40 protein-coding genes, 4 pseudogenes and 1 riboswitch (1 of these 45 only partly in view) are annotated in these 57,671 nt (G+C 71.0%); of the genes and pseudogenes, 25 read left to right on the forward strand and 19 right to left on the reverse strand.

The window, feature by feature from the left end; translation table 11 throughout:
* Window positions 1–79 precede the first annotated feature (79 nt).
* The 3 genes from OG858_RS28470 to OG858_RS28480 all read left to right on the forward strand — a co-directional run bounded on the left by OG858_RS28470 (window position 80) and on the right by OG858_RS28480 (window position 6,069).
* Window positions 80–1,846 carry a serine/threonine-protein kinase gene (locus OG858_RS28470; protein ID WP_328545300.1) on the forward strand — a complete coding sequence of 589 codons (1,767 nt, stop codon included), beginning with the start codon at window positions 80–82 and terminating at the stop codon, window positions 1,844–1,846.
* A gap of 540 nt (window positions 1,847–2,386) precedes the next feature.
* Window positions 2,387–4,213, forward strand: a complete 1,827-nt coding sequence (locus OG858_RS28475; protein ID WP_327748465.1) for a serine/threonine-protein kinase — start codon at window positions 2,387–2,389, stop codon at window positions 4,211–4,213.
* Window positions 4,214–4,305: 92 nt separating this feature from the next.
* Window positions 4,306–6,069: a serine/threonine-protein kinase gene (locus OG858_RS28480; RefSeq protein ID WP_319265999.1), complete on the forward strand. Its 1,764-nt coding sequence runs from the start codon at window positions 4,306–4,308 to the stop codon at window positions 6,067–6,069.
* A gap of 157 nt (window positions 6,070–6,226) precedes the next feature.
* On the opposite strand, the gene OG858_RS28485 is transcribed toward OG858_RS28480, so the two are convergent.
* On the reverse strand, window positions 6,227–7,135 hold the full coding sequence (locus tag OG858_RS28485) for an alpha/beta hydrolase (protein WP_256960154.1): 909 nt from the start codon (window positions 7,133–7,135) through the stop codon (window positions 6,227–6,229).
* 344 nt (window positions 7,136–7,479) lie between these two features.
* Here OG858_RS28485 and OG858_RS28490 point away from each other — a divergent pair, with 344 nt between their 5' ends.
* A complete protein-coding gene (locus OG858_RS28490) occupies window positions 7,480–8,871 on the forward strand; it encodes a diacylglycerol/lipid kinase family protein (RefSeq protein ID WP_319068079.1) in 1,392 nt (463 codons plus the stop codon).
* Here the strand turns inward: OG858_RS28490 and OG858_RS28495 are convergent.
* Window positions 8,868–9,038: a hypothetical protein gene (locus OG858_RS28495; protein ID WP_328544292.1), complete on the reverse strand. Its 171-nt coding sequence runs from the start codon at window positions 9,036–9,038 to the stop codon at window positions 8,868–8,870. The two genes, OG858_RS28490 and OG858_RS28495, sit on opposite strands and share 4 nt — an antisense overlap.
* 393 nt (window positions 9,039–9,431) lie before the next feature.
* On the opposite strand from OG858_RS28495, the gene OG858_RS28500 reads away from it, so the two are divergent.
* The 3 genes from OG858_RS28500 to OG858_RS28510 all read left to right on the forward strand — a co-directional run bounded on the left by OG858_RS28500 (window position 9,432) and on the right by OG858_RS28510 (window position 13,992).
* Window positions 9,432–11,063: a succinic semialdehyde dehydrogenase gene (locus OG858_RS28500; RefSeq protein ID WP_086746299.1), complete on the forward strand. Its 1,632-nt coding sequence runs from the start codon at window positions 9,432–9,434 to the stop codon at window positions 11,061–11,063.
* 98 nt (window positions 11,064–11,161) lie between these two features.
* The gene (locus tag OG858_RS28505; RefSeq protein ID WP_086746298.1) at window positions 11,162–12,952 is read left to right on the forward strand and encodes a GMC family oxidoreductase N-terminal domain-containing protein; all 1,791 of its coding nucleotides are present in this window, start codon (window positions 11,162–11,164) and stop codon (window positions 12,950–12,952) included.
* A 299-nt stretch (window positions 12,953–13,251) separates the two neighbouring features.
* Window positions 13,252–13,992 carry a hypothetical protein gene (locus OG858_RS28510; protein ID WP_256960153.1) on the forward strand — a complete coding sequence of 247 codons (741 nt, stop codon included), beginning with the start codon at window positions 13,252–13,254 and terminating at the stop codon, window positions 13,990–13,992.
* Between the two features lie 524 nt (window positions 13,993–14,516).
* Here the strand turns inward: OG858_RS28510 and OG858_RS28515 are convergent.
* Window positions 14,517–14,813, reverse strand: coding sequence for a chorismate mutase (locus OG858_RS28515; RefSeq protein ID WP_086746297.1), 297 nt, complete (start codon window positions 14,811–14,813; stop codon window positions 14,517–14,519).
* Between the two features lie 363 nt (window positions 14,814–15,176).
* On the opposite strand from OG858_RS28515, the gene guaA reads away from it, so the two are divergent.
* On the forward strand, window positions 15,177–16,757 hold the full coding sequence (gene guaA / locus OG858_RS28520) for a glutamine-hydrolyzing GMP synthase (RefSeq protein ID WP_328544291.1): 1,581 nt from the start codon (window positions 15,177–15,179) through the stop codon (window positions 16,755–16,757).
* A gap of 14 nt (window positions 16,758–16,771) precedes the next feature.
* On the opposite strand, the gene OG858_RS28525 is transcribed toward guaA, so the two are convergent.
* Window positions 16,772–17,332, reverse strand: a complete 561-nt coding sequence (locus OG858_RS28525; protein WP_086746296.1) for a pyridoxamine 5'-phosphate oxidase family protein — start codon at window positions 17,330–17,332, stop codon at window positions 16,772–16,774.
* A gap of 211 nt (window positions 17,333–17,543) precedes the next feature.
* Here OG858_RS28525 and OG858_RS28530 point away from each other — a divergent pair, with 211 nt between their 5' ends.
* Complete coding sequence (locus tag OG858_RS28530; protein ID WP_086746295.1) at window positions 17,544–18,338, forward strand: class II aldolase/adducin family protein; 795 nt, start codon at window positions 17,544–17,546, stop codon at window positions 18,336–18,338.
* A 33-nt stretch (window positions 18,339–18,371) separates the two neighbouring features.
* On the opposite strand, the pseudogene OG858_RS28535 reads toward OG858_RS28530, so the two are convergent.
* Window positions 18,372–18,477, reverse strand: a pseudogene (locus OG858_RS28535) (DUF4429 domain-containing protein); the annotation flags it as partial.
* Between the two features lie 390 nt (window positions 18,478–18,867).
* On the opposite strand from OG858_RS28535, the gene OG858_RS28540 reads away from it, so the two are divergent.
* Entirely contained in the window at window positions 18,868–20,121 is a 1,254-nt protein-coding gene (locus tag OG858_RS28540) for a hypothetical protein (protein ID WP_319068154.1), read from the forward strand.
* A 285-nt stretch (window positions 20,122–20,406) separates the two neighbouring features.
* Window positions 20,407–20,949, forward strand: a complete 543-nt coding sequence (locus OG858_RS28545; protein WP_086754491.1) for a DoxX family protein — start codon at window positions 20,407–20,409, stop codon at window positions 20,947–20,949.
* An 885-nt stretch (window positions 20,950–21,834) separates the two neighbouring features.
* Here the strand turns inward: OG858_RS28545 and OG858_RS28555 are convergent.
* Window positions 21,835–23,427 (reverse strand): PspC domain-containing protein, encoded by a 1,593-nt coding sequence (locus OG858_RS28555; protein WP_328544290.1) that lies wholly within the window; start codon window positions 23,425–23,427, stop codon window positions 21,835–21,837.
* 166 nt (window positions 23,428–23,593) lie between these two features.
* On the opposite strand from OG858_RS28555, the gene OG858_RS28560 reads away from it, so the two are divergent.
* Together OG858_RS28560 and OG858_RS28565 are read left to right on the forward strand one after the other, a co-directional pair.
* The gene (locus OG858_RS28560; RefSeq protein WP_256961171.1) at window positions 23,594–24,883 is read left to right on the forward strand and encodes an ATP-binding protein; all 1,290 of its coding nucleotides are present in this window, start codon (window positions 23,594–23,596) and stop codon (window positions 24,881–24,883) included.
* Window positions 24,884–24,972: 89 nt separating this feature from the next.
* A complete protein-coding gene (locus tag OG858_RS28565) occupies window positions 24,973–25,815 on the forward strand; it encodes a LuxR C-terminal-related transcriptional regulator (RefSeq protein ID WP_408059494.1) in 843 nt (280 codons plus the stop codon).
* Between the two features lie 16 nt (window positions 25,816–25,831).
* On the opposite strand, the gene OG858_RS28570 is transcribed toward OG858_RS28565, so the two are convergent.
* Together OG858_RS28570 and OG858_RS28575 are read right to left on the reverse strand one after the other, a co-directional pair.
* Window positions 25,832–25,957 (reverse strand): hypothetical protein, encoded by a 126-nt coding sequence (locus OG858_RS28570; protein ID WP_328544288.1) that lies wholly within the window; start codon window positions 25,955–25,957, stop codon window positions 25,832–25,834.
* 266 nt (window positions 25,958–26,223) lie between these two features.
* Window positions 26,224–27,297 carry a C40 family peptidase gene (locus tag OG858_RS28575; protein ID WP_319265983.1) on the reverse strand — a complete coding sequence of 358 codons (1,074 nt, stop codon included), beginning with the start codon at window positions 27,295–27,297 and terminating at the stop codon, window positions 26,224–26,226.
* A 587-nt stretch (window positions 27,298–27,884) separates the two neighbouring features.
* Here OG858_RS28575 and OG858_RS28580 point away from each other — a divergent pair.
* Window positions 27,885–28,238: a hypothetical protein gene (locus tag OG858_RS28580; protein ID WP_086748583.1), complete on the forward strand. Its 354-nt coding sequence runs from the start codon at window positions 27,885–27,887 to the stop codon at window positions 28,236–28,238.
* 56 nt (window positions 28,239–28,294) lie between these two features.
* Here OG858_RS28580 and OG858_RS28585 read toward each other — a convergent pair.
* Window positions 28,295–28,634: pseudogene (locus OG858_RS28585) on the reverse strand (transposase); the annotation flags it as partial.
* Between the two features lie 35 nt (window positions 28,635–28,669).
* Window positions 28,670–29,230: pseudogene (locus OG858_RS28590) on the reverse strand (transposase); the annotation flags it as partial.
* A gap of 142 nt (window positions 29,231–29,372) precedes the next feature.
* On the opposite strand from OG858_RS28590, the gene OG858_RS28595 reads away from it, so the two are divergent.
* Complete coding sequence (locus OG858_RS28595) at window positions 29,373–30,371, forward strand: phosphotransferase (RefSeq protein ID WP_328544287.1); 999 nt, start codon at window positions 29,373–29,375, stop codon at window positions 30,369–30,371.
* Here OG858_RS28595 and OG858_RS28600 read toward each other — a convergent pair.
* The 3 genes and pseudogenes from OG858_RS28600 to OG858_RS28610 all read right to left on the reverse strand — a co-directional run bounded on the left by OG858_RS28600 (window position 30,359) and on the right by OG858_RS28610 (window position 32,553).
* Window positions 30,359–30,904: a Tn3 family transposase gene (locus OG858_RS28600; protein WP_330346573.1), complete on the reverse strand. Its 546-nt coding sequence runs from the start codon at window positions 30,902–30,904 to the stop codon at window positions 30,359–30,361. The genes OG858_RS28595 and OG858_RS28600 overlap by 13 nt on opposite strands.
* Window positions 30,846–31,052: pseudogene (locus OG858_RS28605) on the reverse strand (SAM-dependent methyltransferase); the annotation flags it as partial. The gene OG858_RS28600 and the pseudogene OG858_RS28605, both read right to left, overlap by 59 nt.
* A gap of 148 nt (window positions 31,053–31,200) precedes the next feature.
* Window positions 31,201–32,553, reverse strand: coding sequence for an MFS transporter (locus tag OG858_RS28610; RefSeq protein WP_327726064.1), 1,353 nt, complete (start codon window positions 32,551–32,553; stop codon window positions 31,201–31,203).
* Between the two features lie 393 nt (window positions 32,554–32,946).
* On the opposite strand from OG858_RS28610, the gene OG858_RS28615 reads away from it, so the two are divergent.
* Complete coding sequence (locus OG858_RS28615) at window positions 32,947–34,236, forward strand: MFS transporter (protein ID WP_328544286.1); 1,290 nt, start codon at window positions 32,947–32,949, stop codon at window positions 34,234–34,236.
* A 233-nt stretch (window positions 34,237–34,469) separates the two neighbouring features.
* Here the strand turns inward: OG858_RS28615 and OG858_RS28620 are convergent, their stop codons facing one another.
* A complete protein-coding gene (locus OG858_RS28620; protein WP_319318818.1) occupies window positions 34,470–35,681 on the reverse strand; it encodes a C40 family peptidase in 1,212 nt (403 codons plus the stop codon).
* A gap of 9 nt (window positions 35,682–35,690) precedes the next feature.
* Window positions 35,691–35,863, reverse strand: a riboswitch (cyclic di-AMP (ydaO/yuaA leader).
* Window positions 35,864–36,104: 241 nt separating this feature from the next.
* Between OG858_RS28620 and pcrA the strand changes: the two genes are divergently transcribed.
* On the forward strand, window positions 36,105–38,615 hold the full coding sequence (gene pcrA, locus OG858_RS28625) for a DNA helicase PcrA (RefSeq protein ID WP_086748588.1): 2,511 nt from the start codon (window positions 36,105–36,107) through the stop codon (window positions 38,613–38,615).
* A 110-nt stretch (window positions 38,616–38,725) separates the two neighbouring features.
* Here pcrA and OG858_RS28630 read toward each other — a convergent pair whose 3' ends face one another.
* Window positions 38,726–40,333, reverse strand: coding sequence for a M23 family metallopeptidase (locus OG858_RS28630; RefSeq protein WP_086748589.1), 1,608 nt, complete (start codon window positions 40,331–40,333; stop codon window positions 38,726–38,728).
* Window positions 40,334–40,733: 400 nt separating this feature from the next.
* Window positions 40,734–41,594 (reverse strand): lipase family alpha/beta hydrolase, encoded by an 861-nt coding sequence (locus tag OG858_RS28635; RefSeq protein ID WP_319068089.1) that lies wholly within the window; start codon window positions 41,592–41,594, stop codon window positions 40,734–40,736.
* A gap of 633 nt (window positions 41,595–42,227) precedes the next feature.
* Here OG858_RS28635 and OG858_RS28640 point away from each other — a divergent pair.
* Window positions 42,228–42,644: a cobalamin B12-binding domain-containing protein gene (locus OG858_RS28640; RefSeq protein ID WP_086754193.1), complete on the forward strand. Its 417-nt coding sequence runs from the start codon at window positions 42,228–42,230 to the stop codon at window positions 42,642–42,644.
* Window positions 42,645–42,900: 256 nt separating this feature from the next.
* On the opposite strand, the gene OG858_RS28645 is transcribed toward OG858_RS28640, so the two are convergent.
* Both OG858_RS28645 and OG858_RS28650 read right to left on the reverse strand, forming a co-directional pair.
* Window positions 42,901–44,556 (reverse strand): DUF5691 domain-containing protein, encoded by a 1,656-nt coding sequence (locus tag OG858_RS28645; protein WP_327724766.1) that lies wholly within the window; start codon window positions 44,554–44,556, stop codon window positions 42,901–42,903.
* 122 nt (window positions 44,557–44,678) lie between these two features.
* A complete protein-coding gene (locus OG858_RS28650; protein ID WP_319068091.1) occupies window positions 44,679–46,055 on the reverse strand; it encodes an SWIM zinc finger family protein in 1,377 nt (458 codons plus the stop codon).
* Between the two features lie 133 nt (window positions 46,056–46,188).
* Here OG858_RS28650 and OG858_RS28655 point away from each other — a divergent pair, with 133 nt between their 5' ends.
* The 6 genes from OG858_RS28655 to sucD all read left to right on the forward strand — a co-directional run bounded on the left by OG858_RS28655 (window position 46,189) and on the right by sucD (window position 55,711).
* On the forward strand, window positions 46,189–47,343 hold the full coding sequence (locus OG858_RS28655; RefSeq protein WP_319265968.1) for an ATP-binding protein: 1,155 nt from the start codon (window positions 46,189–46,191) through the stop codon (window positions 47,341–47,343).
* A 314-nt stretch (window positions 47,344–47,657) separates the two neighbouring features.
* Window positions 47,658–50,072 (forward strand): DUF5682 family protein, encoded by a 2,415-nt coding sequence (locus OG858_RS28660; protein WP_328545299.1) that lies wholly within the window; start codon window positions 47,658–47,660, stop codon window positions 50,070–50,072.
* Window positions 50,073–50,223: 151 nt separating this feature from the next.
* The gene (locus tag OG858_RS28665; RefSeq protein ID WP_328544285.1) at window positions 50,224–51,402 is read left to right on the forward strand and encodes a VWA domain-containing protein; all 1,179 of its coding nucleotides are present in this window, start codon (window positions 50,224–50,226) and stop codon (window positions 51,400–51,402) included.
* A 269-nt stretch (window positions 51,403–51,671) separates the two neighbouring features.
* Window positions 51,672–52,799, forward strand: coding sequence for a hypothetical protein (locus OG858_RS28670; protein ID WP_328544284.1), 1,128 nt, complete (start codon window positions 51,672–51,674; stop codon window positions 52,797–52,799).
* An 829-nt stretch (window positions 52,800–53,628) separates the two neighbouring features.
* Window positions 53,629–54,807, forward strand: coding sequence for an ADP-forming succinate--CoA ligase subunit beta (gene sucC / locus OG858_RS28675; RefSeq protein ID WP_086747897.1), 1,179 nt, complete (start codon window positions 53,629–53,631; stop codon window positions 54,805–54,807).
* Between the two features lie 19 nt (window positions 54,808–54,826).
* Window positions 54,827–55,711, forward strand: a complete 885-nt coding sequence (sucD, locus tag OG858_RS28680; protein WP_037694325.1) for a succinate--CoA ligase subunit alpha — start codon at window positions 54,827–54,829, stop codon at window positions 55,709–55,711.
* A 220-nt stretch (window positions 55,712–55,931) separates the two neighbouring features.
* Here the strand turns inward: sucD and OG858_RS28685 are convergent, their stop codons facing one another.
* Window positions 55,932–56,819 (reverse strand): SigE family RNA polymerase sigma factor, encoded by an 888-nt coding sequence (locus OG858_RS28685; protein ID WP_406201880.1) that lies wholly within the window; start codon window positions 56,817–56,819, stop codon window positions 55,932–55,934.
* Between the two features lie 273 nt (window positions 56,820–57,092).
* Here OG858_RS28685 and OG858_RS28690 point away from each other — a divergent pair, with 273 nt between their 5' ends.
* Window positions 57,093–57,671, forward strand: the beginning of a protein-coding gene (locus OG858_RS28690; protein ID WP_328544283.1) for a cell division protein PerM. It continues 1,539 nt past the right edge of the window; the window shows 579 of its 2,118 coding nt (coding positions 1–579); its start codon is at window positions 57,093–57,095; its stop codon lies off the right edge, out of view.

The following is a 57,671-nucleotide window of genomic DNA, read 5'->3' on the forward strand; positions in this document are numbered from 1 at the left end:
CGGCCCGGCCGGTTCCCCGGGCCGCGGGCCGCTCCCTAGTCTGAACCTGTCAAGAACATTGCGGGGCAACGTGAATCAGATGCAGGGGCTGCTCCTCGCGGGGCGCTACCGGCTCGTCGACACGATCGGCAGCGGTGGCATGGGACGGGTCTGGCGTGCGCACGACGAGGTGCTGCACCGGGCCGTCGCGATCAAGGAGCTGACGGCCGCGCTCTATGTCTCGGAGAACGAGCAGGCCATCCTGTTGCGGCGGACCCGGGCGGAGGCGCGCGCGGCGGCACGGATCAACCACTCGGCCGTCGTCACCGTGCACGACGTGCTGGAACACGACAACCGGCCGTGGATCGTCATGGAGTTGGTCGAGGGCGTCTCACTGGCCGACGCGGTCAGGGAGCGGGGGCGCGTCGAGGCACGCGAGGCGGCTCGGATCGGGATGTGGGTGCTCCGCGCGCTGGGCGCAGCCCATCGCGCCGGTGTACTGCACCGCGATGTGAAGCCGGGCAACGTGCTGCTCGCCGAGGACGGCCGGGTCCTGCTGACCGACTTCGGCATCGCGCAGGTCGAGGGCGACACGACCATCACACGGACCGGCGAGATCGTCGGTTCCGTCGACTACATCGCCCCCGAGCGGGTGCGCGGGCACGACCCCGGGCCCGCCTCCGACCTGTGGTCGCTGGGCGCCACGCTGTACACGGCGGTCGAGGGCAAGTCGCCGTTCCGGCGCACCACACCGCTCACCACCATGCAGGCCGTCGTGGGCGAGGAGGCCGCCGAACCCGTGGCCGCCGGGCCGTTGGGGCCCGTCATCACCGCGCTGCTGTGCAAGGACCCGGCCGTAAGACCCGCTGCCGACGAGGCCGAGCAGATGCTCGCCGAGGCGGCGGAGGGGCGTCGGCCACGGGTGGCGCAGGCGTATGTGCCGACCCGGCAGCAGCCGGGGGGCGCGGGGGACGGCGCGGGTGTTGCGGCCGGCCCCGGTGGAGCGGATGGTGGGGGCGCGCGCGGTACGGAGGACGTGCACGGTGCGCATGGTGAGTATCAGGGCGGCGCGCAGGCGTCGGGGCACTCCACCGGGGGTGCGGCCTTGGCCGGGGGCCATGACGTGTCCACCGGCGGTGGCTTCGGCACCCCGGCCACCCCGATGGCCACCGTCCATCAGCCCGCCGGCGGTGCCCCCGTCCTCCCTGCCGCGCCCACTGCCAAGCGGCGCCGGGGTCGTACGGTCGCGCTCGTCCTCCTGCTGGCCGTGCTGGTCGGCGGTGGTGGTGCCGTCGCGGCGCACTACGCGGACGGGTGGCGTGCGGGGAGCGGCTCCGCGACGGCCGGGACGGACGGGACGGACGGGACGGACGAGGCTGAGGACGGGGATCAGCCGGCCGACGGGGTGCCCGAGGGGTGGGAGCGGGTCGAGGACCCGGAGGGTTTCAGCCTTGCTCTGCCCAAGGGGTGGAAGCGCCAGGTGACGGGGACGCAGATCGACTACACCCCCGACAAGGGTGAACACTTCCTCCGGGTCGCCGTGGACGACTCGCCGGACTTCGACAGTCCATACCACCACCAGCTCGACCTGGAGGAGCAGGTGCGGACGCGGTCCGACTACCAGCAGGTGACCTTGGAGGAGAACATCTACCGCGACCGGCCGGGCGCGCTGTGGGACTTCACCTGGACCGCGCCGGCGACAAGCACGGAGTTCCGACCCGGGCCGCGCCGGGCGATCGAGCAGATGTATCTCTCCCGGGACGGCGTCGAGTACACGATCTACATGTCCTCGCCCGCGGCGGACTGGGACACGGCGGAGGAGCAGTTCTACGCGGTACTGCGCAGCTGGCGGCCTGCGCAGCGGTGAGGCGGCGGTACGACACGGGAGTCGGCGCGCGACACGGGAGTCGGCGGAGAGGCATGCGGAGTCGGCGGAGAGGCAGCGGCGCGCCAGTGGTGAGCCGGCGCTGAGGCAGCCGCGGGGCGGCGGGGAAGCGGAGTGAGGCGGGGCTCGGAGCGGGCGTCTGCGGCGTGAACCGCGAAGCACCTTCGCGGCTCCGCGTTCGAGTCCCGCGTTCGGGCTCGGCGTTCGGGCTCCGCGTTCGGGTCCCGTGCTCGGGCTCGGCTTCGGGGCCCGCGTTCGGGCTCGGCGTTCGGGTCCCGCGCGCACGCGGGGGACACGGGCCACACGCCGCCTCGCACGCAGGCACCCGACGAAGGCCCACATGCGAGCTCCGCACGGTGGCTCACCCGCGCTCCCCTCACCCGCAGACCCACACGCCGGCCCCACGCGTGAGCCTTCCGCACGGCGCTCGTGAGGCGCTCGCGAGTCGTGCGTACGTCGCTTGTCGGCCAGGCCGTCACACGGCACCGGAGGGTTCCGGTCCGGTGCGGCATGATGGGGCGTATGGGGACCGAGGGGGAGAACGTCCGTGTCATAGCGGGTCGTTACCGGCTGGAGGCCAGGATCGGCCGCGGCGGTATGGGGATCGTGTGGCGCGCCACCGACCAGCTCCTCGGTCGGCAGGTGGCGGTCAAGGAGCTGGCCCTCGACGACTCGCTCCCGGAGGACCGGTCCCGCACACGGCGCGAGCGCACCCTGCGGGAGGCGCGGGCTGTCGCCCGGCTCAGCCATCCGCACATCATCGTCGTGCACGACGTCGTCGAGCAGGACGAACGCCCTTACATCGTCATGGAATTGATCGACGGCGGCTCGCTCGCGGAGCGGCTCGCGGACCAGGGGCCCGTCGACGCGCGGGAGGCCGCGCGGATCGGGATCGATCTGCTGGGCGCGCTGCGGCGGGCACACGACGCCGGGGTGCTGCACCGTGATCTCAAGCCGGCGAACGTCCTGCTGGAGACCGGCACCGACCGGGTCGTCCTCACCGACTTCGGCATCGCCCAGGTCGCCGGCGCGACCACGCTCACCGAGAGCGGGTCCTTCGTCGGCTCGCCCGAATACACCGCGCCGGAGCGGATGTCGGGGGTCCGCACCGGGCCGGAGTCCGACCTGTGGTCGCTGGGCGCGCTGCTGTGTGCCGTGCTCAGCGGGGAATCGCCGTTCCGGCGTGACTCGTTGGGCGGCATCCTGCACGCGGTCGTCGTCGACGAGATCCGGCCGCCCCCGCAGGCCGCGCCGCTGCTCCCCGTCGTACGGGGGCTGCTGGAGCGCGATCCCGACCGGCGGCTCGACGCGGCGGAGGCGGAGCGGCTGCTGCGGGCCTTCCGGGAGACCGGCAGGACACCGAAGACGACGAAGAGCCCGAGGACGTCGACCGGTTACACCCCGACCCGGCGGGACCTGCCGCGCCCGGGCCGGGACGCGCAGCGCACGGACCCTGCCGGGGCCCCCGCCCGGAACGCGTCGGCGGCCGGGCAGTCGCAGTCGGGGCCGCCCGCTGGAGGCCCGGTGGCGTCCCTGCGGGAGCAGCCCGCGCAGCAGCGGCAGCCGTACTCCGCCCGGAGTGTGCTGGTCGCGGCCGCGCTGGTGGCGGCGATGGCCGGGGCGGGCGTCTCGGCGGCGGCGCTGCTGATGCGGGACGGGAGTGGAGAGGGCGGGGGCGGCACGCCGAGCAGTTCGGCACCGCGGACGCCGGGCGAGTCGCGTACGACGGGCGCGCCGACCACCTCGGGCGCGTCCGGCACGTCCGGTGGCACGTCCGGCACGTCCGGTGGCGCGTCCGGCACGTCCGGTGGCGCGTCCGGCACGTCCGGTGGCGCGTCCGGCACGTCCGGTACGTCGGCCGACGCCACGCCCACCGTCACACGCTCACGGGCGGCCACCGCGCCGACCGTGCCCTCGGGGTACCGGCTCGCGAAGGACGAGCAAGGCTTCAGCCTCGCCGTGCCGGACGACTTCACGCGGGAGCCGCAGGGAGAGCGGGTCTTCTACATGTCGCCGGGGCAGATGATCCGTATCGGCATCAAGCTCGACGACCCGGAGGAGGGCGGGCCGGCCGGGGTGATGCGGCGCGCCCATGAGAAAGGGCCCTCCACGAACCCCGGCTACCGCGACGGCAGGGTCGCCGAGACCACGCACGACGGGCGGCCCGCCGCGCTCTGGGAGTTCACCTGGGACGGCTTCAGTGCGGCGGAGGGACCCCGGCACACGTACGACCTGTGCTGGGAGCAGGACGGGCGGCTGTACGACGTGTGGGTGTCGGCGCCGGTCGGGAAGGTGAGCGAGGCGAAGGAGTACTTCGACGTGGCGGTGGACACGTTCGTACGTAACTAAAGCGGAGATAAGTGGTGTTCCGCGTCACGGGTCTGTGACCGGAAAGCGACGGGGGTGGATGCCGAAGCGCTTGCCGCGATACAGATGAACGTATGAGCAGCAACGGGGGCGCCCCTTACGGATCCGGCCAGGGGGCCGGCTACGGGCCGGATGAGCCGACGAGTTTCGGACTGCAACCGCCGCAGCCGAGTGCGCCGTACCCGGGGAACCCGTACGCGCAGCCGACCCGGGTGGCGGCGCGGCCGGAGCCGTCGTCACCGGTACAGCCGTCGTCACCGGTGCAGCCGTCGGCGCAGCAGCCTCAGCCCTCGCAGGAGCCCGGCACCGGGCGGCTGATCGCGGGCCGTTACCGGCTGCTCGCCAAGCTCGGCCATGGCGGTATGGGCACGGTGTGGCGTGCGAAGGACGAGACGGTGGATCGTGAGGTCGCCGTCAAGGAGCCCCGCGTACCGGACCATCTTCCCGATCGCGAACGGGCCAACGCCTTCGAGCGGATGCGCCGTGAGGCTCGTGCGGCGGCCAGGCTCGATCATCCGTCGGTCGTGAACGTGCATGACGTGGCGGTCGTGGACGGCCAGCCGTGGATCGTGATGGAGCTGGTGCGGGGGCGTTCGCTGGGCGACGCGCTCCAGGAGGGCACCCTCGGGGTGCGTGACGCCGCGAGAATCGGCCTCGACGTGCTCGGCGCGCTGGAGGCAGCGCACGCGGCGGGCATCCTGCACCGTGACGTCAAACCCGACAACGTCCTCCTCGGCCGCCATGACCGGGTCGTCCTCGCCGACTTCGGGATCGCCCAGATCGAGGGCGAGACGAACCTGACGGACACCGGCGGCTTCGTCGGTTCGCCCGAGTACATCGCCCCCGAGCGGGTGCTGGGCCAGCGGCCCGGCCCCGCCTCGGACCTCTGGTCGCTCGGCGTCGTCCTCTACGCCGCCACGGAAGGCGTGTCGCCCTTCCGGCGCAGCAACACGCCGGCGACCCTGCAGTCCGTCCTCAACGCCACGCCGGCGGCGCCGGCCTCGGCCACGGGTCCGCTCGCCGAGGCCATCAACGGCCTGCTGCAGAAGGACCCGGCGCGCCGCCCGACCGCCGCCCGCGTCCGCGAGCTGCTGGAGACGGCCGCCAACCCGCCGGCGCCCGTGGTCACCCGGGTGGTCCAACAGGTCACCGGGCCCCCGGCGGGGGACACCAAGGGCATCAGGATCGGCGCCAAGACCCTCGCCGGGGTCGGCGCGGTGGTCGTCTCGGCGGCGGTCGTCGGGCTCGGCGTGGTGGTCGTGGCGGCGGCGGTGACGGCGTACGTGGTGATCGCCGACCCCTTCGCGGGGCCCCTGCCGGACGGCTGGAAGCAGCGGGACCTCGGCTCGAAGGTCGCCGCGAGCGTGGGCGTGCCCGGGGGCTTCGTGAAGGACAAGTTCGAGCCGGACGACACCGACGGCACGTTCGCGCAGTACAGCGATCCGAGCGGGCTGATCCGGATCAACGTCGACCGGGACGTCGAGAAGGACGACAAGGACAACGAGATCCCGGCCGTCGCGCTGGACAGGGCGTACGCCGACTGGGAGCTGGTCAAGGACGGCGAGTACACGCTGGACGTCGCCGTCGACCCCGCGCCGAAGGGGCGGCCGCAGGAGTCGAAGTTCAAGGACCACGAGGCCGCAGAGAACACCATCGTGTACACGAGCACGGACAGCCAGGCCCCACGGCTGCGTGAGGCACGGGTCCTGTACTACAAGGCGGGCAACGGTGACATGTACCGGATCTGGATCGACTATCCGGGCAAGGGGCACTTCACCGAGCAGGGCCGCGAGATGGCCCGTACGGTCATCGCGAACCTGAAGATCGACCACATGTAGGTCGCCTCGGGCGAGTACGAGTACGAGTGCGAGTGCGAGTGCAAGCGTGACGGCGGGGGCGACGGCCGGGGCGTCGGTGCCGGTGAAAGCGGAGGGCGAGCGGACGGTGCCGCCGGTGCCGTAAGTGTCGGGGAGCGGGAAGCGATCTGTACGGCGCTCAGTACGTCCTCTCGGCGATCCAGGCCAGGACCCGGTCGGCCACACCCGGCTCGTCCAGCAGCGCTCCGCCGTGCGACGAACCGGCCACCGTCTTCACCGTGACCCCGTTGGCGGGCATGTTGTGGTCGCTCTCCTCGGCCGCTTCGAGGTCGAGCGAGTGCTGAACGGTTACGGGGTCGCCCTTGGAGTGGAGCAGGTACATGGGGGCGTCGTCGGCGCCGGAGGCACGGCTGTTGGCCGCCATGTCGTTCCAGGTCTCCCGGCAACCGGGGTGCGTGGACGAGGTGTCGGTGCCCGGCACGTCCGGGGAGCAGCGCGCCAGAACGACGGCGTTGTCGCGGAGCCTGCGCTGCCCGTCCGTCGCGGTGGCGGCGTTGCCGTCCTGCCAGGCGCGGTACGGGGAGACCACGGGGGACAGCGCCACCACGCCGTCGAGGCCGTGGTTGCCGGAGCGGTAGGTCGCGACCGTGGTCGCCAGCTGGCCGCCGGAGGAGGAGCCCAGGAGCACCAGCCGGTTGGTGTCGAGGTCGAAGTCGGCGGCGTGGTCGCGGATCCAGTCGAGCGCCGACAGGGCGTCGGTCCGCTGGGCGGGCCAGGGGGCGTCGAAGTTCAGCCGGTAGTCGACGGCGAAGACGGCGTACCCGGCGTCCGCGAAGGTGCGCGACCAGGTGGCCCAGCCGGTGTCCTCGGACCAGTGACCGCCGTGCAGGATCACGATGCCCGCCTGTTTCCCGTCCCGTTCCTCACCGGCGCCGTTCCAGTAGGCGTCGAGGGTCTGGCGGGTGTGCGAACCGTAGGAGTACGTGGCCTCGTTGCGGTCGGCCGCCGCGCTGTCGCGCGTGTCCGAGATGAGGAGGGCCGCGACTGCCGCGGCGCAGAGAATCAGACAACCCCAGAGCCGACGCACGGCCACCTGTCCTTCGAACGACCCGACGGCAGGCGACCGTTGTCCCCGGGCGCGCGAACCGACCGTGACGTCCGCAGCAGGGGGAGCGCCCACACGGCCTGCGCGCGCGAGCAAGCCGGACTATAGGCGGCCCACTCGAACAAGTACCAAGTGGGTACGGTGGTTGGAGCGAAATGCCTGGTTCGAAAGCATTGGTGAGTGTTCTTGTCCGTGTGCCGCCCTTCGCCGTGTGGTGAAGACGGCCCAGGGGTGACGCGGCCGGTGCCCGGAGCCATCGCCTTGTCCGGCCTCATGCCCCTAACATGCCGTGTCAAGGGCATGATCGGCGCGAGGGGCGAGCGAGCGTGGGCATCGAACACCTGGACGTGTGGGCTCATGCGAGACAGCGCTGGGCGGCCAGGGCCGCACTCGGCTGCGCCGCACTCGCCGTACTGCTGCCGCTCGGCTACGCGCGCGAGGCGAGCCTGCTGCTCGTCGTCGGCGTCGTGCTGGGCGTCGGCCTCACCGTGGCCTCGCTGTGGTGGGTGCTGATCCACCGCGGCGCCGTCCGGATCGCGGCGGGCGCGCTGGCCGTGGCCGCGCCGGTCGGCGTCATCTGGTGGTTCGCCGCCGTCAACCTGCTGTGGGTCGTGATCGTCTCCGCCGTCCTGTGGGCCGTCGCCGTCTGGTCCGGCAAGTTCGCCCTCAGCAGCACCAAGTCCCACCAGGTGCATGTGCCCGAGCACCGCACACCCGCCCCCACCCGCCCCTTCCTCATCATGAACCCCAGGTCCGGGGGCGGGAAGGTGGAGCGTTTCCGGCTGAAGGAGCGGGCCGAGCGGCTCGGCGCCACGGTCCATCTGCTCGACCCCGCGCACCACGAGGACGTCGCCATACTGGCCCGGGACGCCGTCAGGAACGGCGCCGACCTCCTCGGTGTCGCCGGCGGCGACGGCACGCAGGCCCAGGTCGCCGCCATCGCGGCGGCGTACGACGTCCCCCTCCTCGTCATCTCCGCCGGCACCCGCAACCACTTCGCCATGGACCTCGGCCTCGACCGCGACAACCCCGCCGCCTGCCTCGACGCCCTCACCGACAAGGGCGTCGAACTCCACGTCGACCTCGGCTACGCCAGCGGCCACCCCTTCGTCAACAACGCCTCCTTCGGCGCGTACGCCGCCGTGGTGCAGAGCCCCGCCTACCGCGACGACAAGGTCCGCACCACCCTGGAACTGCTGCCCGAACTGCTCACGCACCAGCGGGGACCGCGGCTCACCGCCCGCATCGGGGACGCCGTCATCGACGCGCCCCAGGCCGTCCTCGTCAGCAACAACGTCTACCGCAGCGACGACCTCGTCGGCCTCGGCCGCCGCGAACGGCTGGACGCCGGAGTGCTGGGCGTCGTCGGTGTCCGCGTCGACAGCGCCGCCGAGGCCGCCGGAATGGTCCTCGGCCCGAACGCCCCCGGCCTCAGCCTCCTCGTCGCCGACGAGATCGTCGTCGAGGCCGACCGGCCCGAGATCGAGGTCGGCGTCGACGGTGAGGCCCTCCTCCTGCCCACCCCCGTCCACTGCCGGGTCTCGCCGAAGGCCCTGCGCGTCCGTGTGCCCCGGGACCGCCCCGGCGTTCCCGAGCCCAAGCCGCCCCTGGACTGGCGCCGACTGCGCAAGCTCGCCGCCGCGGTCGGCCGCACGGCCCTGCCCAAGCACCGCGAACGGTACGGGTGGGCACAGCGGTTGTGGGACCGGTGGCGTTAGGGCATGCGTTGGCCGTCCGGCACGGCGCCCACGGCGCCCACGGGTTGGGAGTCCGGCACGGTGCCCAGGGCGGTGGCCGTCCGGCAGGCTCCCATGGCGCCCACGGGTTGGGAGTCCGGCACGGTGCCCAGGGCGGTGGCCGTCCGGCAGGCACCCACGGCGCCCACGGCGTTGGCAGTCCGGCACGGCGCCCAAGGCGCCCGGCACACCTGCCCACTCCCGGCTCGGTCGAGCTCCCGGCTCGGGCGAGCGGAAGGGCCCCCACCGCCCCACCGGCCGGCGGCCCAAGTCGCTCCACGCCCGCCGCCCAGGACCCGGCGGACGACAGAAGCGCACGGCGGTGTTCAAGGGCGCACCGGACCGGCTGAAGATCCGTGAGGCGGGGAGCCGTCGACGAATCGGCCGGGGTGATCGACGCCGCATTCGCGCCCGCACGGCACCGCCCGCCGCGCTGATCAGCGACTTCGTTGCCAGCGATCACTGGCATGGTGTGTACGCCCGGTGAATCCCTGTTACCGCCGGGTACCCAAAGTCGTCCGGTCCGGAATACCCTGCGCGTCATGACGGACTCGCAGGCCCCCGAAAAGACCGGCACGGCACGGACGACCGGCACCAACCCCCTCGCGGCAGCGCCGCAGGGCGCCCGTACCGCCGCCGACGTGGTCACCCCCGAACTGGTCGCCCAGCTCACCAAGGGCGTGGTCGGCTCCGGCCGGACCGCCAACCACACACCGTTCACCGGTGAGAAGCTGGCCGACCTGCCGGAGTCCACGCCCGAGGACGTGGAGAAGGCCTACGAGCGGGCCCGCGCCGCCCAGGCCGTCTGGGCCCAGCGGCCCGTGCGCGAGCGCGCCGCCGTCCTCCTTCGCTTCCACGACCTGGTGCTGGAACGCCAGGCCGAGGTGCTCGACCTCATCCAGCTGGAGACCGGCAAGGCCCGCCTCCACGCCCACGAGGAGGTGCAGGCCGTCGCGGTCGCCGCCCGCCACTACGGCCGCAAGGCCCCGTTCTACCTGAAGCCGAAGCGGCACACCGGCGCCGTACCGACCCTCACCAAGGTCACCGAGCTGCGCCACCCGCGCGGGGTGATCGGCCAGATCGCCCCCTGGAACTACCCGCTCGAACTCTCGGTCGGCGACGCGATCCCCGCCTTCGTGGCGGGCAACGCGGTCGTGATGAAGCCCGACACGGAGACCTGCCTGACCGCCCTGTGGGCCCGTGACCTGCTCATCGAGGCCGGGCTGCCCGCCGACGTCTTCCAGGTCGTCCTCGGCGAGGGCCCCGTCATCGGCCCCGAGGTCGTCAGGCACGCCGACTACGTCTCCTTCACCGGATCCACCCGCACCGGCCGCGAGGTCGCCCAGGGCGCCGCCGCCCGTCTGGTCGGCGTCTCCCTCGAACTCGGCGGCAAGAACGCGATGCTGGTCCTTCAGGACGCGGACATAGAGAAGGCGGCCGCGGGCGCCGTCCGTGCCTGCTTCTCCTCCGCCGGCCAACTCTGCATCTCCATAGAGCGGTTGTACGTCCACGAGTCCATCGCCGACGCCTTCGTGCAGCGCTTCGCCGCACGCACCAAGGCCATGCGCCTCGGCAAGTCCCTCGCGTACGGCGCCGAGATGGGCTCCCTCGTCGGCGAACGCCAGCTGGAGACCGTCACCCGCCACGTCGACGAGGCAGTGGAGAAGGGCGCGAAGATCGTCGCGGGCGGCGTGGCCCGCCCCGACATCGGTCCCTACTTCTACGAGCCCACGATCCTCGACGGCGTCACGGAACCCATGTCCGTGTGCACGGAGGAGACCTTCGGCCCGGTCGTCTCCATCTACCGCTTCACGGACGAGGACGAGGCCATCGCGGAGGCCAACTCCACGGCGTACGGCCTCAACGCCTCCGTCTGGACCAAGGACGGCCGCCGCGGCCGCGAGGTCGCCTCCCGTGTGCGCGCCGGCACCGTCAACGTCAACGAGGGCTACGCCTCCGCCTACGGCAGCGTCCAGTCCCCGATGGGCGGCATGAAGGACTCCGGCCTCGGCCGCCGCCACGGCTCCGAGGGCATCCTCAAGTACACGGAGGCCCAGACGGTCGCCCAGCAGCGCCTGCTCCCGATGGCCCCGTCCTTCGGCATGGACGACGAGAAGTACGCCCAGTTCATGAGCCGCAGCCTGAGGGCGATGAAGGCGCTGAGGCTGCGCTGAAGCCGCGCTGAGGCCGCGCCCCTTCTCGGGGGCGCGGCGCCGGGGAACGGCGCGAGCGACCACGGACGGCCCGCACGGACACTCAACGAGGAGCAAACGTGCCTCAAGACGCTTACGACTACGACGTCATCGTGGTCGGATCAGGCTTCGGCGGCTCGGTGACCGCCCTCCGCCTCACGGAGAAGGGCTACCGGGTCGGTGTCCTGGAGGCGGGCCGCCGCTTCACCCGCGCCACCCTCCCCAAGAACTCCTGGGACCTCAAGAACTATCTGTGGGCCCCGGCCCTCGGCATGTACGGCCTCCAGCGCATCCACCTGCTGGGCAACGTCATGGTGCTGGCCGGAGCCGGTGTGGGCGGCGGCTCCCTCAACTACGCCAACACCCTCTACGTACCGCCGAAACCGTTCTTCGAGGACCCCCAGTGGAAGGACATCACCGACTGGCAGGAGGAGCTGAAGCCGTACTACGACCAGGCCCGCCGCATGCTCGGCGTACGGCTCAACCCGACGATGACCCCGTCGGACGTGCACCTGAAGGCCGCCGCCGAGCGGATGGGCGTCGGTGACAGCTTCCACCTCGCCCCGGTCGGTGTCTTCTTCGGCGACGGGGAGGACGCCGACGGCAAGGCGAAGGCCGCCCCCGGCGAGCAGGTGGCGGACCCCTACTTCGGCGGCGCGGGCCCTGCCCGCAACGCCTGCACCGAGTGCGGCGAGTGCATGACCGGCTGCCGCCACGGCGCGAAGAACACCCTCAACGAGAACTACCTCCACCTCGCCGAGAAGGCGGGCGCGGTCGTCCACCCGATGACCACGGTCGTCGCCCTCACCGAGGACTCGCAGGGCGGCTACGCCGTCACGACCCTCCCGACCGACGAGCGCCGCAAGGGCGCGTCCCGGGTGCTGAAGGCCCGCCGGGTCGTCCTCGCGGCCGGCACCTACGGCACCCAGACCCTGCTGCACCGTATGAAGGCGAACGGTCAACTGCCGCACATCTCGGACCGGTTGGGCATGCTGACCCGCACCAACTCCGAGGCCCTCGTCGGCGCCCAGACCGACAGGCGCCGCTACCGCAAGGCCCACGGCGCGCCCGAGGTCGACTTCACCAGGGGTGTGGCGATCACCTCCTCCATCCACCCCGACGAGAACACCCACATCGAGCCGGTCCGCTACGGCAAGGGCTCCAACGCGATGGGTGGCCTGTCGATCCTCCAGGTCCCGTACGCGGGCGGCACCGCGTCGGACGCCTCCCGCGTGCTCGGCTGGCTGGCGTACGCGGCCAAGCACCCCCTGCTGGTGGCCCGTTCCCTCTCCAACCGCCGCTGGTCGGAGCGGACCATCATCGGCCTGGTGATGCAGTCCCTGGACAACTCCCTGTCGACGCACCTGAAGGCGAAGGGCCTGGGCAAAGGACTGTTGACGGCACGTCAGGGGCACGGCGCGCCCAACCCCAAGCAGATCGAGGCCGCTTCGACGGCCGCCTCCACCATCGCCGCCGAGATCAACGGCTTCGCCGGCAGCAACGTGGGCGAACTGATGGGGACCCCGCTCACCGCGCACTTCCTCGGCGGCTGCCCCATCGGCGCCACCGCGGCCGACGGCGTGATCGACCCGTACCACCGTCTCTACGGCCACCCCGGCATCTCCGTCGTCGACGGCGCCGCCGTCTCCGCGAACCTGGGCGTGAACCCGTCCCTGACCATCACCGCGCAGGCCGAGCGCGCGATGTCGTACTGGCCCAACAAAGGCGAGCCCGACCACCGCCCGGCCTCCGGCTCCGGCTACGAACGCCTCAGCCCGGTCGAGCCCGCGCACCCGGCGGTCCCGGCGGACGCCTTCGGCGCGCTGCGGCTGCCGCTGATGCCGGTGCCGAAGGTACCGCCGAAGAAGTAGAAGCAGTCGGCCCGGACTCAGGAAGCGGCACAAGGAACATGACAGCGGAGAAGGACCCGCACCCCCCTCCGAGCGCGGGTCCTTCTCTCGTGTGCCAGGTGTGACCCGTGGGTGGTGTGAAGGGTTGCCCCTGTGATGACAGTTTTTTCGTGTGACGTGAGTCACATATGCCTGGGGCTGAAGTGAGACCCGAAACCGGTTGTGGCGCCATGTCGCACACATGATCTGATGTGGCCTGAGAGGCCTCTGTGAGGCATGTGATGAAAGCCGTAAGGGTGGGGGACATGAAGGTGGGGGACATGAAGTCGACGATGTCGCGGGCGGCGGTGGCTGTCTCGGTCGCGGCCGCGCTGGGGTTCACTGCGGCGTGCGGTGGGAGCGACGGGGGCAAGGACGCGGACGCCAAGCCGTCGGCCGTCGGCAGCGCCACGGCCGCCGGGGACGCGAAGAACGAGCAGGACGGGGCAGGGAAGGCCGCGCTGACCGAGGCCCAGCTGAAGGAGGCCGCCCTCGCGAAGGGTGACGTCAAGGGCTACAAGATCGCCGACATGCCCGCGGAGGACATGCCGGCCGTGCCCGTTCCCGCGGAGCCGGCCACCTGCCAGCCGCTCGCGAACATGTTCAACTTCACCTCGGACCCGCAGCCGAAGGCCCGCGCCGGACGCACCCTCACCGCGGAGGACGAGCTCTCCGCCAACGTCATCTCCCTCGCCCTTGCCGCGCATGAGGAGAGCGGCGCCGAGAAGGTCATCGCCGACCTGCGCAAGGCGACGGAGAGCTGCGACGGGTACGAGCACGTCGGCAACAAGTACACCGACATCGAGGCCCTCGCTGCCCCGAAGCAGGGGGACGAGGCCGTCGCGTACAAGCTGAAGGCCGACATCGAGGGGGCGAAGATCCCGATGTCCTTCACGGTGGTGCGCAGCGGCTCGACGCTCATCGGGTTCTACTCGATGAACATGCTCGACGCGGACAAGGCCGAGGTGCCGGACGAGATCCTCGACGCGCAGGTCGCGAAGGTGGAGAAGGTCGCCGGCTGAGCGGACCACGGCATGACGAAGGGCCCCGCGAGACGGAAGTCGCGGGGCCCTTCTGCGTCAGCACCGACGTCAGGGCAGCGCCGGTGCCTCGAAGCGGCGCCGGGGGATTGCGCCGCTGGCTCGGAAGGTGGAACCGGGGTCGGCGCTCCGGCGCACCGGGGCGTGCGCCCGGTGTCGACCCAGGGCGTTCGGTGGCGGACCGTTCCGCATCGTGAGGGACGGACAACGGCCTCCGCAACCGCTTCGACCGCCCCGGAACGGATTCCGCCGGACGGCCCCGGGCGTCCCCGGAGCCGACCGTTCTCTTGCGTGACCGGGCTGCTGTCCCCTGCCGTCCGGTCACAACCATGGAGCGAGGTCCCACGGCGCACGGCACGATCCGTACGCCTCATCGCTCCAGCGGAGCCACGCGTGGTTCTTTCGGGCCCGAACCTGGCTGGCACGGACACCGACACCAACGAAGCGTGTCGTACGACGGTCACGCGCCGTACGGGTGAGAGGGCAGGCGTACGTACGTCCGCCGGTCAGATGCGCCCCCGGCACAGCTCCAGGAGGGTCATGGCGAGCGCGGTGCCGGGCTTGCCGATGGCGTCCCTGTAGTGGGCGAGGATCTCCATCTCGCGGGAGAGGTTCACCCGGCGGCCGCCGGACTCGATCCGGGCCTCCTGGATCACGGCGGAGACCGCCACCCGTTCCTGGATCAGGCCGATGATCCGGTCGTCCAGCGCGTCGATGCGCTCACGGGCGCCGGCGATCACACCGGCCGCCTCGGAGGTACGGGCGCCGGTCACGTCGATGGCGGTCACGTCGGTGGCGGTCATAGGAGGCTCCTCGTCGGAAGGTCGGAAGAGGCTCCCCGAAGCGGTAGGACCCGGAGAACGCCAGACGCCCCGGACCTTGTCGGCCCGGGGCGCCTGGGGAAGTCGCTTGTCAGTGACTCAAGCAACACGACCATGGCAGCCGGTGGGCCGGTTGCCATAGGTAAAGAGGAAGGTCGTGTGCCTGAGCATGGGGGTCAGTATGCCATGCGGTACGGCGGAGCCTTCCGGGCCCGAGCGGGTGGTGGGGTGGGCAGAGGTCCTCGGGCGCTCGGGGGCGGAGCCTCCCAGTGGGCCCACTGGGGGAGTCGGCACCCCGGTAGACTCGACCGCACAGACCCCCGCCCGACCGCCGGAAGGCACCCCGTGTCATCAGCGAACCCCGCTGCCGCCGTCCCCGACACCGTCCTGGTCGTCGACTTCGGCGCCCAGTACGCCCAGCTCATCGCCCGACGGGTCCGCGAGGCCCGGGTCTACAGCGAGATCGTGCCGAGCACCATGCCGGTCGCGGAGATGCTCGCCAGGAACCCGGCGGCGATCATCCTCTCCGGCGGCCCCTCCTCGGTCTACGCCGAGGGCGCCCCCCGCCTCGACCGCGCGCTCTTCGAGGCCGGCGTCCCCGTCTTCGGCATGTGTTACGGCTTCCAGCTGATGGCCACGACCCTCGGCGGCACGGTCGACAACACGGGGGCGCGCGAGTACGGCCGTACACCCCTCCATGTCTCCAAGGCCGGCAGCACCCTCTTCGAGGGCACCCCCGGCGAGCAGTCCGTGTGGATGTCCCACGGCGACGCCTGCTCCGCCGCCCCCGAGGGCTTCACGGTGACGGCCTCCACCGACGTCGTACCGGTCGCCGCCTTCGAGGACGACGAGAAGAAGCTGTACGGCGTCCAGTACCACCCGGAGGTCATGCACTCCACGCACGGCCAGCAGGTCCTGGAGCACTTCCTCTACCGGGGCGCGGGCATCACCCCGAGCTGGACCACCGGCAACGTCATCGAGGAGCAGGTCGAGGCCATCCGCGAGCTGGTCGGCGACAAGCGCGCGATCTGCGGCCTCTCCGGCGGCGTGGACTCCGCCGTCGCCGCGGCCCTCGTGCAGAAGGCCATCGGCTCCCAGCTGACCTGCGTGTACGTCGACCACGGTCTGATGCGCAAGAACGAGACCGAGCAGGTCGAGAAGGACTTCGTCGCCGCGACCGGCGTCCAGCTGAAGGTCGTGGACGCGGAGGAGCGGTTCCTCAAGGCGCTCGCCGGGGTCTCCGACCCCGAGCAGAAGCGGAAGATCATCGGCCGCGAGTTCATCCGCGTCTTCGAGCAGGCCCAGGCGGAGATCATCGCCGACGAGGGCCCCGAGGTGGCGTTCCTCGTCCAGGGCACCCTCTACCCGGACGTCGTCGAGTCCGGCGGCGGCACCGGCACGGCCAACATCAAGTCCCACCACAACGTGGGCGGCCTGCCTGAGGACCTCGAGTTCCAGCTGATCGAGCCGCTCCGCCAGCTCTTCAAGGACGAGGTCCGGATGGTCGGCCAGGAGCTGGGGCTCCCGGAGGAGATCGTCCAGCGACAGCCGTTCCCCGGCCCCGGCCTCGGTATCCGGATCGTCGGCGAGGTCACCAAGGACCGGCTCGACCTGCTCCGCGAGGCCGACGCCATCGCCCGCGAGGAGCTGACGGCGGCCGGCCTCGACCGTGACATCTGGCAGTGCCCGGTGGTGCTGCTGGCGGACGTCCGGTCCGTCGGCGTCCAGGGCGACGGCCGCACCTACGGCCACCCCATCGTCCTTCGCCCGGTCTCCTCCGAGGACGCCATGACCGCCGACTGGTCCCGGCTGCCGTACGAGGTCCTCGCGAAGATCTCCACCCGCATCACCAACGAGGTCGCGGACGTCAACCGCGTGGTCCTCGACGTGACGAGCAAGCCCCCGGGGACGATCGAGTGGGAGTAGACCCCGCTTGAGGGTCAGGTCCGCTTGAGGGTCCGCATCGGCTCTCCGGGCTTCCAGACCTGGACGACCAGGTACTTGTCGTCCTCGACGTAGGTCCGTACGACCTCCGTCAGCTCGGTGCGGAAGAGGTGGAACGGCTCCGGCGGTTCCACCTCTTCGCCGTCTCCGCTCTTCTCCGCGGCGGTGTCCTTGGCGCCTTCCCCGCCGCTCGCCTCGCCGCTCGCCTCGCCTTCCGCGCCGTACGCCGCCTTGACCGCGGGGTCGTCGACCTCGACCGCCCGCCCGCTCACCCTGACGTCACCGCCGCCCATCTCCGTGCCGGGGCCCGGGTTGGCCTGCAGCGAGAAACGGGGATCGCGGCGCAGATCGAGCGCCTTGAGGGAGCCCGACATCATCCCCAGCCACAGCTCCCCGTTCACGAACCGGACCTCCAGCCCGGTGGTACGGGGGGAGCCGTCCCTGCGGAGGGTGGCGAGGGTGTGATGGGTGAAGGCGCCGAAGCGCGCCTCGACAGTCTGTGCGAGCTCGGGCTCGGCGGCGACGAACGCGCCCCAGTTCGAAAGATTCTCCGGCATACGTCGAGTCTCGCGCGGATACCCGACAACCACTGTCCGGTTACCCCGAGCGACGTACGACGAACGGTTCGACCCGAGCGAAGGGCAGGTGGCTTGGCGCGCTTCCGTGACTTGCGTAACGGTTGCGCACTCTCTTCACGGGACGGGCCTGTTCTGTCAGGGGCACCGACGGTAACTTCCGCTTCGTAAAGGAAGTCACTCTGGAGGACACATGCACGGGCCCACACCGCCCCTGCCCCTACCCACCGACCAGCTCCGGTTCGCCATGCCGCCGATGCACGAATCGGCACAGGACGAGCGGCGGCACCGCAAGGAACGGCTGGCCGGGGCCCTGCGGATCTTCGGGCGACTGGGGTTCGAGGAGGGCGTCTCGGGGCACATCACCGCGCGCGACCCGGAATTCAGCGACTGTTTCTGGGTCAATCCGTTCGGGATGCCGTTCAAGCACGTCACGGTGAGTGACCTGGTGCTCGCCAACCAGGACGGGCAGGTGATCGAGGGCCGCTACCACGTGAACCAGGCCGCCTTCACCGTCCACGCGCAGGTGCACGCCGCCCGACCCGACGTCGTCGCGGTCGCGCACTGTCACTCCGTGCACGGCCGTGCGCTGGCCGCCCTCGGTGACCTGCTCGACCCGATCACCCAGGAGTCCTGCGCGTTCTACGAGGACCAGGCGCTCTACGACCACTACACGGGCGTCGCGGTGGACGCGGACGAGGGCCGCCGCATCGCCGGCGTGCTCGGCAGCCGCAAGGCACTCGTGCTGCGCAACCATGGTCTGCTGACGGTCGGCGACTCGGTCGACGCGGCGGCGTGGTGGTTCCTGTCGATGGAACGCTCGGCACAGGTGCAGCTCACCGCCAAGGCGGCAGGACGGCCGCTGATGATCGAGCACCGACTGGCCGCGGCGACGCGGGAACAGGCGGGCGGAGATCTGGTGGCGTGGATCAACTATCAGCCGCTGTGGCAGGACATCAGCAGGAGCGAGCCGGATCTGTTGAGCTGAACAGGGGCGCCCGAAAGGGGCGCGGGGAACTGCGCGACGTCTGCCGCAACAGAGCCACGGAACGGTGCAGGCCCGGCGTGACCAGGACCGCGCTGCCGTCGAAGGCCCAGGTCCCGTCCCGCTGGATGATCTCGGCCATGGGGAGATTCTCGCAGCCGGGTCAACACGGGCACCGCGACTTCACCCCGGGGTTCTCTTGCGCGGAGTGGACCTGCCGGACGCGGGCCGTGTTCCGTACGGCACAATGCGCTGTCATCGCAGGGCAGTTGTACGGCCGCACGGCTGTGGTAGCGAGCGGGCGTACGCACGACCCCCGGCGACGACTACGAGGTCGTCCACGAAGGCGCCCATGACAGCGCTGACAAGGCGCTGATGAAGGCGTCGACGACGACGATGACGACGGCGATGACGACAACGGCAATGACGACGGCGGCGAATGCCGAGGGACGCGGACGCGGAGGCGGACGCGGAGGCGGACGCGCGCGGGAAGGCGGGCTCGGGCGTGGCGGTGCAGGAGGCGAGAGGGGGCATGGGCGCGGGCGCCCATGAAGGCAGGTGCACGTGCGGGGACTGCCCGCACGGGGCGCGTGCGGGACATCGGCGTGCGGTCGCCGAGTTCCTGCTGAAGCGGGAGGAGTTCGCGTCCGGGCAGGGACTGCCCGCGGCCGTCGCGCACTCCGCGTCCGCCTCCCGGCAGTGGGTCTCCGACGAACTCACCCAGTCCGCGGCCCTGGTCGCCGAACGCGGCCGCGTCGAGGGCGAGGCCTGGCTCGCCCGTCTGTGGCTGCGCACGGCGATCGTCGTCTGGGTCGCCGTCGTGACCCTCCTCCTCGTCCAGTCCCTCACCGCGATCGGTGCGGGCTGGACGGTCGCCCGCACCGCCGGGCTGCTCGCCGCCCTGCTGGTGGCCACGGCCCTGACGGGCGCCGGATATCTGCACCGGGCACGCGGCGGAGCCCTCGCCCCCGTCATCGGCGAGGACAACCGCCTCTCCACCTCCCGCGCGATCGCGGCCGGGTGGGTGCTCTTCGTCGTCTTCGCGGTCCTCGTCCTGGTCGGCCGCCTGGCCGCCGCCTCCGACCACCGCGAACGCGACGCTCTCATCGCCGGCCTCGACCTCGCCCGCGGCGCGGGCATCGTGACCGTCCTGGCCGTCGTCTGCGGCATCGCGGTCCTGGTCCGCCGTGTCGTAGGCCTCCGAGTCCTGTCCCAACGTCTTCAGAAGGTCCGCGCCCACCGCCCCCGCGCCGCCGACCTCCTCACCGACGACTCGGGCCGAGGCAGCTTCACGGACATCCAGTACGTGATCATCTGCGCCGTCGCCCTCATCTTCGCGGCGGTCCGCCTGGCCCGCCGCCCCGACCAGCTCCCCGACCTCCCCTGGGGTTTGGCCCTCCTCGTCCTGGTCTCCGCAGCCACCTACGTCGCCGGTAAATACGCCGAGGGCGGCCGTCCCGTCATCCTCTCCGTCGTCCGCGCCCGCGAGGCCGGCGACCTCGACGCCCCCATCCGTAACGGCGACGACATCGAGATCCGCGGCGCCGGCTTCGTACCGCCGGGTGCCCAGACCGCCGACAGCCTCTCCCGCATGGTCGTCCGCATCGGCCCCGTCCACGTCCACGTCCCCCTCGTCCCCGTCGCCGGCGGCTTCGACAACCCCACCGACGCCGTCCTCACTGCCCCCGTCCCCGCCGACGTCGAACCCGGCAAGGTCGATGTCCAGGTCGTCACAGCCGCCGGCGTGGAAACCAACCGCTACACGATCGAGGTCTCAGCGGACTGAGCAACCGCCACACGGCGGGGGCCTCGGCGACATCAGCTCGGGCGGCATGAACTCGATCGGGTCCTGGGCCGGGGGTGGGGTCGAGGGCTGAGCCCGGTTGGATTGAGCCCGGTAGCCATGAGCCCGGATGGGCCCTTGGGGAGTCCGCCGCCGAGGCCACAGCCCGCCCCCGACAGAGCACCCCGACCCGGAAAAGTGCGCCCGAACCATTGAGCACCCCCACCCCTCCGAACGTATCGTCTCCTGAGGGGTCAACGGCACGGCGGACAAGAGGCGGCGCAGACCATGACTCACGGCATTCGCACGGACTCCCACACCCCCTACCTCGACGGCGGCCCCGACTGGCGGGACACAGCCACCCGCTACGCCCTGCTGCCCCTGCGCGTCTTCCTCGCCGTCACCTTCATCTACGCCGGCCTGGACAAACTCACCGACAGCGCGTTCCTGGCGGATTCCGGCTCCGGCTCCATCGGCGACATGATGAGCGCCGCAAGAGACTCCTCCGCCATCCCAGCCATGATCGACATGGCCCTCAACAACCCTGTCGGCTTCGGCTACGCCATCGCCCTCGGCGAACTCGCCGTCGGCATCGGCACCCTCCTCGGCCTCCTCACCCGCCTCGCCGCCTTCGGTGGCGCCCTGATCTCCCTCAGCCTCTGGCTGACAGTCAGCTGGTCGGCATCCCCGTACTACTACGGCAACGACCTCCCCTACCTCATGGCCTGGCTTCCCCTGATCCTCGCCGGCGCCCCGGTCCTCTCCGTGGACGCAGCCATCCGCTCCCGCCGCCACGGCGGCAGCAGGCACCGCGCGGGCGCCTACCGCTGAGCCCCCGCGGGCGCCTACCGCTGAACCTCTCAGCGCCCCGACCACGGCTCACCACCGCACCCGCACAGCTCGCCACGACGGCTCAACCTCAGCGCCCCAGCAGTCCCGGTTGAGCCCCGATGTGTCATGCGTCCGAGCTTCACCTCAGGGCACTGCCCGCCCGGCCGACACCGATGGAGCCAAGCCCCGTAGCGCTGCCTCCGGCAGGTACCGCGATCAGGGCTCGCCTCAGCCCGCACAGCAGACCGGCCGGTCGGCGGCAGACTCCGGCCGGCGCCGCACTGGCGGCGTCCTGGGAGGCCACGTCACGCATCCGGGCCGGACACTCGGCTCCTTCTTAGGGCGCCGCCCCTGCCCCCTTCCTGCCTCACCTCCCCCACTCTCCCGGCCGATCTTGCCGGTGCCGAGCCGACCCCTGCCGATCCCGCCCGTGCCCATCCCGCCCGGTCGCCCCCACGCGTCCCTGCCCCCGGGCAACTCGTGCCCCTCATGCTTGCTCTGCCACTCCCGCTCATCCCGCCACGCCCCGGCAGCTTCGACCCATCCGCGTGCTCCCGGCCGCTGCGGCCTGTCCCGCGGCCCCTCACGGACCTGCCACCCCCTTCGCACCCGTCGCGCCTTCAGCCCCCCGCCGCTCCTGTCGGTCCGGTCGTATCCCCTGGCCCCGTCGGCCCTATCGGTCCCATCGGACCCGTCCGTCCAGACGCCCGGCGTCCCCGTATCGCATGGTTCAGAAGACCCGCTGCCCCCGCCAGACACAGCCCTCCGACGACGAGCGGTATCACGACGAACCAAGGGGTTTCCCAGGCCTCTCCCGCGTCGCCGAGATACGCGACACCGGCGGTCGTGAGGAAGAGGCCGGCTATGAGCTTCCCCGGGCGGAACTCATGACGTAGCACGGGCCACCTCCGCCTGCCCAAGACCGACTTCGAGGTCGATGGTGAGCGTGCCGCCTCGGTCCGAACCCTTCTCGGGGGACAGCGTCAGCCGATCGCTCTTGTCGGGTGCCACGTCCACGTCCTCCTTGTCGTCGCCCGGCAACTGGATGTCACCGAGGCCCACCTCGACGTCGAGCCGCACGGTGACGTCGGGCGGGACCACCACCTTCACCTTGCCCGCGCCGACCTCCACGCTCGTCGTCAGCGTCTCTCCTTTCGGTATGTCCACATTGGACAGGTCCAGCGTGCCCACGCCGGTCCCCAGCTCGTACCGGGCCGCCACGCTCTCCGCGTTCCGCGGTGTCCAGGCTGTACGGACCCAGTCGGTGGTGATGTTCGTCGGGAGCGCCGCCGTGCATGCCAGGAGTCCAGCCGTGACCACGGCCAGGAAGATCGACCCCGCTCCCGTACGGCCGAGGAAGGCGCTCAGGGCTATGCCCAGGCCGAACACGGTCAGCGCGCAGGCCAGGCCGGTCTGCAGGCTGGTGGCGAGAGTGCGGTCCTCCCAGGTCGCGCCGGTGCCGAGGCCGCCGGCGAGCAGCGCGAGCAGGAAGATCCAGCCGCCTGTCCAGCGCGCACCACGCGGCTTGGGCGGCCGCACGGTGCGTATGTCCTGGCGGGAGGGCGGCATGCCCCGGGCGATGTTGACGGCCGCCGCCATGTCCCGGTCGCGAATCCCCCACGGCCCCCACAGATAGCCCGTGCCGCCCACATGCGTTCCGTCCTTGATGATCGGGTCGCGCCACCAGGAGGGGTAGGCGGAGGCCACAGGCGGTGCCTTCGCCTCCGGTGGAGCGTCGGCCGCGGCCTGTGCGGCGAGCGGATCGGGATAGGGGGCACCGCGCTGCTGCGACCAGTACCCCGCGCCGGCCAGGAGCAGGGAGACGACCACGGAGAAGGTCAGGACGGTCGTGTTGCTCAGCAGACTGAGGAAGACACCGCAGCCGACCAGGGCAAAGAGCACGGCCGTCAGGGCCTGGCCGTCGACCCGGCCGGTCAGCAGCTTGCGTACCTCGTTCTCCTCCTCGTCGTCGTACGGCACCAACAGCCAGGCGAAGCCGTAGAAGATGAGGCCGAAGCCGCCGGTCGCGGAGAGGACCGCGAGCACCACTCGGAAGATCACCGGATCCATGTCGCACTGCCGCCCGAGCCCGGCACAGACACCGCCCAACATCTGATATCGCCGGTCACGGCGGAACCTGTGCGGAGCGGCAGGCCAGCCGGCCGGATCGTCGGGGGCGGGGTGCCCCATGCCACCGGGGGTGGACGGGTTCGCGCCGGGGGAGGGACGGCCGGCGGCTCCGGCAGGGTCGGTGGTGGCCGCTTGATCCGCGGGTCTGCCCGCACTCGTGTGCGGGTGTGTGTCCGGCCGCGTCCCCGCCTCCGTGTGCGGGTGTGTGCCCGCGTCCCCGTGTGCGCGCGGTTTCTCTGCCCCCATGCCCGGTGGGGGCACGGCGTCCTGCGGCTCGGTGGCTGGCCGCATGGCGTCCGGACCCGAGCCGGGGCCCGGCTCCGCTGCCGCGTGCTGGTGATCCGTCATGCGTCCATCGTGACCGCCGAGCCGGTTCGATGGCAGTCGGGATGACCCTGGTCGAACCCTGATATCCGCCCGGGGATGCGTTCGATCATGGCTGGGCCGAAGATCAGGGGCGTCTCGGGGGTCGACCCTGATGCCTCGATCCGCCGTGCGTGTGAACATCGATGGCATGCCGGAAGCCGCAGCACTGCCAGTCGACACTCCGCGGCCCCCGCGCAAGCTCTACCGCAGCAGCGACGGACGCTGGCTCGGAGGCGTGGCGCGAGGGCTCGCCGGACATCTCGGCCTGCCCGTGACCTGGGTGCGGCTCGTGTTCGCCGGCCTCTTCCTGGCGGACGGCCTCGGTGCCCTGGTCTACGCGGCCTTCTGGTTCTTCGTCCCGCTCGGTGTGGGAGGCGTCGACAACCAACGGCCCCCGGCCATCGCCACCGAGACCTCTCCCGACGGCCGCCGCAGGCTCGTGGCCCGCAAGCCCGACCGCGGCCAGATGGTCGCCCTCCTCCTCATGGTCGTCGTGGCCATGGTCTTCGTCGGCAATGTGGACCTCGGCGAGGCCGCCAGGGCCTATCTCTGGCCGACCGTGCTCGTCGCGGCCGGCGTGGCCCTGGTCTGGCGTCAGGCGGACAACGCGCGGCGGGCCCGCTGGGCCGAGGTCGGCCGTCGGCGGCGCACGATCACGCTGCTCCGCTCCGTGGCCGGTGTCCTGCTGGTCACCGCGGGAGTGTCCGGGATATTCGTGTTGCAGGGCTCGGCCGCCCACCTCGGCTCGGTGCTGCAGGCCGCGCTCGCGGTCCTCGTGGGCATAACGCTGCTGGCCGGCCCCTACCTGGTCCGTATGACCCAGGACCTCTCCGAGGAGCGCCTGATGCGCATCCGCGCCCAGGAGCGTGCGGAGGTCGCGGCCCACGTCCACGACTCGGTGCTGCACACACTGACGCTGATACAGCGCAACGCGGACAGCCCGAACGAGGTCCGCCGCCTCGCCCGCGCCCAGGAGCGCGACCTGCGGAACTGGCTGTACAAACCCGAGGGCACAGGAAAGGACGAGGCCGACGAGCCCGACACCCTCGCCGAGGCCGTGCGGCGGAATGCTGCGGAGGTCGAGGACAAGCACGGCGTCCCCATAGAGGTCGTCGTCGTCGGCGACTGTCCCCTCGACGAAGGACTGACCGCGCAGATGCAGGCCGCGCGCGAGGCGATGGTGAACGCCGCCAAGTACGGTGGCGAGGGCGGCGCCGTGCAGGTCTTCGCGGAGGTCGAGGGAAGGACGGTCTTCGTGTCGGTCCGCGACCGCGGTCCCGGCTTCGACCTGGACGCGATACCCGCCGACCGCATGGGCGTCAGAGAATCGATCATCGGCCGCATGGAGCGCAACGGAGGCACGGCACGGCTCCGCGCCGTACCGGACGGCGGCACGGAGGTCGAGTTGGAGATGGAGAGGGCGGAGACGACGTCATGAGTGACGCGAACAGGGCGAACGATCTTGCCGCACAGGGCGGTTCGGGCACTGGCCCGGACGGGGAGCAGGGGGAGCAGGGAGGTCCGACCATGCGGGGCACGGATCCGGCCGAGGGCCTGTCCAACGAGTCCGGCAGGCTCGATGCGTCCGACGAGACCACCACGTCAGGCGATTCCGGCGTGACCGCCGTACCCGGGAAGTCCGCCACGGCCGGGTTGCCCGCTGAGGCCGGGACCGGGACCGGGGCGGGGGCCGGTGTCTCCGGGCCCGGGCGGCACGTCAGGGTAGTGCTGGTGGACGATCACCGGATGTTCCGTACGGGAGTGCAGGCCGAGATCGGGCAGACGGAGCGTACGGGGGTGGAGGTCGTGGGGGAGGCGCCCGACGTCGACCAAGCGGTTTCGGTGATCACCACTATGCGACCCGAGGTGGTGCTCCTCGATGTGCATCTGCCCGGTGGTGGTGGTGTCGAAGTCCTGCGCCGCTGTTCGGCGTTGATGGCGGATGCCGAGCAGCCCGTCCGGTTCCTCGCCCTGTCCGTGTCGGATGCGGCGGAGGACGTGATCGGCGTGATCCGGGGCGGTGCGCGCGGCTATGTCACCAAGACGATCACCGGCTCCGACCTCGTCGGATCCATCTTCCGGGTCCAGGAAGGTGACGCGGTCTTCTCCCCGCGCCTGGCCGGCTTCGTCCTCGACGCCTTCGCCTCCACCGACGCCCCGCCCGTCGACGAGGACCTCGACCGGCTCACCCAGCGTGAGCGCGAGGTGCTGCGTCTCATCGCCCGCGGCTATGCGTACAAGGAGATCGCCAAGCAGCTCTACATCTCGGTGAAGACGGTTGAGTCCCATGTCTCCGCCGTGCTCCGGAAGTTGCAGCTCTCCAACAGGCATGAGCTGACGAGGTGGGCGACGGCGCGACGCTTGGTGTGAGGGTGGGCAGGTCCTGTCACCGGTACCGGTGGGCGGCCGTCAGGTAGTCGCTGGTCGGGTCGAGGGGCGACCTGAGGGTGACGGGTGGATGGGTGGGTGGGTTGGCGTCGCCGGCCCGCCGCCGGGGTCGGTTGGTCGCCATCGCGGTCGCGCGTTCCGGCCTCAAGGCCGTCGAGGACGGCCTTGAGGATGAGCTCGGAGGTTCGGGCAGAGGCGGCGCAGCGCTCGGTGGTCCATCTCGACCGCGGCCCGAGCCGAGTCACTCCGTTCGCCGGTCGCCGTTTGATGTCGGTCGGCCCGAGCCGCCCCAGCGCATGGGTCGGCCCGAGCCGCCCGGCTTCAGGGAGCAGGCCGCCGCTGACCAGCTCAAGGCAGCCGGCTCACGCCGCCCGGCTCACGCCGCCCGGCTCACGCCACCCGTGTGGCCCCCACGTACGGCATCTCATCGAGGGGTGCCACGCGTACCGGGGCCGAGGGGTTTGGGGCGTGGATCATCTGGCCGTTGCCGATGTAGATGCCCACGTGGCTGATGCCGGAGTAGTAGAAGACGAGGTCGCCGGGGAGGAGTTCGGAGCGGGCGACGCGGCGACCGGCGTTGATCTGGGAGTAGGTGGTGCGAGGGAGGGAGACGCCGGCGGCGCGGTAGGCCGCCAGGGTGAGGCCGGAGCAGTCGAAGGCGTTGGGGCCGGTGGCGCCCCAGACATACGGGCTGCCGAGCTTGGAGTAGGCGTAGGAGACGGCCGCTGCGGCGCGGGAGTCGGGGGCGTCGGCGGTGGCGGGGGAGACCGGGCCGGTGAGGGTGCGCCGGGACGAGGCGGAGGAGCGCGAGACGTGCCCCGCGCCGCCGCCCGCCGTGTCGAGCCGCGCGCGGTCCTCGGTGGTGAGCCGGCCGAGCAGCTGCCGCGCTTCGGTCAGCTTGGAGGTGACGGTCTTCTTGTGCCGCTTCAGCTCCGTCTGCCGGGTCTTGAGCGTGCCCAGTTCGATGCGGGCGGCCCCGCGCAGCCGTTCGATCTCCAGCAACTGCCTCCGTACGCTCGCCACGTCCGCCGACTGCCGGCTGCCGACGCGCTCGGCGAGGGCGGCGCCGTCCAGGTACTGGTCCGGGTCGGCGGAGAGCGCAAGTTGCCAGGAGGGGTCCATGCCCCCGCCCCGGTACTGCGCCGCCGCCAGCGAACCGAGTTCGTCCCGAGCCGAGTTGAGCCGTTCGGTGCGGCGGGCGGCCTGGTCGCGCAGCTCTTCGAGGTTCTCCTGGGCCTTGTCGGCCTTCTCCTTCGCGCCGTTGTACTTCTCTGTGGCGACCTCAGCCTCTTGGTACAGCTTGTCCACTTTCGCCTTCACCTGGTCAGGCGTGAGCTGTGGATCGGCGTGCCCGGTGCCGTCGAAACCGGTCGCGGTCGCCGCGCCCGCGAGGGCGAACGTAGCGGCCGTGCGGACCGTATGGCCGCCGAGTGAGCGCTGTCTGGGCTTGCGGTGCGCTGCCACGTGGAGTGCATGTCCTCTCCGTACGACCGCCGTCCGCAGTACGAACATCGTCTGTCCGTACGGACCGCCTGGGGGGAGCGGTTACACGTCCGGCGGCGGCCCGCACAGGGGGAGCGGGACGCCGCCGGACCTTCTCGGCGGTGGTGTCCGACTGCCGCCCCTGGCCAGGGCGGCGGTGGGGAGCCGGTCACCTGAGGGAGGACGTTAAACCTGACTGTGAGCGCACCGTAACGCGTTGTGCGGAAGTGGCGTGCACCGACCGCGAGGTGACCGTATGTGACCGTGATCCCACCCCGGCGCCATCGGCTTCACGCTGCGCGATGACCGATGTGGCCATTTCGGACCATAAGGGGGTGTGGTGGTGCTATGTGGCGCATATATGCAAGATCATCACGGCTCATCAACGGGCACCGCGGCCATCACAGATAATATGGACGCCGCGGACGCCGCGGACGCCGCGGACGCCGCGGACGCCGCGGACGCCGCGGACGCCAGAGGCGCCCGAAGTGCCATCTGGGGCCCCGGGTGCGTTGCTGTGTCCCGCCCCGGCGCCCGGCGGGACACAGTCCTCTTATTAGGCTCCGCGCATGGACGTACTCATCCACATCCTCGTCGCCCTCCACATCATCGGCATCGCCTCCCTCCTGGGTGGATTCCTCACCCAGATGAAGGCCATGGGCCAGGGCGCCGCCCGCTTCGTCCCCTCCATGCTCCACGGCGCCCTGACCATGCTCGTCACCGGCGTGCTCCTCGTCGGCCTCAACCAGGCCGATGACCAGCCCGTCAACAACATCAAGATCGGTGTCAAACTCGCACTGCTGATCGTGATCCTGGGGCTCGTCTACGTGAAACGGGACGAAGAGACGGTGGAGAAGCCGCTGTTCGGTCTGGTGGGCGCGCTGACCACCGCGAACATCTTCATCGCGGTGCTCTGGACCTGAGGACCCACGCCCCTTCGGGGACTGCCAAACGAGTGCTGCAACCGGGTTGGTTGAGGCTACTGACGTGCCGTCGACAGGCGGCCGTCGAAGGTGATGTCGAAGGCGTTCAGTGCGGTCTTCCAGCGCACGGTCCAGCGTGCCTGACCTTTGCCGGTGGGATCGAGCGACGTGATCGCCATGTAGACGCATGTCAACGCGGCCTGCCTCGTTGGGGAAGTGTCCGCGGGCCTTGACCGCCCGGCGGATCCGCGCGTTCACCGACTCGATCGCATTCGTCGTGCAGACGATGCGGCGGATCTCGGTGTCGAACCGCAGGAACGGGGTGAACTCCTCCCAGGCGTTCTCCCACAGTTTCGCGATCGCCGGATACTTCCGGCCCCAGGCATCGGCGAACTCGGCGGACTCGGCGAACCGTTCCAGGGCCGCCTCTTACCGAGCCGGGCGGCGTGCTCGACGAGGTGCTGGCGGTAGCCGCCGTCGACCCAGACTTGGCGGACCGAGGGGTGGGCGGCCGCGACCTGGTCGACCAGGGTGGGTGCCGGCGGCGGAGTCCTGCAAGGCTCGCGGCCGTGACCAGCACCGCGAGCAGCGGTCCGAGGGTGTCGGTGACGATGCTCCGCTTGCGGCCCACGATCTTCTTCGCCGCGTAGGTGCCCTGCCCGGCGGCCCGGGACGCTGGTAGAGGTCTTCACGCTCTGTGCGTCGATCACACACGCGGACGGCTCCGCCCGCTTGCCCTCCTTCTGTCGTAACAGGCTGCGCAGTACGCCGGTGAGCTGGGCTAACGCGCCGTCCTTCTGCCACTTGGCGAGGTAGCCGTAGCAGGTCTGGAAGGGCGGGAAGTCGTGCGGTAAGCAGCGCCCCTGCACGCCGGTGGGATCCACGTACAGGATCGCGTTCATGATCTCGCGCAGATCGTGCTCGGGCGGGCGCCCGATGTCCAGGGCATGCCGACGGCGCTCGGCCCGCCAGGCGCTCATCACCACCGGCAAGAAGACAAGAAGAAGGACAGCACGCCTCGCCCGCGACCGTCATGCGCATGCTGCGCGAGCACGACGAACAGACCACCGCGCCGTTGGCGTCGTAGGTAATTGGCTGCCCTCCACCTCCGGCGAGGGGGGCAAGATCGTCCCCATGACCGCCGAACGAAAATTCGCCGATGCCGAAACCCTGACCCCGGTGCTGCGGGAGGTCTTCGGCACCGACCGCCGCATCACCGCCGTCGACCGCCTGCGCAACGGCACCAAGAAGGGTGTCTACCGTGTCACGCTGGACGACGCCACGAGCACGATCGTCTATGTCTGGAACGCCGACGAGGACTACTGGGACGGGCTGCTTCCGGACGGTCACGACGACCCGTCGAACCCGTTCGCCCACGCCTCCGGCATCGAGTTCTTCGAGGGTGCCACCCGTCGGCTGGAAGCGATAGGAGCTCGTTCACCGCGGCTGTTGCTCGCCGACCGCAGCAGGAATCTGTACCCGGCCGACATCGCCGTCGCGGAGGACGTCCGCGGCGGAACGCTGGAGGCCCTGCTGGAACACGATCCGGACGCCGGCCGGCGAACGCTCGCACAGCTCTCAGACATGCTGAGGCGCATGCACGCCTACCGCGCGCCGGCGTTCGGGCGGGTGGCGTGGATCGATGGTGGGGGCGCGCCGCCGGACATGACCTGCGAGCAGGCCTACCTGGAGCGCACGCTGGTGAACATTGCCACCGCCGTGCCCCGTGACGTCCGAGCGGCCGAAGGCGAGGCGATGCTGGAGGAGAAGCTCCGCACCCTGCACGCCGCACTCGAACCGCGCGCAGAGCTGGGCGTGGTCCACGGCGAGCTCTGCGCGGAACACACCCTCGTCGGGCCTGACGGGGAGCCCGTCATCATCGACATCGAGGGCCTGATGTACACCGATATCGAAGTGGACCACTGCTGGATGCGGATGCGCTTCGGCCCACACTACGAGGCACTCCGCAACCCAGACCTCGACCCGCGGCGCGTCAAGTACTACCAGTACGTCATGCACCTGGACCTGGTCGGCGGCCCGCTTCGCATCGCCGAGGGCGACTTCCCGAACCGGAAGTGGATGCTCGGCGTCGCGGACTTCCATCTACAGAAGGCGCTCGCCTACGAGGCATGAGCCGGCCGTAGGTCTTCGGCCGATCGCGGCTTCACACCGGCGCGGTGGGAAACAGCGCTCCGGGAGCCAGTTCCGACCTGGTGGCGATGACATCCTTGGGCGGGGTGAGGTCCAAGTGCCAGTCGCCGAAGCGGCGTATCGTGCGCGCGATCAGCGGGCTGACGGGTGGCCAGGTCGTCGGGGTCCACGGCGTGGCCCTCGGCGGTGAGGGCGTTGGCGGCATCGGTAGTGTCCAGCGCGGTGGAGTGGACCGCGCAGTTGGCGATCAGCTCGTCGAATTTGACGACTCGCTCCTGGTAGTCCGGGTCGTTGTGGCCGATCAGCCGTCCGCCGATCATCAGATGCGCAGCGAAGCCGTGGAACGCCTCCGTGTGGTTGGTGATCGCGGTGATCTGGTCACGCAGCTCGGACTCGGACAGGTATCGAAGGAGCGTCACGGTCCTGACGACCCTGCCCAATTCGCGCAGCGCCTTGATCGGAATCGAGGACCTGCACGGCGTCGGCTTGTCCGGCCAAGAGCCTTGCAAGATCACCGCTGCCGGAACAGACGTCCAGGGCGAGGTCGAAGCGCCTCGGCAACTGCCGCAGGATCCAGCGATGGTAGTGGGCATTGTGATCCCAGGGATAAGCGGCGTTGAACCGTTCAAGAGCCCGCAGGACACGAGGTGACAAGATCTTCATCGCCTCAGTCCATCAAGTCTCTGTGGCATGCACGCCCTGTTCCGGGACAAAGATCACTCGCTCCCGGTCTGTCGGACGCAGTACGGGAGCGAGTTGAAAACACCGACTCAGGTGATTCCGAGCAGCGCCGAAACGGCCGTCTCTGTGACTACGCCCGTTTCGCCTCCGAATCCTGCGGCAGCGGGTCCTCCGCTCCATCGTGGGGAGAACCGACAGGGTCCATCTGTCTCCAGGCCGGGAAGATCACCGGACACAGTGTGGCAAGCAGATATACACCGCCAGCCGTCAGCAGAGCACAGGGCAGGCCGGTCGAATCCACGAGGAAGCCCGCGGCCAGTCCGCCCAGCGGAGTGACCATCTGGACCGCCGCCGTTGTCGCACTCAGCACGCGGCTGCGCAGATCCTCCGGCACCGTCTCATACGTCACGGTGGCCATGATGGGGTTGAGTACACCGAAGGCAAGACCCTCTACCGCCATGATCACGGCCAGCGGGGTGAAGGTGTCAGTGAAGGCGGCCACCACGAAGCGCGGCAGGCCCCCGATGAGAAAAGCGATCGTGAACACGGGCCACCGCCGAAAGCGGCTGCCCACCGCCCCATAGACCAGCGCCCCCGTGAGAGCGCAAACCCCGAACGCCGCGTTGAGCAGACCGAGATCGACGGCACCGTCAAGCTCCTCACGAGCGTGCACGGGGAGGAGCACGGCGCTCCATCCCTGGTCGAGGCCCCTGGTGACCAGCGTCATCAGGCACAGGCCCAACAACAGCGGCGAAGCCGCCACGAAACGGTAGCCGGCCGCGAGTTCACGACGGTAGACACGCAGCGACGTCGGCTCGGCCCGTCGTTGGGCCTGCGCCTCGGGCAGGCCGCGCACTCCGAACGCGAACAGTGGCGCCGCCACGGCGAAGGTCGCGGCATCCACCAACAGGACGTTCTCGGCTCCGAGTACGGCGATCAGCACACCTCCGAGAGCGGATGCCGTCAGCGCCGCACAGCGTGCCGCGCCGTCGTACAGCCCGGCAGCCCTGGCCAGCGGCATTCCGGCACGTTCGGCGAGCGTGGGCAACAGCACGCCGCGAGCTGTTTCACCCGGCGCACGGCACAGCCCTGTCATCGCCATCAGCACACACAGCATCCAGAACTGCAGGATGCCGGCGAACTGCAGCAGTGGGATCGCTCCAACGGCGACACCGCAAGCGAGATCCGAGGCGACACTCACCCGCCGTCGCCCCATCCGGTCGATGACCGGACCGGTGATGAGCGCGGCGAGCACTGCGGGCAGCAGGGTGCAGAACGCGACGATCCCGGCCTTGGAGGCGCTGCCCGTGCTCTGCAGCACGAACCACGGCACGCCCGTGTATGTGAGGCAATTCCCTGCGATCGAAACGAGGTTGGCGGCAAGAACCGTTGCCAGAGGGCGGCGATCAACCGTCCCGAAGTATTCGGACACTACGGTGGTCTCCCATAGGGGGAAGCGCCCACCGTGAACGAAGCAGGTCAGCCGGTGGGCGAAGCGAAGTGGTCGGCGTCTGGCGCGCATGGCGAGGCGCACCGCGGTGCGGTGTTCACAAGCAGCGCCTCCAACACTTCGCCGGGATGACCACCCGGCACTCCATGCATTGTGGCGTCGGGCATCGGCCCTCCGCAACGACGATCCGTCGCAATGGACGAGCTCACACAGGCAATTGACCGAGTTGCGCCCATGAGGACAGATCTGCTGACCATCTGGATCTCGGAGCGCCATGCTTCAAGGCGCTAGGAAGAAAAACACATACTTAGCGATCAGATCGCTCGGAAATATCGATGAGAACTGAAACACAGGGCACATCCAGCTGTCGTTGTGTGACCTGTTCCGGCATCGCCTGCCGGTGATCTTCGCTGGTACGGTCCGGTCATGGCGCGCCTAGCGGAAGTTCCTGGGTACGTACGTTTCTGGACCGCCTCGGCTGTGTCGGCTTTCGGTTCTCAGGTCACGGGGCTGGCCTTGCAGATCCTTACCGCGGTGACGCTGAGCGCATCCGCCACGGAGGTAGGCATCGTCAACGCCGCGCGCTGGGTCCCGTATCTGCTCTTCGGACTCATAGCCGGCGTCTTGGTGGACCGCTGGCGACGCAAGCCGATGATGGTCGCCACGGATCTCGGGAGGGCAGTACTGCTCGGTGCGATACCCGTGCTGTATGCGCTGGATCTGCTCAGCATTCCCGCGCTGTGCGCGTTCGTCTTCGCGTTCGGGGTGCTGTCTTTGCTGTTCGAGGCGGCGAACCAGTCGTATGTGCCACAGCTGGTACCGAAAGAGCTGCTCAACGCGGGGTACGCCCGTGTGCAACAGGCCGACGCGGTGGCCGGCTCGACCGGCCCTCTCATCGCCGGGGTACTGATCAAAATCATGGGCGCGCCCCTTGCCGTACTGGTGGACGCCCTCACCTATCTGCTATCCGGCCTGCTCCTCGCCTCGGTGAAGGCGCCTGCCCCCGTCCCCGATCGAGGCGCACGGCGCAGCCTGGCCAGCGAGCTGCGCGAGGGCGTGGCATGGGTCTACCGGCATCGCACGCTGACGTCCATCGCCCTGACCTCGCACGCGATGCTCCTCTTCAACAGCATGGTGAGCACGGTCTTCGTGGTCTTCGCCCTGCACGGCCTCAGGATCGGCGAATTCGGTCTGGGGGTCACCTATGCCTGCGCGAGTGTCGGCGTATTACTCGGCGGTGCGCTCTCCGGGCGCGTGGCCGGAAGACTGGACGTCGGCGCCACCCTGATCGCCTTCCGCCTGCTCGCCGCCATCGGCTGGCTGCCCCTGGTCCTGGCCGAGCGCGGACCGTGGGCGCTTGCCTCCGTGTCGCTCGCCTTCTTTCTCGTGTCCCTGGCCATCGGCATCGAAAGCCCGGTGGAGATGAGCTACCGCCAGGCGGTGACACCCGACCGGCTGCGCGGGCGGATGAACGCGACGATCCGCTCGATGAACTGGGGAATGGTAGCGGTGGGGGCACCGCTTGGCGGAGTAATCGCCGACCAGGTCAGCTATCGCTTCGCCCTGTGGATCGGACTGTCCGGGGCAGTCGTCCAGGCGCTCGCGCTGGCAGTTTCTCCTACCCGCAGGGCCCGTGCTGCCGACGAACTCGATCCCTCGACAGCTGACCCGACACGGCGCGGCGCAGCAGCTGCTGCCGAGGAGGCCAAGGACTGATCAACTCGCCATGGCGTCTTGCGCCCGGCCCGACCTGGCGTCACTCCAGCCTCATCCCGCAGAGCACGTCAATGCTCCTACCCCGCAAGCCCTCAAGTGTCGCCAGAACCCAGCTTTCACCAACACATCCACGCCACCCGGCTGCCGGCCGTCTCACCGACTTCGCGTCACGCGCAACGTAGGCGCAGAGTCAGTGAGAAAGCGCAAAGTGGCAAGGGAACCTACACGTGCCGTTACGCAGGCCGCACCACGCTGTGGATCGACGACTCCCCGTCGTAGAAGACCGACTCCTCGCGGACGTACGTCCCCGGATTCGGGGCGTGGATCATCATGCCGTTGCCGATGTAGAGGCCGACGTGGCTGATGTTGTCGTAGAAGAAGACCAGGTCACCGGGTCTGGCGTTGGCGAGGGAGACGGCGGTGCCGGAGGTGGCCTGGTCGTAGGTCGTGCGGGGGATATCGACGCCGGCGGCCTTCCAGGCGGCCTGGGCGAGGCCGGAACAGTCGTAGGAGCCGGGGCCGGTGGCGCCCCAGACGTACGGCTTGCCGATCTGCGCGCGGGCGAAGGCGAGGGCCTTGGTGGCCTTCGAGGCGTAGGTCGAGTCCTCGGCCGGGGCGACGGTCTCGGAGGTGGCGTCGGCGGACGTCTCGGCGCCGGTGGAGGTCTCCTCCTGGGTTCCCTGGGTTCCCTGGCCGCCTTGGGCTTCCTGGGTCTCCTGGGGCGCCCAGGTCGTCGGCTGTGCCGCCTGCTGCCGCGCGAGTTCCTCTGCCTTGCGGTCGGCCTCCTCCTGCTCGCGCTGTTCGAGCGCGGCGAGCCGGGCCTTCTCGCCGGCGGTGATGGTGGAGAGCAGTTCGCGGGCCTCGGCGAGCTTCGCCTGGACCTTGGCCTTTTTGGCCTTGAGGGTGTTCTGTGACTCGGTGAGCTGTTCGAGGCCGTCGCTCGCCTCCTGGCGCTGCTCCGTCGCCTCCGCCTGCTGGGTGACGTACGCGTCGACGGAGTCCTGCCGGCGGTCCGTCAACCGGTCCATCAGCTGGTTCTGGTCGAGGTGGTCCTGTGGGTCATCCGCCAGGAGCAGCGAGGCCTGGTCGGGGGCGGCCGCGCCCGTGCGGTACTGATCCGTGGCGAGCGGACCGAGATCCTCCCGCGCCTCGTTGAGTTTCTCCGTGCGCTTGGCGACGCCGTCGAGGAGGGTGTCGACCTGCTTCTTCTGCTTGGTCGTCTTCTCCTTGGCCGCGTTGTAGTTCTCGGTCGCCGAACCTGCCTGGCGGTAGAGGGCGTCGACCTTCTTCTCGACCTCCTCCAGGCTCGGCTTGGCGTCGGCCGAGGGGGCGGCGGTGGCCGTCTGGGAGAGCAGGGCCACGGAGGTGAGGGCGGCCGTGGCGAGAGCGGGGGTGCGTATGCCCGCGCGCGTTCCGGCCGGACGCGGCTTGCGGTGCGGCGCCATGGTTCGGCGTCTCCTTCCGTATTCCGCCTACCGAGTTAGCTGTCGGGTTCGGGCGCAAGCTTCGGAAGGTTTGCCCTACGACCCTTGCCGCATGCGGCGGTCGGGTCGATTCACCCCAGAGATCGGTGGGTCCCCGGCTCCGGCTGCCTCGGGAGGCGTACCGGACTCGGCGGAGGCTGTGCGGCCCGGCGACGTTCGCCGGTTGGGTCGTACGGCCCAAAGGAAAAAGCTAGCCAACTCGTGTGGCCCGTGTGAAGGTTGATGTGCGATATGCCCGATACGTTTTCGTGACCTTAGCCTCTTCGGCGCGACAGGCGGTACGCTCGATCGCTCACCGTCGCAAAGCCGTCGCGGTGGGTGGCGAATGCGGACTTTCCGGGGTGGCCTCTCGCTGTCAGTGGGGGCGCCTAGACTCGGAGAGCGATGAGCAGCCTCTTTGACGACAGCTTCCTGGCGGACCTCCAGGCCCCCCGCGGTCATGCGGAGGAACCCCCGCCGCCGCCCGAGGACGATCACGTACCGGAGCCGCTTCCGGACGATCTGTTCGGCGGGAAGTTCGACGTGCCTCCGGACCGGGACGCCTACTACCGCGACGGTGCCCCCCGCCCGGTGATCGACGCGGCGGCGCTCCTGGACGGGCTGAACGAGAACCAGCGCGCGGCCGTGGTCCACGCGGGCTCGCCCCTGCTCATCGTGGCCGGTGCCGGCTCCGGAAAGACCCGGGTGCTCACCCACCGCATCGCGCATCTGCTCGGCGAGCGGCAGGTCCACCCGGGCCAGATCCTCGCGATCACCTTCACCAACAAGGCCGCGGGCGAGATGAAGGAACGCGTCGAGCAGCTCGTGGGACCGCGCGCCAACGCTATGTGGGTCATGACCTTCCACAGCGCGTGTGTACGGATCCTGCGGCGCGAGTCGAAGAGGCTCGGCTTCACGTCCTCCTTCTCGATCTACGACGCCGCCGACAGCAAACGGCTGATGGCGCTCGTCTGCCGTGATCTGGACCTCGATCCGAAGCGCTTCCCGCCCAAGTCCTTCAGCGCCAAGATCTCGAACCTGAAGAACGAGCTGATCGACGAGGAGGACTTCGCCGCCCAGGCCGCCGACGGCTTCGAGAAGACCCTCGCCCAGGCCTACGCGCTCTACCAGTCCCGCCTCCGCGAGGCGAACGCGCTCGACTTCGACGACCTGATCATGACGACGGTCAATCTGCTGCGCGCCTTCCCGGACGTCGCCGAGCACTACCGCCGCCGCTTCCGCCACGTCCTCGTCGATGAGTACCAGGACACCAACCACGCGCAGTACTCCCTGGTCAGAGAGCTGGTCGGCACCTTTGAGCACCCCGTCGACGTACCGCCCAACGAGTGGGACGTACCCCCTGCCGAGCTCTGCGTCGTGGGTGACGCCGACCAGTCGATCTACGCCTTCCGCGGCGCGACCATCCGGAACATCCTCCAGTTCGAGGAGGACTACCCGGACGCGACGACGATCCTGCTGGAGCAGAACTACCGCTCCACCCAGACCATCCTGAGCGCGGCCAACGCGGTCATCGAGCGCAACGAGTCCCGCCGCCCCAAGAACCTGTGGACCAACGCGGGCGCGGGTGCGCAGATCACCGGCTATGTCGCCGACACCGAACACGACGAGGCCCAGTTCGTCGCCGACGAGATAGACCGACTGACGGACGCGGGCGACGCGAAGGCCGGAGACGTCGCCGTCTTCTACCGGACGAACGCCCAGTCCCGAGTCTTCGAAGAGATCTTCATCCGCGTCGGCCTGCCCTACAAGGTCGTCGGCGGCGTCCGCTTCTACGAGCGTAAGGAGGTCCGGGACGTCCTCGCGTACCTGCGCGTCCTCGCCAACCCGGAGGACTCGGTCCCGCTGCGCCGCATCCTCAACGTGCCCAAGCGAGGCATCGGTGACCGCGCCGAGGCGATGATCGACGCCCTCTCGCAGCGCGAGAAGATCAGCTTCCCGCAGGCGCTGAAGCGCGTCGACGAGGCGTACGGCATGGCGGCCCGGTCGACGAACGCGGTCAAGCGGTTCAACACGCTGATGGAGGACCTGCGGACCGTCGTCGAGTCCGGCGCCGGACCGGCGACCATCCTGGAGGCGGTCCTCGAACGCACCGGCTATCTGGCCGAGTTGCAGGCCTCGACCGACCCGCAGGACGAGACCCGCATCGAGAACCTCCAGGAACTCGCCGCCGTGGCACTGGAGTTCGAGCAGGAGGCCGGTGCCGCGGAAGGTGACGGCGAGGCGGCGGCTGCGACGCCCGTCGGGCTGCCCGCCTTCCTGGAGCGGGTGGCGCTGGTCGCCGACTCCGACCAGATCCCGGACGAGGAGGAGGACGGCTCGGGCGTCATCACGCTCATGACCCTCCACACCGCCAAGGGCCTGGAGTTCCCGGTCGTCTTCCTGACCGGCATGGAGGACGGCGTCTTCCCGCACATGCGCGCCCTCGGCCAGGCCAAGGAGTTGGAGGAGGAGCGTCGCCTCGCGTACGTCGGCATCACCCGCGCGCGCGAACGGCTGTACCTCACCCGCTCCTCGCTCCGCAGCGCCTGGGGCCAGCCCTCGTACAACCCGCCGTCCCGCTTCCTGGAGGAGATCCCGGCCACGCACCTGGAGTGGAAGCGCACAGGCGCCTCCGCACCGGTGTCCTCGGGGCCGGCCGCCGGGATCGCGTCCTCACTGTCCTCGTCCCGTTCCCGCTCCTCGGCCTCCGGCGCGTCCGGCTTCGCGACCCGCCGCAGCAACGAGAAGCCGGTGGTCTCGCTCTCCGTGGGCGACCGCGTCACCCATGACCAGTTCGGCCTCGGCACGGTCGTCGGCGTCAACGGCACGGGCGCGAACGCTGAGGCGACGATCGACTTCGGCGACACCAAGCCCAAGCGGCTTTTGCTGCGGTACGCGCCGGTGGAGAAGCTGTAGCGAGCTGTGCGCGGCGAGCGTTCCGGCCGCGGGACACGCATCGGGCCCCTGCTCGGCAGGGGCCCGGTCTTCGTTGTCCGTGTTCTTGACGGGGGCCGTCGCGGCGTCCGTTACGTCGGGTCCAGACCGTGGCTGCGCAGCCACGGCAGGGGGTCGATGGCAGAGCCGCCCGCCGGGTGGACCTCGAAGTGCAGGTGCGGGCCGGTCGAGTTGCCCGAGTTGCCGGAGTAGGCGATGGTGTCGCCGGCCTGGACGGTCGTACCGGAGGCGACCTTGTAGGTGGAGAGGTGGCAGTACCAGGTCTCGGTGCCATCCTTGGCGGTCACGATGACCATGTTGCCGTAGGCGGGGTTCCACTGCGTGCGCACGGTGCCGTCCGTCGCGGCCATCACCGCGGTGCCGTACGAGACCGGGAAGTCTATGCCGGTGTGCAGGGACATCCAGTTGACGCCGGACTGTCCGTAGTACGCGCTGAGTCCGTGCCTGGCGACCGGCAGTGCGAACTTCGGCCGCAGTCGCTCCTTGCGGGCCGCCTCGGCCGCCGCCTTCTTCTGCTCCAGCTCCTGCTGGGCTTTGAGGTCGATGCGCTCCTGCGTCCGGCTCGCCCGGTCGGCGAAGTCGTCCGCCTCGGCGGAGAGGCTCTCCAACTGGGTGTCTAGCTGGTTGTTCGCGGTGGACGGCTTCACCGCGGTGGCGTCCGACTTGATGGACGCCGTCGTCTCGGTGTCGTCCGACGTGGCGCCGACCGAGGCCGCCGCGATCCCCGCGACACCCATGACGCAGGCCGACGGAACGGCCACGGTCAACAGGGCGGAACGTTTGGCCGGAGCCTTCCGACGCGACCGCGAGGCCGTGCGGGTGGCCGCCCGACCGGGGCTCGTGCTCCCGGTGGCCACCGGGGTGACCTCCTCCTCGCCGTCGAGGAGCGCGGCGCGGTCCGCACCGTCGGTCTCGAACTCGCCGTCCGCGGGAAGGTGTTCGTCCTGGTCGTACGGGGCGATCTGCTCGAAGGTGGCCGTCGCCTGCTGGTGGAAGTCCGCGGCCTCGGCCGCCGAGAGGTCCACCACCACGGTCTGCGGATGCTCGTGGGCGTCGTACGACTCGTGGGTGCCGCCGCCGTGTTCGTACGACTCCGCGGCGGAGCCGCCGTGCTCGTCGCCGGCGGGGGTGCCGTCGCTGTTCCACTGCGTGGCGTCGAACGCGCCTGTGTCGAAGTGCTGGGTGCCGACCCACTGCTGGGTCTGGTCGGACTGCCCCGACTGGCCCGTCTCGTCGGCCTGTTCGGCCTGCAGCCAGCCGCTCGCGTCCCACTGGCCGCTCGCGTCGGGGCTCGTCGACTGCGTCGGGACCTGGGAGAGGTGTTCGTAGCCGGCCGACCAGGACGTCGTTTCGTAACTGCCCGTGTCGTACGCGGCTTGGTGCTGCGCGGCGTACGGGTCGTAGTTCAGCGTCTGGTGGCTGCCCGTCGACCACTGTGAGGCGTCGTAGGAGCCGGTGCCGGCGTCATTGCCCGGCAGGTCACCGAAGAGGGGATCGGCCGCGAAGGTGCCGGTGCCGGTGTGGGTGCCGGAGTCGAAACCGGTGGCGGGATAATCGCCGTACGTGGTGAAGTCACCATGGGTGGCTTCCTGGTGGCCGTACGACGCGTAGTGCGCCGGGTCGGCTTCGGAAGCCGGAGCCGGGGGTGTTGCGGTCCCCGACGGGTGACGATCGTTCACCAACTTCTCTTTCGCCTCGACGACAGGGGCTGGCAGAGCAGTGCGGTGACTGTACCCGGCGGTATGCGGGCGCGACAATCTTCAACGGGTTTCACGCGCGCAGGAAACGGGCATTCGAGCGTCTTTCGGCGGTCTGTGGGTACGACCTTGGCCTTGCGTTCGAAGGTTGTTCGATAGTGGGTGGCTGTGTGGGGGTTGTGGGACGCCCGCGCCGACGGGGGCGAGACGTTTCTCGGGGTGATGGCGTGCCGGAGGTGGGGCGCGTTGTTGCCGTCGGGAGGGGTGTCGCGAGTCCGGCGCGCGGCGGGGGCGCATGGGTGTGCGCCGCGTTTACCGCCTTATGTCCCTGTTTCGTAGTCCTGTGTCGAGCGTCACTGTGCTGTCGTAGGCGGTCTGGGGCTCACGCCACGGTCAGGCCGCCGGGGCGGGCGGTGGTGCGGGTGCCTGTCCGTGAGGTGTCGAGCGCCTGCCGTATTCCGGTGGCGACGGCGGGGTGCACGGGCAGGGCGAGGTGGCCGATGCCCGTGACCCGGATGTTCTGCGCCATCAGGTCCGGGTGGTCGACACAGGCGGTCTCCGGCGGAACCATCACGTGGTCGAGGTCGCTCCAGAACGCCACGAAGTGCGTACGGCAGCCCGGTGCCGGCTCCCGCAGTTCCTCCAGCACCTTCGAACCCGGCCGCATCTGGCGGACGATCGGGTGCGCGTCCGCCAGCGGCACGGCCCGGGTGCCGCCGTGCGGGGTGCCGAGCGTGACGAGCGTACGGACGCGGTGGTCCCCGCCGAGCCGCTGCACGTAGTACCGCGCTATCAGTCCGCCGAGGCTGTGGCAGACGACATCCACCTGCTCCTGACCCGTGCGCTCGCAGATGTCCTCGATGTGGTTGCCGAGCAGTTCGGCGGCGGCGCGGATGTCGCAGGTGAGGGGCGAGTAGTTGAGCGACTCGATGTGCCGGCCGCCGTGCTGCGCCAGGGAGCGGCGCAGCAGGACGAAGACCGAGCGGTTGTCGATGAATCCGTGCAGCAGGACGACGGGGGGCTTCTCCTCGGTGGGAAGCCGGGGGGTGTCGGCCGGGGGGAGCGTGGGGCTGATCCGGCGTTCCTGCGTCATCCCGGACGGATAGAGCAGCATGTGTCCGGCAAGGATCGCCAACTCCAGGGCGGTCGCCTTGAGAAGGGCCACCGAAAGGCCTGCCAGATGGGTGGGCAGGAGCCGCTCGCAGAGCGGAAGAAGGGGCGCGACCGCCCTGGTGACCTTCATGCCCGACCTCCCGTCGGCAGACGGGTGGACGCCTCTGTCCCCCGTGTGCCCTAGTGGAGAGCCGCGGATGCGGACGGCGGGTGCGATGCGACGTGACGCGGTGCGTGTGGCCTGCGTGACGTGCGATGCGTGTACGACGCGTGAGGCGCCGATCGCGCGATGGGGGGTTCGGCGCTCCTGACCCCCCGCTGCCCCTGCCCTCTGCCGGTGCCGATTCGTCCGGTCGCCGTGATCTCCCGCGGCGGTGGGGCGGTGCGGCGTCCTTCCGGCGACTCTCCTTTGCGCATGCTTCCCCGTGGCCCGCACGCGCGGGGGCCTGTGGCAGGCGGCCCGGAAACGGTCCGGATGCCGCGATCACCTCCGTGATCACCTCTGTCCCCGCGACGCGTGAGCCGCGGAATCCGGGAGCGGTGCGCGGCGAACGTGTCCCATCATGTGATTTCCCCCTCGCCCTCCATCGCGAAACTGCCGGTTACGGGATGCTGGAGATAACGTTCGTTCACTTTCCCGGCGCGCGGTGTGGGTAGGTGTTCCATGGACCTGAAGCCGTGATGTGCGCGGTTTGCGCGATTCACGCGACATGTGCGGCTCTGTTCTGTTACGGGTTGGTGTAGTCGTTTCATGGAGGCAGTGATGGGTGTGGCAGCCGGTCCGATCCGCGTGGTGGTGGCCAAGCCGGGACTCGACGGCCACGATCGCGGGGCCAAGGTGATCGCGAGGGCGCTGCGCGACGCCGGTATGGAGGTCATCTACACCGGCCTCCACCAGACTCCCGAGCAGATCGTCGACACCGCGATCCAGGAGGACGCCGACGCGATCGGCCTCTCCATCCTCTCCGGCGCCCACAACACACTCTTCGCCGCCGTCATCGAACTCCTCAAGGAGCGCGATGCCGAGGACATCCTCGTCTTCGGCGGCGGCATCATCCCCGAGGCGGACATCGCGCCGCTCAAGGACAAGGGAGTCGCCGCGATCTTCACACCGGGCGCGACGACGGCGTCGATCGTGGAGTGGGTGCGGGCGAACGCCCGACAGTCTGCGGGGGCGTAGGGCCTTTGGGGCGTTCGGGTGCGGGTCAGGTGGGGCTTCTCGCGCAGTTCCCCGCGCCCCTGAAAAGCAGGGGCTGCGGCCGTGCTTTTCGGCCGGCAGTCCTGTCGCCTTCCAAGCCCGAAGGCCCATCGTCCTCCCTCCAGATCCGCAGTCCCTCGCCTTTCAGGCCCGCAAGAGCCGGGGCTCTTGGGGGCCCGGGGAACTGCGCGAGCAACCACGACGATCCCGCGCTCGCCCGCGAACCCGAACCCCCGAGCTATGAGGCGCCCGGCGGCGCCAGCTCGGCCCACATCGTCGCCCGCAACCGCAGCGTCGTCGCGAGCCGCTGGAACGCCTCGGCCCAGTACCCACCGGCCCCCGGCGCCGAGTCCTCCGCGTCCTCCGGCGTCGCCGTGAGCGGCTGGAGCCGCACCGCCTCCGCGGGGTCCAGGCACCGCTCGGCCAGCCCCATCACCCCGCTGAAACTCCAGGGATAACTCCCCGCGTCCCGAGCGATGTCGAGCGCGTCCACCACGGCCCGCCCCAGCGGCGGAGCCCACGGCACCGCACACACTCCGAGCAGCTGAAACGCCTCCGACAGCCCGTGCGTGGCGATGAACCCCGCCACCCACTCGGCCCGCTCCCCGTGCTCCAACGTGGCCAGCAGCTTCGCCCGCTCGGCCAGCGACACGGCCCCCGGCCCGCCGGCCTCCGGCATGGAGGGCGTCCCCAGCAACGCCCGCGACCACCCGGCGTCCCGCTGCCGCACCGCCGCCCGGCACCACGCGCCGTGCAGCTCACCCTGCCAGTCGTCCGCGACCGGCAGCGCCACGATCTCCTCCGGCGTACGCCCCCCGAACCGCCGCGACCACGCACCGAGCGGCGCCGCCTCCACCAACTGGCCCAGCCACCAGGAACGTTCACCCCGACCGGCCGGGGCCTTGGGCACCACCCCGTCACGCTCCATGCCGGGGTCGCACTCGTGCGGGGCCTCGACCACGAGCGTGGGCGTGCCGGCAGCCGCCGACGTGCTGCCCGTGCGGTCGACGGCCACACACGCGGTCGCCCGCTTCGCCATCCTCCCCGCAAGCATCGATCCGGGCAGGGCGGACAGCAACTCCGCCGCCGTGGCCCGCACATTGCGGCTGCGGTCGGCCAACGCAGCCTCCAGGAACGGCTCGTCCGCAGCCTCCAGACCCGCGCGGAGCGTGTCGAGGAACATGAGCCGGTCCTCGGCCCGCTCCGTCGACCACGTGGCCGACAGCAACTCGCGCGCCGGGGCGGCATCCCGGGCCCGTATCGACGTGAGCAGTGCGACGCGCTCCGCGAACAGGCCCTCCCGCCAGAGCCGCTGGACCCGCTCGGACTCGTCCGGGCCGGGCAGGGCCGCGCCACCGCCGGGCGCGGCACGCAGCGCGAAACGCCAGTCCGTGTTCAGCCGGGCCAGCCACAGCGCCCGCGCGCCCGCGAAGGCCAGGACGGCCGGACGCAGGTCGGTACGGCCGCGCGCCGCGTCCAGCAGCGCGGGCAGGGCCTGAGGAGGTGGCGCGTAACCGTGTGCGTTGGCCAACGCCAGCCACTGGGGCAGTAGTTCCATCAGATCGGGTGCCGTGCCCCGGCGCCCGCCACCGCTGCCGGGCCGGTCGGCCAGCAGCGTCGTCAGTCTCCGCGTCGCGGCGGGCGGCAGCGGTGGACGCCGATCCGGTGCCACCGGCTCCGGCCGCGCCGCCGCCCGCACCGGCCGTATGCCCGCCCGGCGCCGCACGGTCTCCACGGCCGCCGCGTCCAGCAACGCCACGGGCGCCTCCCGGCCCGGCACCGCCACAGTCGGCGCACGACGATCCGTCCCGAGCAACGCGGTCGTGACCAGCTCCTCCCAGGTGAGCCCCGCCGTGGTCGCCCTAGCGGATGAAGTGCCTGACGTACTGGTCATAGCGCCTGACGTACTGGTCATAGGGCCTGACGTACTGGTCATGCGGGGTTCCTTCCGTACCGGGACGGTCGCAGGCGACGAACCGCTGCTCCCGTCGCCGCCTCCCTGGCCGCCGTCTCTCCTCACCACAGCGTCACCGCCTGCCCGGGCGGCCACTGCGCACCTTGCGGCTCCTCCGCCCACGCCGTCAGCGGTGTGAAGCCCTGGTGTCCGCACTCGCCGAAGACCGTGACGGGTGTGCCGCCGGAGAGGGCCATGAGGCGCCACAGGCCGGGGCGGGAGCGGGCGGAGGGGGCGAGGGGAAGAGCGAGGTCGCTGTCGGCGTCGGCCAGTTGCCAGGAGTCGCCGTCCGGGGCGGGGATGACGCGGGTGAGGGTGACCGGGACGGAGTCCAGCCAGGGATCGTCCCGCAGGGCCGCGCCGTAGCGGGCCGCCGCTTCGGACGGAGTGATCCCCGGCGGTCGTACGGCGGTGGGCCCGGGCGCGGTGAACCGCTCGCCCAGGGCCGCTCGAAGCTGTCCCGCGCCCGGGTAGGCCGACACCTCGGCCTCGAAGGCCAGCCCGACCGGCAGCGACAGCTCGGGTGCCCGGCCGGCGGCTCCGTAGGAGAGGAGCAGCGCCGTACGGCCCGACTCGGTGCCGTGCAACCAGATGCGGCGGGTCGTGAGAGTGGAGTCGGACCTGTCGTACTGGGCGAGGGTGAGCCAGCTGTCGCGGACCGGTGGGCCGTCCGGGGAGCAGGGCAGGCCGATCCGGGAGCGGACCGTGGCCGCGAGGCCGTCCGGGAGACGATCGCGGCGCAGCCAGCCCTGGTCGAGAAGATGGAGAAGCGCGCACTCCTCCAGGAGGTGGACCGGCCAGCCGGGGCCCGAGCCCGGTATCGCCCCCAGTTCCCGCACCCGCGCCGCCAGTCCGGGGGCCTGGGCGTCGACCATGCGGGCCGCCGTCTCCTCCCACAGTCCGTACCCCGCCTGTTCCGCGGCGGCCAGGCCGCCGCGGAACAGGTCGGTCAGGCGCTGTTCGAGCTCCGCCGCGCCCGCGGTGATCCGCTCGGCACGCCGCTCCGCCCGGCGACGCGCGGCCTCGGGGTCAGCGGACGTGGCCCCAGATGCCCCGTCCGTCCTCGTCGTCCTCTCCGCTGCGCGCGTGCGGCGGCCTGACAGCCACTGCTGCGCCCAGTCCGGCACCTGCCCTGCCGGCACCACTGCGTCGTCGCCCGCCCAGAGCAGGAGCAGCCCCAGCGCATGCTTGCACGGGAACTTCCTGCTCGGACAACTGCACTTGTACGCGGGCCCGGTGGAGTCCGCCACGTCGATGATCGTCTGATACGGCTTGCTGCCACTTCCTTTGCACAGTCCCCACACCGTCCCCTCGTCCGAACTGCCAGCACCCGACCACGGCCCGGCCGCGGCGAGTTTGCTTCCGGCTTTGCGCGACGCTGCGTCAGGTGCCAATGCCAGCACCTGCTCAGCCGTCCAGCGCACCCCCTGCTGAGTCATGTTCTGAAGGTAGATCCCACCACTGACAATTGGCTTGCGCGATCTAATTTCCGCAGGTCAGACTGGATTGTCAGTGGTGTGGTGCAGTGTGGTCCCCAGATCCGAACCGGCCGAGCTGGAGGGGGACTCAGCCATGCCTGTGTCTGCTGGAACGACCACTGTCGACCCGAGCCGCAACCAGTCCGCGCCCGCGAACACGCGTACGGGCGGTGAGGTGCTGCGGGCACACGCCGAGCACGCCTTCGCCGATGAACTGGCCTCGCTGGCCGCCCAGGACGACCGGCCCAGGCCGGCCCGCTGGAAGCTCTCGCCGTGGGCCGTCGCCACGTATCTGCTCGGCGGGACGCTCCCGGACGGCACGGTGATCACACCGAAGTACGTCGGGCCGCGCCGCATCGTCGAAGTCGCCGTCACCACCCTCGCCACCGACCGCGCCCTGCTCCTGCTCGGCGTGCCCGGCACCGCCAAGACCTGGGTGTCCGAGCACCTGGCGGCTGCTGTCAGCGGCGACTCCACGCTGCTCGTGCAGGGCACGGCGGGCACCCCGGAGGAGGCGATCCGCTACGGCTGGAACTACGCGCAGCTGCTCGCCCACGGCCCGAGCCGCGACGCCCTCGTGCCCAGCCCCGTCATGCGGGCCATGGCGGAGGGCATGACGGCCCGCGTCGAGGAGCTGACCCGCATCCCGGCCGACGTCCAGGACACGCTGATCACGATCCTGTCCGAGAAGACGCTGCCGATACCGGAGTTGGGGCAGGAGACACAGGCCGTCCGGGGCTTCAACCTCATCGCCACGGCCAACGACCGCGATCGCGGGGTAAACGACCTGTCGAGCGCCCTGCGCCGCCGTTTCAACACCGTGGTGCTGCCGCTGCCGGAGAGCGCCGACGCCGAGGTCGACATCGTCTCGCGCCGCGTCGACCAGATCGGCCGCTCCCTCGACCTGCCGGCCGTGCCCGACGGCGTCGACGAGATCCGCCGCGTCGTCACGGTCTTCCGTGAGCTGCGCGACGGCGTCACGACGGACGGCCGTACGAAGCTGAAGTCGCCCAGCGGCACGCTGTCCACCGCGGAGGCGATCTCCGTCGTCACGGGCGGGCTCGCCCTCGCCGCCCACTTCGGCGACGGCGTCCTGCGCGCCTCAGACGTCGCCGCCGGAATCCTCGGCGCCGTCGTCCGCGACCCGGCCGCCGACCGCGTCGTCTGGCAGGAGTACCTGGAGGCGGTCGTCCGCGAGCGCGACGGCTGGACCGACTTCTACCGCGCCTGCCGCGAGGTGAGCGCGTGACGGGGCGAGAGGAGGGAGCGGCGGACACCGGCGACGGCGCCCTGGCCGACGGAGCGGGCCGGGCGGCCGGGGGTGAGGCGCGGGGCGGGGCGGAGGTGGCGCGTGGGGTGAGGACGCCACCTGAGACGCGGGGCGGACCGGGGGTGCGTGACGGGGTGGACGCGGATGCCGAGGGCGAAGTGCGGCGTGAGGTGAGGGCGTCCGCCGCGTCCGCCGGAGGAGAGACGTACGGCGGGACGGATGCGGTCGGTGGTGCGGGGGCGTACGCCGCGGCGGAGGCGGCCCGTGGGGTGCGGGTGGCCGGTGGTGGGCCGTTGCTGCTCGGGGTGCGGCATCACGGGCCGGGGTCGGCGCGGGCCGTGCGGGCGGCGCTGGACGCGGCCCGGCCCCGGGTCGTGCTGATCGAGGGGCCACCGGAGGCGGACGCGCTCGTCCCGCTCGCCGCCGACGAGGACATGCGGCCCCCGGTCGCCCTCCTCGCCCACGCCGTCGACGAGCCCGGCCGCTCGTCCTTCTGGCCCTTCGCCGAGTTCTCCCCGGAGTGGGTGGCCATCCGATGGGCCCTGGCCCACGGAGTTCCGGCCCGCTTCATCGACCTGCCGGCCGGCCACACGCTGGCCTGGGGGAGGGGGGAGGCTGCCGCCGCCGAGCCGGGCGGTCCGACCTCGCGGCCGGACGAGCCGACCGAGGAGACGGCACCGGGCGAGGGGACGGCACCAGGAGCGGACGAGGTTCCGGCCGGGGGCGGTGCGGACGAGGCTCTCCGGGGTGATCCGCTCGCCGCGCTCGCCGAAGCCGCCGGGTATGACGATGCCGAGCGGTGGTGGGAGGACGTGGTCGAGCACCGAGGGACGGGCGGGGACGTGTTCGCCCCGTTCGCCGTGCTGGAGGAGGCCATGGGGGCGCTGCGGGAGGTGTACGGGACCGGGGGGCGCGACCGGGATCCGGTGCGCGAGGCATACATGCGGTTGCAGGTGCGGGCCGCGCAGAAGGAGTTCGGGGACGACCGCGTGGCCGTCGTGTGCGGGGCCTGGCACGTTCCCGCACTGCGGGAGAGGCGGACGGTGGCCGCCGACCGGTCCTTGCTGAAGGGGCTGCCCAAGGTCAGGACCGACATGACCTGGGTGCCGTGGACGAACCGGAGACTGGCCAGGGGCAGCGGCTACGGGGCGGGCATCGACTCCCCGGGCTGGTACGGACATCTGTTCGGCGTGCCCGACCGTCCCGTGGAGCGCTGGCTGACCAAGGTGGCGGGGATGCTGCGCGAGGAGGACCGGATCGTCTCCGCCGCACACGTCATCGAGGCGGTACGGCTCGCCGACACGCTCGCCGCGATGCGCGGGCGCCCTCTGCCGGGGCTCACCGAGACCACCGACGCGGTACGCGCGGTGATGTGCGACGGATCGGACGTACCGCTGTCCCTGGTGCAGGACCGGCTGGTGGTCGGTGATGTCCTGGGAGAGGTGCCCGAGTCGGCGCCGGCGGTGCCGTTGCAGCGGGACCTCACACGGCTCCAGCGGCGGTTGCGGCTCAAGCCGGAGGCATTGGAGCGGGAGTTGGAGCTCGACCTGCGGAAGGAGAACGACGCGGAGCGCAGCCGCCTGCTGCACCGGCTGCGGCTGCTCCGCGTCGAGTGGGGCGAGCCGGCGACCTCACGCGGCAGCACGGGCACGTTCCGGGAGACCTGGCGGCTGCGCTGGGAGCCGGAGCTGTCGGTGCGGGTCGCCGAGGCCGGGGTCTGGGGGACGACCGTGCTCTCCGCGGCGACCGCCAAGGCCGTGACGGACGCCGTCACGGCCGGGTCGCTCGCCGACATCACCGGCCTCGCCGAGCGCTGCCTCCTCGCCGAACTCCCCGACGCCCTGCCGGTGGTGATGCGCGTGCTCGCCGACCGTGCCGCCCTCGACACCGACGTCGGCCACCTCGCCCAGGCGCTCCCGGCCCTGGTCCGCTCCCTCCGCTACGGCGACGTCCGCGCCACCGACACCCGAGCACTGGCCGAGGTCGCCGCCGGACTCGCCGAACGGGTCTTCGTCGGGCTGCCGCCCGCTTGCGCCGCGCTCGACGCGGAGGCGGCACAGGAGATGCGCCGCCATGTCGACGCCGTGCACGGGGCGGTGGGCCTGCTCGGCGACGCCCTCGCGGGGGAGCACACGGCGCGGGACGGCGGCGGAATACGGGGCCGTTGGCACTCGGTGCTCCACGTCCTCTCCGGGCGGGACACCGTGCCGGGTGTGATCCGGGGGCGAGCCGTACGACTCCTGCTGGACGACGGGGAGCTGGCGCAGGACGAGGCGGCGCGGCTCATGGGGCTCGTGCTGTCGCCGGGGACGGCGCCGGCGGACGCGGCGGCGTGGATCGAGGGCTTCGTCGGCGGAGGCTCCGGCGGCGGGATGCTGCTCGTGCACGACGAACGGCTCCTCGGCCTGGTGGATGCCTGGCTCACCGGGGTGTCCGGGGACGCGTTCACGGACGTCCTGCCGTTGCTGCGGCGGACGTTCTCGGCGTACGAGCCGGGGGTGCGCCGGACCCTCGGCGAACAGGTGCGGCGCGGGCCGGGCCAACGGGGGAGCACGGCGGTCGGAGGAGTCGGCATACCCGGCTTCGCCGACGACCTCGACAGCGACCGCGCGGACGCGGTGCTGCCGGTGGTGCGGCTGCTGCTGGGCCTGGACGGCGACGGCCGGACGACTGCCGACGACAACGACCTTGTGGGGGTGGCGGGATGACGACCGACGGACTGCGCGAGCCGAGGCGGGCCGCCGAGGCGATGGGTACGAGGGACGTGCACGATCACGGAAACGGGCCGCGGTCGGGCGAGCGCCCGACGACCGTGGCGGTCATGCCTCTCTGGGCCCGGCCTCGTGCGGGGGTGCGCGGATGACGACAGGGGCAGATGCGGACGCGGACGGGGACGCGGCGGACGAGCGGTTGCGGCGCTGGCGGCTCGTGCTCGGCGGGGACTCGGCGGACGGTACCGGGTGTGCGCTCGGCGGGCGGGACGCGGCGATGGACCAGGCGCTGACCGCGTTGTACGGGAAGGGGGACAAGTCGCGCGCGGGGCAGGACCGATCGGCGGGGCTGGGGGCGTCGGCGCCGTCCGTGGCGCGGTGGCTGGGGGACATCCGGACGTACTTCCCCTCTTCCGTGGTCCAGGTCATGCAGCGGGACGCCATCGACCGGCTCGGGCTGTCCGCGCTGCTGTTGGAGCCGGAGATGCTGGAGGCGGTGGAGGCGGACGTCCACCTCGTCGGCACCCTCCTCTCCCTCAACAAGGCCATGCCAGAGACGACGAAGGAGACCGCGCGGGCCGTCGTACGGAAGGTCGTCGAGGATCTGGAGAAGCGGCTCGCGACCCGCACCCGGGCCACCCTCACCGGCGCCCTCGACCGCAGCGCCCGCGTCAACCGGCCGCGCCACCACGACATCGACTGGAACCGCACGATCGCGGCCAACCTCAAGAACTACCTGCCGGAGTACCGGACGGTCGTGCCCGAGCGGCTCGTCGGGTACGGGCGGGCCTCGCAGTCGGTGAAGAAGGAGGTCGTCCTCTGCATCGACCAGTCGGGGTCGATGGCGGCGTCCGTCGTCTACGCGTCCGTGTTCGGGGCGGTGCTGGCGTCCATGAGGTCCATCAGCACCAGGCTCGTCGTCTTCGACACGGCGGTCGTCGACCTCACGGACCAGCTCGACGACCCGGTCGACGTCCTCTTCGGCACCCAGCTCGGCGGCGGCACGGACATCAACAGGGCCCTCGCGTACTGCCAGTCGCAGATCACCCGGCCCGCGGACACCGTGGTCGTGCTGATCAGCGACCTCTACGAGGGCGGGATACGTGACGAGATGATGAAGCGGGTGGCGGCGATGAAGGCGTCGGGGGTGCAGTTCGTGACGCTGCTCGCGCTCTCCGACGAAGGGACGCCGGCGTACGACCGCGAGCACGCGGCGGCCCTCGCGGGGCTCGGCGCACCGGCGTTCGCCTGCACGCCCGACCTCTTCCCGGAGGTGATGGCGGCGGCGATCGAGAAGCGGCCGTTGCCGATACCGGACAGTGCGTGAACGGGTGGGCGGCTCGACGTGCCGGGGTGTGCGGCTCAGGCGGCTCGGGGGCGGGACACAGGTGGCCGTGACCGTGGCGGCAGTCGGTAACCGGACAAGGGAGGTGGAAAAGAGGACATGACCATGCGTCGGTGACAGGGTGCTTGCGCGACGGCGGGAGTCCCGTGCGAGGATCGGCAACGCTTCACAGCCTTCACACGGGTGTTCGTATCTCGCGCATCTTCGCCTCGTACTCCGCCGTTCCGTCGCACGGGAGGGTCCTCCCCGTCTTGACTTCGACAGCCACCCTTCCCGGTGCCGGTGCCGCCCTGCGCGTGGTGCGCGGGACCGCCGGGCGCTGCCTGGTGCGGGTGGCGCTGTTGGTGGGCGGACTGTTCGTGCTGGGCGTTCTCTGCGGGGCGCGGGCGAGCGCGACGGAGGGGGCGCCGACTCCACCGCCCCTCCCGGCTGCCGTCACCGCTGCCGTCACCGAAGTCACCGGAACGGCCGGTTACGCGCGGCCGCCGACCGACGAACCTGCCGTCGCGCGGCACATGGTCCAGCGGCACACGGTCCGGCCGGTCACAGAACGGGTCGTACGGCCGGTCACTGACCGCATTGCCCGACCGGTGGCCGAGGACGTCGTGCAGTCGGTGGCCGACCCGGTGTCGCGGCCGGTGACCGACGGTGCAGTGCAGCCGGGCGTCGGGCTTGTCGTGCGGCCGGGCGTCGAAGACGTCGTGCGGCCGGTCACCGACCCGGTGTCGCTGTCACGGCCGGTGGCCGAGGACCTCGTACAGCCTGTGGCCGATTCGGTGTCGCGGCCTGTCGTCGAGCATGTCGTGGTGCCGATGGGTGATCTCGTGGAGTCGGTCACCGAGGGGTTGGCCGAGGTGCAGTCGCAGCTTCCGCTGGTGACCGGGGTGCCGTCGCTGCCCGGGATGCCGGGGCTTCCGGAGTTGCCGGAACTGCCCGCGTGGACCACGTTGCCCGTGGAGTCGCTGCCCGTCTTTGTGACGCCGCAGGAGCCGGGGCGGGCGGGGGCCGAAAGGCCGCGCTCGGCCGTGGACGGTGACAGCGGGAGTGGCGGTGAGCGGGTTTCCGTTCCGGCCTCCGGCGCGTACGGGCCGGAGGCCGCCTTCGGCGGTGCGGTGGCCGTATCGGCTCTTCACCGGGACGCCGGTGCCGGGGACGCGTCCGTCGTTCGGGTGACCGCGCAGCACAGCCCCGACGGTCTTCCGACGAGTGCCCTCGGCCGGCACTCCACCGTCGACAACGGCGGGCCTCGCCACGCCGAGCCGCAGGCTGCCGCCTCTTTCGACCGGGCGCCGCTGAGCCTCGTGCCCGGCGCCCCTGAGTCCGACGCCGTGAACGGGACCCGGGACCGGCACCAGGACATCCCGGAGTTCCCCGGCTAGGGCCGGCCGGCCTTCCTCCCTCGCCGCACCTGCAGTGCGGGGGCGGACCAGGTTTGTCCGCCGCCCCGCTGCCCCTCCTCTCCCGGAGGCCCGGCTTCCGGAAGTCCGGACACCAGCCACTCGGAGCCGCCGGAAGCAGAACCTCGTCGGAACGGCGAACGGCGGCGCGGTACGGACTCCCGGACAACCCACAGAAGCGGGGTCACCGGTCCTGGCTCCCGCCATCCGGTTCCCCCGCCCCCGCCCGGCACCCCACGACTCGCCTTCCCGAAGGAACCGCACCCATGAAGAAGGACATCCACCACTCCCTCGTGAAGGTCACGCCGGCGAAGGCCGCGCTCGTGATGACCGGCGCCGGCGCCCGGCCGTTTCCCACGCGTCCTCTGAGCCCGAACCCGTAGGGGTGGTCACGGACAACCGACCCACCGGCCGAAACCCGGACGACCGAAAGCCATCGGCACGGTCCGGACGGGAGCCGGGGGCGGTGACGGGTGGTCTCCCTTTGGGGAGGGGATCACCCGTCAGCGGCCCTTCGCAGCCGGCGAAGGGCCTCGTAGGGACCTCACCGGACGTACCCCCGTCCGGTGAGGTCCCGCACACGCGGCACGCGGTGCCAGTGAGTGCGGCATCATGTGACAGGTATCACCGCTCAGGTGTGACCCGCGATTTAGGGGCCTCCCTGAAGCAGCGATAACCTGCGAGACGGACATGCCGCGCGCTCGGACACCGTGTGCGCCTCCCTTGTGACTCACGGCGGACGTCACGTTGCCCTTCGCGGCACGCCCACGCATCCAACGAACCGCTAGCTCACTGATAGGGACGGACGCGCGTGGACCTGTTCGAGTACCAGGCGAGGGACCTCTTCGCCAAGCACGATGTACCGGTGCTGGCCGGTGAAGTCATCGACACGCCTGAGGCGGCTCGCGCAGCCACTGAGCGTCTCGGTGGCAAGTCCGTGGTCAAGGCCCAGGTGAAGGTCGGCGGCCGTGGCAAGGCCGGTGGCGTGAAGCTCGCCGCCACCCCGGACGAGGCCGTCGCGCGTGCGACGGACATCCTCGGCATGGACATCAAGGGCCACACGGTCCACAAGGTGATGATCGCCGAGACCGCGCCCGAGATCGTCGAGGAGTACTACGTCTCGTACCTCCTCGACCGCACCAACCGCACCTTCCTCTCCATCGCCTCCGTCGAGGGCGGCATGGAGATCGAGGAGGTGGCGGCCACCCGCCCCGAGGCCGTCGCCAAGACGCCGATCGACGCCAACGAGGGTGTGACCCCCGAGAAGGCCCGCGAGATCGTCGAGGCCGCGAACTTCCCGGCCGAGGTCGCCGACAAGATCGTCAACGTCCTGGTGACGCTGTGGAAGACCTTCATCGAGGAGGACGCCCTCCTCGTCGAGGTCAACCCGCTGGCGAAGGTCGCCTCCGGCGAGGTCATCGCCCTCGACGGCAAGGTCTCCCTGGACGAGAACGCGGACTTCCGCCACCCCGACCACGAGGAGCTCGTCGACCACGCGGCCGCGAACCCCCTTGAGGCCGCGGCCAAGGAGAAGAACCTCAACTACGTCAAGCTCGACGGTGAGGTCGGCATCATCGGCAACGGCGCGGGTCTCGTCATGAGCACCCTGGACGTCGTCGCGTACGCCGGTGAGAACCACGGCGGCGTCAAGCCCGCCAACTTCCTCGACATCGGCGGTGGCGCCTCCGCCGCCGTCATGGCGAACGGCCTGGAGATCATCCTCGGCGACCCGGACGTCAAGTCCGTGTTCGTCAACGTCTTCGGTGGCATCACCGCCTGTGACGAGGTCGCCAACGGCATCGTGCAGGCGCTGCAGCTGCTCGCGGACAAGGGCGAGGAAGTCACCAAGCCCCTCGTTGTCCGCCTCGACGGCAACAACGCCGAGCTGGGTCGCAAGATCCTCTCCGACGCCAACCACCCGCTGGTGCAGCGCGTGGACACCATGGACGGCGCGGCCGACAAGGCCGCCGAGCTCGCGGCCGCGAAGTAAGGGACGAGGGAAAACAGCCATGGCTATCTTCCTCAACAAGGAATCCAAGGTCATCGTCCAGGGCATGACCGGTGCCACGGGCATGAAGCACACCAAGCTCATGCTGGCCGACGGCACGAACATCGTCGGTGGCGTGAACCCCCGCAAGGCGGGCACGACCGTCGACGTCGACGGCACCGAGATCCCGGTCTTCGGCACCGTTGCCGAGGCGATCGAGAAGACGGGCGCCAACGTGTCCGTCCTCTTCGTGCCGCCGGCCTTCGCCAAGTCCGCCGTCGTCGAGGCCATCGACGCCGAGATCCCCCTCGCGGTCGTCATCACCGAGGGCATCGCGGTCCACGACTCGGCCGCGTTCTACGCGTACGCCGTGTCCAAGGGCAACAAGACCCGGATCATCGGCCCGAACTGCCCGGGTCTGATCACCCCGGGTCAGTCGAACGCGGGCATCATCCCCGGTGACATCACCAAGCCGGGCCGTATCGGTCTCGTCTCGAAGTCCGGCACGCTGACGTACCAGATGATGTACGAGCTCCGTGACATCGGCTTCTCGTCGGCCGTCGGCATCGGTGGCGACCCGGTCATCGGTACGACGCACATCGACGCGCTCGCCGCGTTCGAGGCCGACCCCGACACCGACCTCATCGTGATGATCGGTGAGATCGGTGGCGACGCGGAGGAGCGGGCCGCCGACTTCATCAAGGCGAACGTGAAGAAGCCGGTCGTCGGTTACGTCGCCGGCTTCACCGCGCCCGAGGGCAAGACGATGGGCCACGCCGGTGCCATCGTCTCCGGGTCCTCCGGTACGGCCGCCGCGAAGAAGGAGGCCCTTGAGGCCGCCGGCGTCAAGGTGGGCAAGACGCCCACCGAGACGGCGAAGCTCGCGCGCGAGATCCTCGGCGGCTGATCTTCAGCTCGGCTGAGCCTTTTGCGGGCCCGTCCCCCCTTGTCCGGGGGTACGGGCCCGCTGGCGTTTCCGATCCGAGGCGCGGCTCGGCCTGCGCGGACCCCCGGCGGGCGGCCTCCGGGCGGGTGCCGCTCACCGGTGGTGCAGGGCGCCGCCCGCGCCCACCCGTCCTGCCCCGGCGGCCCGACCGCCCGCAGTCGGGGCGCGGCGGATGTGAGGCTCAGTGGGCCTCCGGGTGCAGGCGTTCCGGGCCGGCGGCCGTTTCTGCTCTCAGCTTGGCGCGGAGTTTCTGCTGGGGTTGGGAGAGGGGGCCGGGGGCCGCTCTCGGGGGGATGCCGTGGATCGGCGCGCCTGGGGGAACCGGGCGTTCGTAGTGGTCGGGGGCGGTGTGGAGGGTGAGGGCGGTGGTGGTGAGCAGGAGGGTGGTGAAGGCGATGGCGGCGTGGATCCAGCGGCGGGCGCGCAGGTCGGCTCGCTCGCGGAGGGCGAGTGGTTCGGTGGGGCCCGGGCGGATGTCCGAAGGGAGCGCGGCCAGGAGACGGCTGAGGTCGTCGGCCGAGACCGGCTTCGGGAGGCGCTCCGTGACGGTCGCGCGGGCGTGGAGCAGCCGGCCGGCCGCGGCGGGTGTGCTGGACTCCGTCTCGGCGGCCGTGTCGGGCAGGTCGAGGCCGACGCCGTCGTAGAGGACCAGAGTGCGGCGGTACGGGGGCGGCAGTTCGAGCAGCGCGGTCAGCAGGGCGCGGCCGGTGGGGTCGGCCGGCGGCGGTTCGTGGTGCCGGCGGGGGACGGGGCGCAGCCGGTGCCAGGGGGAGAGGGCGTACTCGTGGGCCGCCGCCCGCACCCAGCCCGCCGGGTCGCGGTCGACGGCTACCTCCGGCCAGCGGTGCCAGGCGAGCTGGAAGGCGCGCTCCACCGCCTCGCGTGCGAGGTGGCGCCGCCCGGTGAGCAGATAGGTCTGCTGTACGAGGGAGGGGGCACAGTACGCGTAGAGCGCGTCGAAGGCCTGGCCGGGTGTCAGGGGTGGTGGGGTCGTATCCGGATCGTCGGCGGTGTCGTCGCCCTCGCCGAGCGGCTGTTGGTACCACTCGGCCCCGCTCCGGACGGGCAGCTCGCCGGACGTCTTGGCTCCGGCCTCACCTTCGCCCCCTGCCCTGGCTCCGGCCTCACCTTCGCCCCCTGCCCTGGCTCCGGCCCCGCCTTCGCCCCCTGCCCTGGCCTCGGCCCCGTCTCCTGCCCCGGTCCCAGGCCCGGTCACCGGATCGCCTCCCGCAGCAGCGACCCCCGTTGGACCAACCCTCGTACGAAAAAGCACATAAGCACATATTGGGCGACACGTGCATGAATCCTTCGTTACGCCGGTAAAGCGCGTGTCGTTGGGAGCATGGCCGACGTGACACACGAGACCGACCCGAACGACCCGACCGCGGGGCCGGGCCACCACCCCGACGACCACGGCCGGTCGGCATCCCCCACGGCACCCGGGGCGTCCATGAGGCCCCTGGCGTCCATGCCCTCCCTGTACTCGGCGCCGCTGTCGCCGCGGTCGCCGCTGCTCGGGCGGGTGCGGCGGAGGTCTCCCAAGCTCGTCGCCGGCGTACTGGGCGGGGCCCTGGCGGCGGGGCTCGGACTCGGGGCGTTCGTCGCCCTCGTGACGGTGCTGTGGATCAGTTCGCCGTACCCGGACAGCGGGCCCGACGGGGCGCTGCACGTGGCGGCGGCGCTGTGGCTGCTCTCCCACGGCGTGGAACTCGTCCGCACCGACACGCTCTCCGGCGACCCCGCCCCGGTCGGCCTCGTCCCTCTCTTCCTGCTCGCCCTGCCGGTGGTCCTCCTGCACCGGTCGGCCCGCGACCATGCGGGCGACGGTTCCGGGACGAGCGCCCGTACGACGTGGGCCGGGCTCGTCATCGGATACGCGACCGTCGGCGCGGCGGTCACGTTGTACGCCTCGGGCGGGGTG

The sequence above is a fragment of the Streptomyces europaeiscabiei genome, assembly GCF_036346855.1.
GTDB classification, from domain to species: domain Bacteria; phylum Actinomycetota; class Actinomycetes; order Streptomycetales; family Streptomycetaceae; genus Streptomyces; species Streptomyces europaeiscabiei.

What these genes read in the sequence shown, in the direction of transcription:
- OG858_RS28555 (WP_328544290.1), bottom strand. Translation starts at nt 23,427, where the DNA reads ATGACGGATCACCAGCACGCGGCAGCGGAGCCGGGCCCCGGCTCGGGT.
- OG858_RS28620 (WP_319318818.1), bottom strand. Translation starts at nt 35,681, where the DNA reads ATGGCGCCGCACCGCAAGCCGCGTCCGGCCGGAACGCGCGCGGGCATA.
- OG858_RS28540 (WP_319068154.1), top strand. Translation starts at nt 18,868, where the DNA reads ATGGGCGCGGGCGCCCATGAAGGCAGGTGCACGTGCGGGGACTGCCCG.
- OG858_RS28570 (WP_328544288.1), bottom strand. Translation starts at nt 25,957, where the DNA reads ATGGCGACCAACCGACCCCGGCGGCGGGCCGGCGACGCCAACCCACCC.
- OG858_RS28500 (WP_086746299.1), top strand. Translation starts at nt 9,432, where the DNA reads ATGACGGACTCGCAGGCCCCCGAAAAGACCGGCACGGCACGGACGACC.
- OG858_RS28510 (WP_256960153.1), top strand. Translation starts at nt 13,252, where the DNA reads ATGAAGTCGACGATGTCGCGGGCGGCGGTGGCTGTCTCGGTCGCGGCC.
- OG858_RS28545 (WP_086754491.1), top strand. Translation starts at nt 20,407, where the DNA reads ATGACTCACGGCATTCGCACGGACTCCCACACCCCCTACCTCGACGGC.
- OG858_RS28475 (WP_327748465.1), top strand. Translation starts at nt 2,387, where the DNA reads ATGGGGACCGAGGGGGAGAACGTCCGTGTCATAGCGGGTCGTTACCGG.
- OG858_RS28595 (WP_328544287.1), top strand. Translation starts at nt 29,373, where the DNA reads ATGACCGCCGAACGAAAATTCGCCGATGCCGAAACCCTGACCCCGGTG.
- sucD (WP_037694325.1), top strand. Translation starts at nt 54,827, where the DNA reads ATGGCTATCTTCCTCAACAAGGAATCCAAGGTCATCGTCCAGGGCATG.
- OG858_RS28580 (WP_086748583.1), top strand. Translation starts at nt 27,885, where the DNA reads ATGGACGTACTCATCCACATCCTCGTCGCCCTCCACATCATCGGCATC.
- OG858_RS28645 (WP_327724766.1), bottom strand. Translation starts at nt 44,556, where the DNA reads ATGACCAGTACGTCAGGCACTTCATCCGCTAGGGCGACCACGGCGGGG.
- OG858_RS28655 (WP_319265968.1), top strand. Translation starts at nt 46,189, where the DNA reads ATGCCTGTGTCTGCTGGAACGACCACTGTCGACCCGAGCCGCAACCAG.
- OG858_RS28525 (WP_086746296.1), bottom strand. Translation starts at nt 17,332, where the DNA reads ATGCCGGAGAATCTTTCGAACTGGGGCGCGTTCGTCGCCGCCGAGCCC.
- OG858_RS28665 (WP_328544285.1), top strand. Translation starts at nt 50,224, where the DNA reads ATGACGACAGGGGCAGATGCGGACGCGGACGGGGACGCGGCGGACGAG.
- OG858_RS28560 (WP_256961171.1), top strand. Translation starts at nt 23,594, where the DNA reads ATGCCGGAAGCCGCAGCACTGCCAGTCGACACTCCGCGGCCCCCGCGC.
- OG858_RS28480 (WP_319265999.1), top strand. Translation starts at nt 4,306, where the DNA reads ATGAGCAGCAACGGGGGCGCCCCTTACGGATCCGGCCAGGGGGCCGGC.
- OG858_RS28635 (WP_319068089.1), bottom strand. Translation starts at nt 41,594, where the DNA reads ATGAAGGTCACCAGGGCGGTCGCGCCCCTTCTTCCGCTCTGCGAGCGG.
- OG858_RS28650 (WP_319068091.1), bottom strand. Translation starts at nt 46,055, where the DNA reads ATGACTCAGCAGGGGGTGCGCTGGACGGCTGAGCAGGTGCTGGCATTG.
- OG858_RS28515 (WP_086746297.1), bottom strand. Translation starts at nt 14,813, where the DNA reads ATGACCGCCACCGACGTGACCGCCATCGACGTGACCGGCGCCCGTACC.
- OG858_RS28640 (WP_086754193.1), top strand. Translation starts at nt 42,228, where the DNA reads ATGGGTGTGGCAGCCGGTCCGATCCGCGTGGTGGTGGCCAAGCCGGGA.
- OG858_RS28565 (WP_408059494.1), top strand. Translation starts at nt 24,973, where the DNA reads ATGCGGGGCACGGATCCGGCCGAGGGCCTGTCCAACGAGTCCGGCAGG.
- OG858_RS28470 (WP_328545300.1), top strand. Translation starts at nt 80, where the DNA reads ATGCAGGGGCTGCTCCTCGCGGGGCGCTACCGGCTCGTCGACACGATC.
- OG858_RS28615 (WP_328544286.1), top strand. Translation starts at nt 32,947, where the DNA reads ATGGCGCGCCTAGCGGAAGTTCCTGGGTACGTACGTTTCTGGACCGCC.
- OG858_RS28530 (WP_086746295.1), top strand. Translation starts at nt 17,544, where the DNA reads ATGCACGGGCCCACACCGCCCCTGCCCCTACCCACCGACCAGCTCCGG.
- pcrA (WP_086748588.1), top strand. Translation starts at nt 36,105, where the DNA reads ATGAGCAGCCTCTTTGACGACAGCTTCCTGGCGGACCTCCAGGCCCCC.